Raw genomic sequence first — 57671 nt, 5'->3', positions numbered from 1 at the left:
CTCACAATTGCGCGGACAGCCGCTTGATCTCGCGGTTCAGCACGCGCTCGTTATCCGAATAGTCAATGGGCAGGTCGATCACATGCACGCCCGGCGTCGCGAAACACTCGCGCAGCAATGGCGCGAACTGCTCCGCCGATTCGATCCGATGCCCCTTCGCGCCATAGCTCTGCGCATACGCGACGAAGTCCGGATTCGCCAGCGTCATGCCGTAGTCGGGGAAGTTCATGTTCTCCTGCTTCCAGCGGATCATGCCGAACGCGTCGTCGCGCAAAATCAGGATCACAAGATCGAGCTTCAGACGCACGGCCGTTTCGAGTTCCTGCGAATTCATCATGAAGCCGCCGTCGCCGCACACGGCCATGACCTTGCGCTCCGGATGCACGATCTTGGTGGCGATGGCCGACGGCAAGCCCGCGCCCATCGAGGCCAGCGCGTTATCGAGCAGCAGCGAATTCGGTTCGTGCGCGCGGTAATAGCGCGCGAACCAGATCTTGTACATGCCGTTGTCCAGACACACGATGCCGTCCACCGGCGTGGTCTCGTACACGTCGTTGACCACGCGCACCGGATACATGGGAAAGCGGTCGTCGTGCTGGCCTTTCACCAGATGCGCCTCGAAATGCTCCTTGATCTCCTTGAAGCGCGTGAAGTCCCAATGCTCCTGACGCTCCTTGAGGCTTTCCTTCAGTTGCCACACCGCGTTGGCGATGTCGCCGACCACCTCGATCTGCGGGAAGTACACCGTGTCCACTTCCGCGCCGAGGAAGTTCACATGAATCACCGTTTTCTCGCCGGCCTCGCCGCTGCGCATGAAGAACGGCGGCTTCTCGATCACGTCGTGTCCGACATTGATGATGCAGTCGGCGTGATCGATCGCGCGATGCACGAAGTCGCCGTCGGACAAGGTCGCGTTGCCGAGCCACATCGGATGCGATTCGTCGATCACGCCCTTGCCCATCTGCGTGGTGAAAAACGGAATGCCGGTCTGGTCGACGAATTCGCGCAGCATCTTCGTCGTGGTCTTGCGATTGCCGCCCGCGCCGATCATCAGCAACGGATGCTTCGCTTTCGTGATCGCCTCGACCGCGCGCGCGACCGCTTTTTCTTCCGCGACGGGACGCCGGCTGTAGCTCTTCGGGATCGGCTTGCCGTCGCCTTCCTCATGCGCGACGTCCTCGGGCAGTTCGAGATGCGTGGCGCCGGGGCGTTCTTCTTCCGCCTGCCGTACGGCTTCGCGCACGGCCGCCGGAATATTCGCGATCGACACGATCTGGCGTGTGTATTTGGTGAGCGGCTCCATCATCCGCACGACGTCGACGATCTGAAAATGGCCCTGCTTGCTCGACTTGATCGGCTTCTGGCCGGTGACCATCAGCATCGGCATGCCGCCCAGTTGCGCGTACGCGGCCGCGGTCACGAAGTTGGTGGCGCCAGGGCCGAGCGTCGCGAGACAGACGCCCGTGCGGCCCGTCAGGCGTCCATAGGTCGCGGCCATGAAGCCCGCCGCCTGTTCGTGACGTGTCAGGATCAAACGGATTTTCGAGCGGCGCAGCGATTCTAGAAGATCGAGATTCTCTTCACCGGGGATGCCGAACACGTACTCGACACCTTCGGCTTCCAGCGATTTGACGAACAGGTCCGATGCTTTCATGGAGGGTCTCGCTTGATGGTATGGACGCGGACGTGAAGCCGGGCCGTGGGTGAGCGGAAACGGACTTTCGGAGACTCGGGCGACTGCAGAGACGGTGATGATCGCGACGACGGCGACCGTCGCGGCGACGCGCCGAAGGTCACGCCGGACAGCTTACTACTCAGGGGGAAATGATGCGCGCACGCTGGCAATGCTGCGTGGCTGAAGAAAGAAACAGGCGGCTTCGACGCGCCGCTCGATGATGTCGAGCGGGCGCGTTCGGTCGAAGTTCAGCCGAAGCTCACCCTAAGCTCAGCGATTGAGCGTAATACAGTCGGACAAAACCGGCGTTGCGTCCTCGCCGGCCATGACGTCGTAGAGATCGGCGCGCGGGCCCTTGGTCCACCACGTATAGCTGCCGGCCTGATATTTCACGCCCGACGCCGCTATCGTATTGACGAACAGCAGTTGCTTGCCCTTCACCGGCACGAGCGCGAAGCTCTGGCCATTGGCCGTGTTCCAGTAAGTGACGTGCAGAATCTTGCCGGTCGCGCACGTGTATTTGCGCGTCTGGCGGCTTTTGGCCTGAACCTCGTCGAGCTGCGAGGGCGCGGCGAAGGTATAGCCGCAGATCGCCGCGAGGCTCACTGCAAGCAGCGTTTTTTTCATTGGATGCCCCGGTCGTTGCGGATCAAGGGTCGATGACATCGGCGCAGGCGTCGGTCGGTGCGGCGGCTACGTGTCCGACCACCGGCACGATCTTCAGCCCCGCCGACGCAATGCGGCACGGCGCGGCCGCGAGTCCGCAGCCCGTCAATCCGGCGCACAGCGCGAGCAGCACGCCGAGAGAACCAAGCGTGCCGACAGAGCCGGCCGCGGTGCGCCGCGTTGCCACGCGCGCCGCTTCGTAACTGGATTCCTGCGGGGATTCCTGCGACATACCTACCTCGACTTCAATGAACCCGCGATTTGTTCGATGGGCTCGGATCATTCAGACCAGCTTTGCGGACATAAGCCCGACGCAGATCATCGCGCGGATTTCGCGGACACCGGATGCACCGCCGCCGCAGCCTCTTTCGCACGCGAGCGTGCGTCGCCGATGTTCTCGCCGGTCGCAAGCGCAACGCCCATGCGGCGCTTGACGAAACTCTCCGGCTTGCCGAAAAGACGCAGATCTGCATTCGGCACGGCAAGCGCGGCGGCGACGCCTTCGAATGCAATGCCGGCCTCGTCGAGTCCGCCGTAAATCACGGCCGACGCACCCGGCGCACGCAACGACGTGTCCACCGGCAAACCGAGAATCGCGCGCGCGTGCAGTTCGAATTCCGAAAAGCGTTGCGAGCACAACGTGACGAGGCCTGTGTCGTGCGGACGCGGACTGACTTCCGAGAACCATACGTCATCGCCGCGCACGAAAAGTTCCACGCCGAAGAGTCCACGCCCGCCGAGCGCGGCCGTGACCTTGTGCGCGACTTCGCGCGAACGCTCGAGCGCGAGCGGGCTCATCGGCTGCGGCTGCCACGATTCGACGTAATCGCCCGCGACCTGCACATGGCCGATCGGATCGCAGAAATACGTGGCGACTTCGCCGTTCGACGGATCGACCGCGCGCACCGTCAACTGCGTGATCTCGTACTCGAAGTCGATAAAGCCTTCGACGATCACGCGCCCGTGATTCACGCGGCCGCCGGCCATCGCGTATTGCCAGGCCGGTTCGACGTCCGCGTCGCTGCGCAGTACCGACTGCCCTTTACCCGACGACGACATGACCGGCTTCACCACGCACGGATAGCCGACTTTCGCGATGCCCGCGCGCAGTTCATCGAGCGAATCGGCAAATGCATACGGCGAGGTCGGCAAGCCGAGTTCCTCGGCGGCGAGGCGCCGGATGCCTTCGCGGTTCATCGTGAGTTGCGTGGCGCGCGCGGTCGGGATCACTTCGGCGATGCCGTCGCTTTCGATTGCGGCCAGCGCGTCTGTCGCGATCGCCTCGATTTCCGGCACGATCAGATGCGGACGCTCCTGTTCGACAAGTGCGCGCAGCGCGGCGCGGTCGGTCATGTCGATCACGTGCGAGCGATGCGCGACCTGATGCCCCGGCGCATTCGGATAACGGTCGACGGCAATCACTTCGACGCCCAGCCGTTGCAGCGCGATGATCACCTCCTTGCCGAGTTCGCCCGCGCCGAGCAGCATGACGCGCGTGGCGGATTCAGAAAGGGGCGTGCCGATCCGTTGGCCGATCTGCATGAGGTCTCCAGATAAAAGTCGGATGAGGGTGGGATTGGGTGGAACACGATGTTAACATGCGGACCCCTCGCCGCGGCTTGCTCGCGGCGCCCGGTTTTAATCCGCACGCGAAGCGCAACGGGTCGCTACATGACGCCGCACGGCGCGGCGCACGCAGGCAGCGCCTAGTCAGTTCGCGCCAATGTCCACGAGCGCGCCGCGCGCCGAGTGCGTTACCCTTACGCCTTTGCCAGTTTGAAGAGGAACGACGCCATGCAACCACGCTTGTCCACGCGACGTCTTGCGCGCATCGCCCCTTACGCGCGCACGGCCCTCGCCGCGTTGAGCGTCGCGGCGCTGCTCGGCGCATGCGCGATTCCGAAACATCCGGATTCGGAAGCAGCCGCGCCTGACCCGTTCAACCCCGCCGCGACGCAATTGCTCGATGACACGAGTTGGACGCTCACCGCGTGGAAACAGTCGGACGGCACGGCGCGCACGGTTCCGTTCGCGAACCTCGGCACGCCGATCACGCTCACGCTTTCGACTGCCGGAGGCCAGCGGCACGCGAGCGGCTTCTCCGGCTGCAACCGCTATATGGGCTCGTACGCGCTGAAGGACGGCAAGCTCTCGTTCGGCACACTCGGCGGTACGCGCATGGCCTGCGCGACGCCGGGCGGACAGATCGAAAGCACTTATCTGAACGCGCTCACGCATATCGCGCGAACCGGCGTGCAGATGCGCGCGCCGCAGCAGATGCAGCTCGTGCTCGACAACGGCGATACGCTGGTGTTCGAGCGCAGCGGCAGTGGGGACAAATAAGCGGGAAACAGTGGTGAAGCGAACGGCGCGTGAGTTTGAGTTGTCCGGCGCGCCGCCCGCTTTGCACGAGGACGCAGGCATACTTGCGTCCGCCTTCGAAGCGTTGCGCTTCGCCGGTTTAAACTCGACGGATTGCGTTTTTGCCAATCCGTCATTCGTCGATGTCTAGTATGCACACGGTAGTTTTCGGCTGGTTCGGCGGGTCGGCCGTCTGGTTCATTCCTCTCATCTGGCGGCTCATCAAGTCGATGTTGCCGGGCGGCGCGGGCTTGCGCGGCCCCGGCACGATCCGGCTATGGCTCGGCTTCGTCTGTGCGATGGTGGCGAGCTGCACGCTCGAGGCGTCGCTGATCGGCGCGGCCGGTATGAACGCGATCGGTCACGCGCTCGCGGCGGGCTTCGGCCATCTGCTCGGGCATATCGGCACGCCGCTCGCGGCGCTCGCGCTCTTGGTCGTGAGCCTGCCGTGGCTGATCGGCTTTCACTGGAGCGAGTTCCTCGCGTGGGCGGACGGCGCGTTCGGCCTCGGCCTCGCGTCGCGCGGTCTTGCGAAACGCGACGACGAAGCGCGCCGCCATCGCGCGCTCGACGACGGTGCGCCGCCGCACATCTCCAGTTCGATGAACACGATGGCGCCAAAAAGCAAGGGGCGCTACGCGCGGCCGACCGTGTGGCGGCCGCCTGTCAAGGGACGAGCTGCGGGTGGTGCGGCTGTCGGCGGTGCGGGTTCGGTGGCGGCTGGACCGGCTGCTGGCCGGGACGCGGGGACGCGCGCGGCTGCGCAAGGGTGGCGTGGCGGGCAAGGTGTGACGCGCGGCCAGGTTGCGCCGGTTGAGCCGGTGTTGCGGACTGGTAGTGCGGCGCCGGTGCGGCAGGCGTCGGGGCAGACGCCGGTGTCTGGGTCCGGTGCTGGGAAATCGGGTTGGTCGCCGGCTGAGCCGGTTGCGCCCGCTGGGTGGTTGCGGGAAGGGAGTCCGCGGTCGGGGGCGGGTGCGAAGGTCGGCGTTGGTGGCGTCGGTGGCGTCGGTGGTGTTGGTGGTGTTGGTGGTGTTGGTGGTGTTGGTGGCGTCGGTGGGGCTGCGTCGGTGGCCGTCGGCCGCGCGGCTCGCGAGCCTGCAAGCGGTGGATCGTTGCTTAGCGGAGCCGCCGCTGGTGTTTCAGGTGCGGGCGCGACTGCCGCCTACGGTGCGTCGAGTCTTGCCGCCCGCGCGGGAACAGCAGCCGACGCGACGCCGACTAGCGTGGACGTCAGTGGACGTCCTATAGCGAACAGAACCGCCGCGCCGCTCAATCGCGCGGTATCGCCAGCGCACGGGTTGTCGTCGGCTGCGCGCGTGGAGGATGCCGCGGCGGCCTCGGGCGTGCGCCGTCCGTCATCGACGGCGCCGGCCTTTACGAGGCCGATGGCCGCCGCCGAAAAAGTCACGCCGCCCGCCAGCGTCCAGGAGACGCTGCGCAGCATCGCGGAAAACGCCGCACGTTGGACGGATATGGCCGGCGTCAGCCTCGCGCGCAGTAGCGGCGCGGAAGGCGCGAAAATCGCGGGTATGAATGTAGCGTCGAAGGGTCTGGCGGGCGCTGGTTTGGTGGGCGGGGCGAGCGAGGCGGCTTCGGGAGGCCCCGGAGTCGCTTTGGGAGGTAGCGGAGCTGCTGCAGATTCACAGGGCAGCGGAGTCGAAGCCACTTTGGCACGCGCCGGAGTCGAGGCTGCTTCACGATGCACCAGCGTCGATGCCGGTTTGGTAGGTGGCGGAGCCGCGGCCGATTCACAAAGCAACGGAGTCGATGCCACTTTGGCACGCACCGGAGTCGACGCTGGTTCACCATGCGTCGAAGTCGACGCCGCTTCGGGACGCGCCGCAAGCGACGCGCCGTCCTCTGACGCGCACGCCCTTTCGCGCGACGCTGTGGAATCCGCATCCTCAACGAGCGATGCGTCGCATCAGCAGTCCGATCGCAGTGTCGAAGACGCTTCTATCGCGCCGACCGTTCAATCGGCATCGCCTACGCCCGCGGAAACGTCGCCGGAAACGGCTGTCGAAACGCCGACTCGCGCGCCGTGGACTGAAACGCAGCCCTCTGCTGCGGCCAGTCCCCCGCCAGTCGTGCAATGGCCGATCGAACCGCCTGTCATTCAAACACCGGCTGGCGCACTGACCGACCAAGCTGTACCTTCCGCGCCCGCGTTCCAGCAGGCAGCGTCTATCACGCCAGCGACACAGCCCGCAGCAGAAGCGCCCGCGCGGACAGCAGTGGCTGAACCGTCATCTGCTTTTGCATCGACGGTCGCCCCGCCGGTTGCGCCAACGACGCACGTCGCCCCGCCGCTTGCTCGCACGCCGTTCGGAATCTTCGCGAGCCGGTTGCAGCAAACGGATGCGCCGTCGCAGACGCCGCCGTGGGAACAGGAGGTGCACTCTTCGACGGAAGAACGGGAAGAGGACGCGCAAGAAGACACGCACGGTATAGCAAGCGCAAACGCGAGCACGGATACCAACCCCGACACGGACCGGAACCGCGATCCGCAACGCGAACTACCCGCTGCGCCGCCCGCGGACGACGCGCGGTTCATCGCATCTGACAACGGTTCGTGGACGCCGCACGCTGCAAGTGCAAGTGCAAGTGCAAGTACAAGCAAAGACGCAGCGGCAGGCGCAGCTACGCCGTCGTCGTCGGCCGATAGCGACGCGCTCGCGTCCCCTGCTCTCTCGCACGTCGAACCGAGGCTCGCTGATGTCGACAGCCCGCAAGTAGCCGAGCTCGCCGCCGCACCCGAGCAAACCATCGCACCGCCGGCATCATCGAACGTCGTGCGCTTCCCGGGTCTCGCGACGCCGATGCAAGCGCAGACGGAGGCACATGCACCGACGCACGCCGCGCCGGTCCAGCACAATAGCGTCACTGCGCCGCCGCCCGCTGCACTCGTTCAGCCGACGCCTGGCCAAAGTCATGGCCTCTTGGCACCGCTCGCTCAAGCGAACGCTGAGCGCGAGCCGACGCCCGCCCAAAATCCGGACCTCTTGGCATCGTCCGCTCAGGCTCACGCTCAAGCTCAAGCTCAAGCGAACACCGAATTCCAGCCGACGCCGCCCCAAAACCCAAGCCTCTCCGCACCACCCGCTGAGGCGCCGGCCCAGCCAACCACCGAACCCCAACGCACGCCCCTGCGCGGCCACGGTCCAACCAACGGCTTCGAATTCCACGCGCCGGCTGCGTCGATGGTCGAACTGCCCACGCTCGACCTGCTCGCGCCCGCGGACACCCACATCGAACCCGTCTCCGAGGAGAAGCTCATCGAGACAGGCCTTCTGATCGAGCAACGACTGCAGGAATTCAAAGTGCCGGTCACGGTGGTCGGCGCATCGGCCGGTCCCGTGATTACGCGCTTCGAAGTGGAACCGGCGCTCGGCGTGCGCGGCAGCCAGATCGTCGGCCTGATGAAGGACCTGTCGCGCGGTCTCGGACTCACGTCGATCCGCGTCGTCGAAACGATTCCCGGCAAGACCTGCATGGGGCTCGAGTTGCCGAACGCGAAGCGCCAGACGATCCGCCTGTCCGAGATTCTCGAAGCGAGCGTCTATCAGAATTCGCACTCGCAACTGACGCTCGCGATGGGCAAGGACATCACCGGCCATCCGGTCGTCGCCGATCTCGCGAAGGCGCCGCACATGCTGGTCGCGGGCACGACGGGTTCGGGCAAGTCGGTCGCGATCAACGCGATGATCTGCTCGCTGCTCTTCAAGGCGACGCCCGAGGAAGTGCGCCTCATCATGATCGACCCGAAGATGCTCGAGCTGTCGGTCTACGAAGGCATTCCGCATCTGCTCGCGCCCGTCGTCACCGACATGAAGCTCGCCGCCAATGCGCTGAACTGGTGTGTCGGCGAAATGGAGAAGCGTTATCGGCTGATGTCCGCAGTCGGCGTGAGAAATCTCCCTGGCTTCAATCAGAAAATTCGCGACACGGAAGCGAAAGGCAAGAAGCTCGGCAATCCGTTTTCGCTGACGCCCGAAGCGCCCGAGCCGCTCGCGCCGTTGCCGCTGATCGTCGTCGTGATCGACGAGCTTGCGGACCTCATGATGGTGGCGGGCAAGAAGATCGAGGAACTGATCGCGCGGCTCGCGCAGAAAGCGCGCGCGGCCGGCATCCATCTGATTCTGGCGACGCAGCGGCCGTCCGTCGATGTCATCACCGGGCTCATCAAGGCGAACATTCCGACGCGCGTCGCGTTCCAGGTGTCGTCGAAGATCGACTCGCGCACGATTCTCGACCAGATGGGCGCGGAGTCGCTGCTCGGCCAGGGCGACATGCTGTTCCTGCCGCCGGGCACGGGCTATCCGCAGCGCGTGCACGGCGCATTTGTCGCCGACGAGGAAGTGCATGCAATCGTCGAGTATCTGAAGCAGTTCGGCGAGCCGCAATACGAGGAAGGCATTCTCGACGGCCCTGCGACCGACGGCGGCGCGGCGCAGGACCTGTTCGGCGACTCGCCGGATGCGGAAGCCGATCCGCTTTACGACGAAGCCGTGGCGTTCGTGGTGCGCACGCGGCGCGCGTCGATTTCGTCGGTACAGCGGCAGTTGCGCATCGGCTATAACCGCGCGGCGCGTCTTGTCGAACAGATGGAGACGGCCGGGCTCGTGTCGGCGATGGGCATCAACGGCAGCCGCGAAGTGCTCGCGCCCGGGCCGGCGGAATAGCGCGCAGACCGCCGGCAAATTGCCGGCAGCAACCATGCGCGTGCATGACGCCGGTTAGCGGCGCCGCATGAACCACCAGCCACGAACAGGGGCCGCTCGAAGCGGCCCCTGTTCGTTCAACCTGCCGCCTCGCCTCCCTCACGACGGCGACACCAGCTTGAAGTCCACCGGCGAGCCGATCTCGATCCGCTTGGGATTCGCTTCCAGCAAACCGCTCTGCTGATCGCGCCGGAACACATAGACGGTATCGCTGTTCTGATTGCCGACGATCAGCCATTTGCCGGTCGGATCGATTGCAAACTCGCGCGGCGACTTGCCGAGACTCGATTGACGCCCGATCTTCTTCAGATGTCCATTCGTCGGATCGACGGAGAAGATCACGATCTCGTTCGCATCGCCGCGATTGGTCGCGTAGAGAAAGCGCCCGTCCGGCGACAGATGAATCGCCGCCGCGCCTACCGCGCCCTTGAAGCCCGGCTCGGTCAGCGGGATGGTCTGGACCTGCGTGAGCTTGCCGTCGGCGTAATTGAACGTGCTGACGGTCGCGGCGAGTTCGCTCGTCAGGTAGGCGTGCTTGCCGTCGGCGCCGAAAACCAGGTGCCGCGGACCGGTGCCTGGCTTCTCCTGCGTGTAGCGCCAGTCGGTCGGACTGAACAAACCGCGGCTGCCGTCAGCCGTGTAGCGGTACGAGTACAGCTTGTCGGCGCCGAGATCCTGCGCGAAAAGATAGTGCCCGTCCGGAGAAAACACCGTCGAGTGCACGTGCGCGTTGTCCTGGCGCCCCTTGACCGGACCGCTGCCTTCATGATGCACGGTCAGCACCGACGCGCCGAGTTGCCCGTCGGCTTGCACCGGCAAAACGGAGAAGCTGCCGCCCGGATCGGCCGCGACCGAATAGTTCGCGGCGAGCAGGTATTTGCCGTCCGGCGAGAGACTCAGGTAGCACGGGTCGTTGCCATCGGCGGAAACCTTGTTGAGAAAGGTCAACTGGCCGCTCGCGGCGTCGAAGCGAAACGCGCTGACGCCGCCGCGCTGGCTCGCCGGTCCGTTGTCGCCCGGCAGCTCGTTGACCGCGTAGACGAAGCGGCGGTCGCGGCTCACCACCAGGTACGACGGGTTCACCGTCTGCGCGACGGACACGCGTGTGGCGTCGCCCGTCTTCGTGTCGAAGCGATAGACGTACAAGCCTTCGCTCTTGCCGCCGGTGTAGGTGCCGACCAGCAGGTTATAGACGGCGTCGGCGGGAGCGGAACCGGCACCCGAACCGGCGTCTTGCGCGAACGCGGGCGAAGCGGCAATCGAGACCATGAGCGCGAAACCTTTTATGATCGAGCGGGCGGAGTGCATGGGAGACCACGCGCGCACGCGTCGTGAAGAAGACCGGTCAGGAGCTGGCGCGGCAGGCACAGCGTCCCGGTGACGAAGAAGCATACGACCTCCTCTACGTGGATTATGAGAGCAAAGCGGTTGTCATCGTGCCTCTGGTCTGCCGCGCCGAAGTCGAGCGTTATTCTTGTCGGGCAAGTATAAAAGCGTTGCAACGGATCATGCAGCGAAGCGGCCTGCCGTGTCGCCGCGGCGAATCGTCGGGCGGCATGACGACTGCATCGGTAGCAATTGCCCTGCCTCTCGGGGACGTTTTTAATCGCGTGTCACCACACTACGGAGTTTTCATGAACATCACACTGAGCCTGGGCCCGCTGGTTTCGCTGATCGCCGGCATTCTGATTCTCGTGATGCCGCGGCTGTTGAACTACATCGTCGCGTTGTATCTGATCATCATCGGGATCATTGGTATTTTTGGCGTGGGCTCGTCGCACTTCTGACCGGAGAAGCCGGGCGCAGGACGGCCCGGCTTCTCTCGTTGGTAAAAGACGTGGATGCAGCGGGAAAGAATGCCGTAGGGGGAGCAACGGCGCGCGAAGACGCACGCGCGCCGGCGCGACCGCACCGTTCATTGGCGCGCGTTAAGCGATAGATATCATGCGTTCAAACGGCACAGCGCATCCGGCCGCAGCCGGCCGCCGACACCTGCGTCGCAGACGCGACTCAGCCGTTCGAAAGCTGTTCGAGGCGCCAGCGCCCCTGCAGCGACAACGCGCCGACGGCATAATGGCCGTCACCTTCCTGATAGCGCCGGAAGCAGGCGCGTTCGATCAGAAAGCTCGCGGCAGTCTGCATGCCATTGCGGCTGAGACCGAGGCGGCTATGATCGAGTGGCAGCATGGAATCGTCCGCGAGTTGGCTCGCGGCGGAGAGAATCGTGATGCAGTCGGATTTTGACGGATTCAGCATGGCTTTCGTCCTCCAAACGGCGTGTGCATGCGCGATGGGCAAGCCGGCTTCGCAAACCCGAAAGTTTTAGGCATCGGCTGGATTACTGATTGTAGGCAGCCATTTGACAATTACAACCCGCGTTTTGCCGCATTGTGTGCGGTGAACCAAACTGCAACCCGCAAGTCCGGAAGAAACCAGTGGGGCGCAGCCGAACTTGCCGCGCCCGCTACTCAAAACGATCAACGTACATTAGGTATCGAAACGCACGGCCATGCCCGCACTCATCGAAGACTATGCGCTCATCGGCGACGGCCACACGGCCGCGCTCGTCTCACGCGAAGGTTCCGTCGACTGGCTCTGCTGGCCGCGCTTCGACTCCGGCGCCTGCTTCGCCGCGCTGCTCGGCACGCCGGACCACGGCCGCTGGCTGATCTGCCCCGATAGCGGCAGCGGCAGCGGCACCGAGACCGACGCCGACAGCGGCAGCGACACGCCGCCGAAAATCACCCGCCGTTATCGCGGCGAAACGCTGATCCTCGAGACCGACTTCGAAACGCCCGAAGGCGCGGTCACGCTCGTCGACTTCATGCCGCCGGGCAACGGCTGGTCGGAGATGGTGCGCATCGTCGTCGGCAAGCGCGGCACCGTGCGCATGAAGATGGAACTGGTGCTGCGCTTCGACTACGGCTTTTCGATTCCGTGGGTCGACCGCCTGAAGCACGAGAGCGGGATTCGCGCGATCGTCGGTCCGGACAACGCGGTGCTGCGCACGCCCGTCGATCTGCGCGGCGAGAACATGAAGACGGTTGCCGAGTTCACCGTCAGCGAAGGCGAGCGCGTGCCGTTCTCGCTCGCGTACTCGGCCTCGCATCTGCGGCTGCCGCCCGCGCGCGATCCGCATACGGCGCTGGCGCGCACCGAGAATCACTGGCTCGAATGGTCGGCGCGCGGCACCATCGAAGGCAAATGGGCCGAGCCGATTCGCCGCTCGCTGATCACGCTGCGGGCGCTCGCGTATGAACCGACCGGCGGAATCGTCGCCGCGCCCACGACGTCGCTGCCGGAACAGCTCGGCGGCACGCGCAACTGGGACTACCGCTACTGCTGGCTGCGCGACGCGACGATCACGCTGCTCGCGCTGATGCGCGGCGGCTACTACGACGAGGCGCGCGCCTGGCGTACCTGGCTCGGCCGCGTGATGGCCGGCGCGCCCGACCAGTTGCAGATCATGTACGGCCTGGCCGGCGAGCGGCGCCTGACCGAATACGAGGTCGACTGGCTGCCCGGCTATTGCGGCGCGAAGCCGGTGCGGATCGGCAACAACGCGGTCGGACAGCTCCAGCTCGACGTGTATGGTGAAGTCATGAACGCGCTGCATCTCGCGCGGGTCGGCGGCCTGCAGGCAGACGACACCGCGTGGAACGTGCAGTGCGCGCTGCTGCGTCACCTCGGCACGATCTGGCAGCAACCCGACGAAGGCATCTGGGAAACGCGCGGCGGCCGCCAGCATTTCACTTTCTCGAAGGTGATGGCGTGGGTCGCGTTCGACCGCGCGCTGGCATCGGCGGAAATGTTCAATCTCGAGGGGCCGCTCGACGAATGGCGCGCCACCCGCGCGCAGATTCACGCGGAAGTCTGCGACAAGGCGTGGAACGCTTCGCGCAATGCGTTCTCGCAGACGTACGGCAGCGATCAGCTCGACGCTAGCCTGCTGCTGCTGCCGCTCGTCGGCTTCTTGCCGCCGCACGATCCGCGCGTGAAAGGCACGGTGGAGGCGATCGAGCGCGACCTGATGCACGACGGCTTCGTAATGCGCTACCGCACCACCGAATTCGACGACGGCCTGCCGCCGGGGGAAGGCACGTTTCTGGCTTGTTCGTTCTGGATGGTGGACAACCTGGCGCTGCAAGGCCGCCTCGACGAAGCCATTGCCATGTACGAACGGCTGCTCGGCCTCTGTAACGACGTCGGGCTCCTCGCCGAGGAATACGATCCGGCGGCAAAGCGGCTCGTCGGCAACTTCCCGCAGGCGTTCTCGCATGTGGCGCTCGTCAACACGGGCCTGAACCTGATGAAGCACGAACAGGCGATGGCGCGCGCAACCGGGCAGCCGTCGCATAACGGCACGGAAGATGCTGAACTTAAGGCTGCTGCAAGCCCTGATGGCGGCGCAGCAGCATCGCCAGTAGCATGATTCGATGACATTTTTACGGATCGGCGCCGCCGGAATGCTGCATTGCACAAGTATCCTGCTTTCTATATGATCGAACTGTCTGTCGGCCTATAACCGATCTACCAACAACCAAGAATGGCCAGCCGCAACGCCACATGCGTGTTTGCGAAGCCCCATGCGAACCGCTTAAAACGGAGCACCCATGCTCTATCAACTGCACGAATTCCAGCGGGCTATGCTGAGCCCGCTCACCGCCTGGGCCCAGGCCGCGTCGAAATCGTTCGCGAATCCTGCTAGCCCGCTGGCTTACGTGCCCGGCGCTACCCGCCTTTCGGCCGGTTACGAACTGCTCTACCGGCTCGGCAAAGACTATGAGAAGCCGGAGTTCAACCTCCATCAGATCGTCAAGGACGGCCACAACATCCCGATCATCGAACAGACGATCGTCGAGAAGCCGTTCTGCCGCCTGCTGCGCTTCAAGCGTTTCGCCGACGACAGCGACGCCGTCACGCAACTGAAAGACGAGCCGGTCGTGCTGGTGTGCGCGCCGTTGTCGGGCCACCATGCCACGCTGCTGCGTGACACAGTGCGCACGCTGCTCCAGGACCATAAGGTTTACCTGACAGACTGGATCGACGCGCGCATGGTCCCGCTGGAAGACGGCGAGTTTCATCTGGACGATTACGTCGCCTACATTCAGGATTTCATCCGCCACATCGGCGCGAAGAATCTGCATGTGATCTCGGTGTGCCAGCCGACTGTGCCGGTGCTTGCCGCCATTTCGCTGATGGCGAGCCGCGGCGAAGAGACGCCGCGCACCATGACGATGATGGGCGGCCCCATCGACGCGCGCAAGAGCCCGACTTCGGTGAACTCGCTCGCCACGCAGCATTCGTACGAGTGGTTCGAAAACAACGTGATCTTCACGGTGCCGCCGAACTATCCGGGCGTGGGCCGCAAGGTCTACCCGGGCTTCCTGCAGCACACCGGCTTCGTCGCGATGAACCCGGAACGTCACGCGGCTTCGCACTGGGACTTCTATCAGAGCCTGTTGCGCGGCGACGAAGACGACGCGGAAGCGCATCGCCGCTTCTACGACGAGTACAACGCGGTGCTCGACATGGACGCCGACTATTACCTCGACACGATCCGCGTCGTGTTCCAGGAATTCAGTTTGGCCGAGGGCACGTGGGACGTGGCCGGCGAACGCGTGCGGCCGCAGGACATCACGAAGACGGCGCTCTTCACGATCGAGGGCGAGCTGGACGATATTTCCGGCGACGGCCAGACCTATGCCGCGCACGAGCTGTGCACCGGCATTCCGGAAAAGCACAGGCGTCACTTCACGGCTGAGAAGTGCGGCCACTACGGTATTTTTTCGGGCCGCCGCTGGCGCACGATCATCTATCCGCAGTTGCGCGACTTCATCCTCGAGCACAACAAGGCGCCGAAGGTCGTGAAGGAAAAAGCCGAAGTCTGAACGCGGCTCACGCTATGCAGCATATGAAACGGCCTCCTGACGGAGGCCGTTTGCTTATGCGTGCATCTCGAGGCAATGCGGGTCTATCAAGTCCAACGCAAGACGCCGCCCTACTTCCGCAACAGATACGCAAGCAGCAGTTCGGTGTTCATCTGAATCACTTCGCTGCGTTCGCCCGGACTGCTGAAATCGCGGCCAAGCGTGGCTTCGAGCGTGAAGCGGTTCGACACGATGTAGTAACCCATGCCCGAGAGCGTCACGTAGAAGCGCAGCGGATCGACGTTCGTGCGAAACAGACCCGCGCGCTGGCCTCGCTCGAGAATGCTGCCGAGCGTGGCGACGATCGGCGAAATCATTTCGCGGATGCGCGTGGACTTCTGCATATAACGCGCCTCGTGCAGATTTTCGTTGTTGACGAGGCGCAGCAGTTCGGGATGATCGCGGTAGTAATCCCAGACAAAATGCGCGAGGCGTGTAACGGCTTCCACCGGCGCAATGCCGTTCAGCTCGAGCGTGCGCTCGGCTTCGTTGAGCGCGCTGAACGCGTGCTCGAGTACTGCCGTGAAAAGCTGCTCCTTGCTACCGAAGTAGTAATAGAGCATGCGCTCATTCGTCTCCGCGCGGCGGGCGATCTGATCGACGCGCGCGCCGAATAGCCCACCATTTGCGAACTCTTCGGCTGCCGCAAGCAGAATGCGGCGCCGGGTGCCTTCAGGATCTCTTTTGATTTTCGGCTGATTCATGGTGGCATGGTCTTCGTGAGCCGCGTTATCCGGATCGCACCGCCGGCCTCTCCTCGGGCCTTGCACCGACAGCACTGGACGGCTGGTTGGAGGGAAAACCCTTCTGCGGTCTTTCGAAAAAGGCGCTTCGATTATGGCACATGGATTGCGGATGGCAATTGGGGAAATCGGCGATAATGTGGTGCTTAGTTCAAGCTGTGCGGCCGCCCGCCGAGACGCGCTTGAGTCGCCTGCTAGTCGCCTGCTAGTCCTTTGCTGCTCCCCCGCGAGTCCCCTGCCCGGCCTTGCTTCGCCCCACCTTGTGACCGTGACACTGATTAAAACACTCGCAGATCGCATCGAAGATCTGCTTCCCCAGACGCAATGCACCAAGTGCGGTTATCCGGCGTGCCGTCCGTATGCCGAGGCCGTCGCGTGCGGCGAAGCGAGCTACAACCAGTGCCCGCCGGGCGGTGCCGAAGGCGTCGCGCGGCTGGCCGCCCTGCTCGGCAAGCCGGTGATTCCGCTTAATCCTGCCAATGGCGTCGAACGGCCGCGGCCGCTCGCGGTCATCGACGAACAGATCTGCATTGGCTGCACGTTGTGCATGCAGGCGTGTCCCGTCGACGCAATAGTTGGGGCACCGAAACACATGCATACGGTCGTCGCGGAGCTGTGCACGGGTTGCGACCTGTGCGTGCCGCCGTGTCCCGTCGATTGCATTTCGATGCAGCCCGTCACCGGCGAGGCGACCGGCTGGGACGCATGGAGCCAGCCGCAGGCCGACGCGGCGCGCGAACGTCACGAGCGGCGCGACGCGCGTCTCGCGCAGGAACGCGAAGCCGCCGAAGCGCGTGTTGCGGCGCGGCGAAGCAGCGCGGGCGCTGTTGGCACGGCTGTTGGTGAACCGCCGGCCAGTGCGCCGCCGGCTGGTGCGTCTGCGTCAGCGGCGGCGGCATTGTCCGCGCCGGCAACTGACGACGCCGAAGCGAAGAAGCGCGCGATCATCCAGGCCGCGCTCGAACGCGCGCGCAAGAAGAAGGAAGAACTGGCGGCCAAAGGCCAGGCGCCGTTGAACACCGAGCACGTCAGCGCGGACGTGCAGGCGCAAATCGACGCAGCGGAAGCGCGCCGACGCCGCCTTGGACTCGCCGACAACAACGACAACAACAACGCCGACACCGACACAGCCGCCGCGAACACGCCGCCAATCCCGGCCGGCACGCGCAATCCACGCTAACGCCAACTGCAACCGCCTCCGCCCACTCAGCCCGCCCAGCATGAACGCGAACAAACGCCGCGCCATCTACGAAACGCTTCAGAGCCTCAATCCGCATCCCACCACCGAACTGGAGTACACGACACCGTTCGAACTGCTGATTGCCGTGCTGCTGTCGGCGCAGGCCACGGACGTCTCAGTGAACAAGGCGATGCGCAAGATGTTTCCGGTCGCGAATACGCCGCAGAAGGTGCTCGAACTCGGCGAGGAAGGCGTCGCGAACTACATCAAGACGATCGGCCTGTACCGCAACAAGGCGAAGAACGTGATCGCGACTTGCCGCATCCTCATCGAGCAGTATGGCGGCGAGGTGCCCGAGGACCGTGAGGCGCTGGAAAGCCTGCCGGGCGTCGGACGCAAGACGGCGAATGTGATTCTGAATACGGCGTTCGGTCATCCGACCATCGCCGTCGACACGCACATCTTTCGGGTTGCGAATCGAACCGGGCTCGCTCCCGGCAAGGACGTCCGCGCGGTCGAAGCGGCGCTCGAAAAATTTACGCCCGACGAGTTCAAGAAGGACGCGCATCACTGGCTGATCCTGCACGGCCGCTATGTTTGCAAGGCGCGCCGGCCCGAGTGCTGGCATTGCGCGATCGAACCGCTGTGCGAGTTCCGGCCGAAGACGCCACCGCCCGATCTTTGAGCCGGCGCACGCTCAGCGGGCGCACGCTCAGCGGACCACGGCAGTGGCGCGTAAAATGATCGCTCGTGTGCGCCGCATGCTGTGCGCCGCCTGCTTCTCCCACTCTCACTCCCCACTCAAGACACCCGTCCCACGATGTTCAATCCGAGCCGCGACGAAGTCCGTCAATTCTTCACCGAGACCTGGCGCAAGCAGCGCGAAGGCGCGATCCTGACGCCGCTCGAAGCGATGGCCGCCGACTGGATCGCCGAGCATCCCGAGTATCACGCGGAGCTGACCGATGCCGAGGCCGCCCAGGCGCAGGACTACTCGCCCGAGCGCGGACAGACCAATCCGTTCCTGCATCTGTCGATGCATCTGGCCATCAGCGAGCAGTTGTCGATCGATCAGCCGCCCGGCATCCGCGCCGCGCACGAGCGTCTTGCCGCGCGCCTCGGCTCCGCACACGACGCGCAGCACGCGATCATGGAGTGCCTCGGCGAAACCATCTGGGAAGCGCAGCGCACCGGCCTGCCGCCGGACACCGACGCGTATCTGCAACGGATCGAACGGCGCGCGACACGCGATTAACGCCGCATAGCGCGAACCTGAAACCCGCGCGCCAAAGCAAAACACCCCGCGAAAAGCGGGGTGTTTTGCAATCGATCGCTCAAACGGCGGCGCGCTTACTTCTTCTGCACCAGATCGCCCTTCAGCGATTCGACATAAGCGGCGATGTCTTTCATGTCCGATTGCGACAGGCTTTGCACCTGAGCCTGCATGATCGCGTTGTTGCGGCCCATGTGCGGGTTGCCGTTGCCCATCTGATACTGACGCAGCGCCCAGTAGACGTAATCGGCGTGCTGACCGGCGAGCTTCGGATACTCCGGGCTCACCGGCTTGTTCAGGTTCGGACCGTGGCATGCCGCGCAGTTGTGGCTCTCGGACAGCACCTTGCCGTTGCCGGCGTCGGCCGCGTGGGCGACGCTCGCTGCAACCAGACCGAATACTGCCGCCGACGCGCATGCAGCCTTGAACACCGTGTGGAGTGCCTGTTGGGGCTTATTCATGAATTCTCCTATCCCGCGAATTTAATAGCCGTGTGACTGGTTGGATAACCGCAGCCGGTCACTTGTCGGGATTGTTTTTCGATGAGGAATTTTGCGCCGCGTAGTAAGCAGCGATGTCGGCGATGTCCTGATCCGATAGCGACGCGGTGATCGCGTGCATCGTTTCGAAGTGGCGGTCGCCCTTCTTGTAGCCGCGCAGCGCGTTTTCGAGGTACGCCTGGTTCTGGCCGCCTAGCATGGGCACGCGATACACCTCAGGATAAGCCGTGCGATATTCAGGGATACCGTGGCAGCCAATACACATCGCGACCTTGCCCTGGCCCGCTTTCGCGTTGCCGACGACATCCGCTGCCTGCGCACTGGCCGCATAGCCCGCGAGCACCGACAGCGCTGCGATCACGACGTGTTTGCCGACGAATTTGTTCATAGCATGTAACCTGGCTTGAGGGGAAACGGGCGCCCAAAAAGGCAACGGCCCGCGCCGTTTTTCTTATAGGGAGCCACGCAGGCCAAAAAAATCGGGCTAATTGTACCGCGACGCCGCGCCGAACGTCCACCGCGCGGGGCGCACGGCCCGGCGCGGCTGCCTGCGCACGGCGCCGCGCCACGCTGCGTCACGTTTGCGCGGCCACGCGAAGCACCGCCCACAGCGCGGCTGCAACCTTACGCGAGGCGGTTTCAGGGCAACAGGGCTTCTGACTTATACTGGGTTTTTTCCCACGCCAGAGAGCACCTCGCCATGCGTTTCGAAGGCTCATCGCAGTACGTCGCCACCGACGACCTCAAGCTCGCGGTCAACGCCGCGATGACGCTCAAGCGCCCGCTGCTGATCAAAGGCGAGCCGGGCACCGGGAAAACCATGCTGGCCGAAGAAGTCGCCGCCGCGCTCGGCATGCCGCTTCTGCAGTGGCACATCAAGTCGACCACCAAGGCGCAGCAAGGCCTGTACGAATACGACGCGGTCTCGCGCCTGCGCGATTCGCAACTCGGCGACGAGCGCGTCAAGGACATCCGCAACTACATCGTCAAGGGCGTGCTGTGGCAGGCGTTCGAGTCGGACGAGCAAACCGTGCTGCTGATCGACGAGATCGACAAGGCCGACATCGAATTTCCGAACGACCTGCTGCGCGAGCTCGACCGCATGGAGTTCTACGTGTACGAGACGCACGAGCTGATCCGCGCGAAGCAGCGGCCGCTCGTCATCATTACGTCGAACAACGAGAAAGAGTTGCCCGACGCGTTTTTGCGCCGCTGCTTTTTCCACTACATCAAGTTTCCCGATCCGGCCACGATGCAGCAGATCGTCGAGGTGCATTACCCCGGCATCAAGAAGGATCTGCTGGCCGCGGCCATGCAGAGCTTCTTCGAACTGCGCAACGTGGCGGGGCTGAAAAAGAAGCCGTCCACGTCGGAATTGCTCGACTGGCTCAAGCTGCTGCTCGCCGAAGACATTCCGCCCGAAGCGCTGCGCTCGTCGGATCAGAAGCAGATCATCCCGCCGCTCGCCGGCGCGCTGCTGAAGAACGAGCAGGACGTGAGCCTCTTCGAGCGGCTCATTTTCATGAATCGCAATAACCGTTGAATCCCTATTGAGCGATATCGGGCGCTCTTGAGTGCTCGCGCCGCAGAGGACCCAGCATGCTGATCGACTTCTTCTACTCGCTGCGCGCCGCGAAGCTGCCCGTGTCGGTGAAGGAATACCTGACGCTGCTCGAGGCGCTCAAAGCCAACGTGATCGCGCCGTCGCTCGACGATTTCTACTACCTCGCGCGCATGACGCTCGTGAAGGACGAGCAGTATTTCGACAAGTTCGACCAGGCGTTCGGCGCGTATTTCAACGGCGTCGCGAAGGCTTCGGAGCTTGCCTTCGACGTCCCGCTCGACTGGCTGAAAAAGAAGCTGCAACGCGATCTGTCGCCCGAAGAAAAAGCGCAGATCGAAGCGATGGGCGGCATCGACAAGCTGATGGAACGCCTGAAGCAGCTCTTCGACGAGCAGAAAGAGCGGCACGAGGGCGGCAATAAATGGATCGGCACTGGCGGCACGTCGCCGTTCGGCAATGGCGGCTATAACCCGGAAGGCGTGCGCATCGGCGGCGACTCGGCGGGCAATCGCACGGCGGTCAAGGTCTGGGAAGCGCGCGCCTATCGCGATTACGACGATCAGGTCGAAATCGGCACGCGCAACATCAAGGTGGCGCTGCGCCGCTTGCGCCGCTTCGCGCGCGAAGGCGCGGCCGAAGAGCTCGACCTGCCCGACACGATCCGCAGCACCGCCGCGAACGCCGGCTGGCTCGACCTGAAGATGGTGCCCGAGCGGCACAACAAGGTGAAGGTGCTGATGCTGCTCGACGTCGGCGGCTCGATGGACGATCACATCAAGCGCACCGAGGAGCTCTTTTCCGCCGCGAAGGCCGAGTTCAAACACCTCGAGTTTTATTACTTCCACAACTGCGTGTACGACTTTCTGTGGAAGAACAACCGCCGCCGTCACGCCGAGCGCACGCCGACGTGGGACGTGCTGCACAAGTTCACGTCCGACTACAAGCTGATCTTCGTCGGCGACGCGACCATGAGCCCTTACGAAGTACTGCAACCGGGCGGCTCCGTCGAATACAACAACACCGAGGCCGGCGCCGTGTGGCTGCGCCGCCTCGCCGATCATTTCCCGCATCACGCGTGGCTCAATCCCGAACCGGAAGGCTTGTGGGCGTATCGCCAGTCGGTCAGCGCGATTCGCGACGTGCTCGGCCACCGCATGTATCCGCTCACGCTCGCGGGCCTCGAGTCCGCGATGCGCATGCTGAGCAAATAGACCCACCGAAACGCACCCGCCCCACTCGCCCCCCCCGCCCCACTCTCAACGACAAGAAAGCATTGGCATGAACCGCTCGTCTTCGCCTGAACTGGCCAACTCCGGCATCGCGCCGCGCCGCTTCAATCCGTTCGCCGACACCTCCCTATCGGCCATCGTCGCCGGCTTCGTCGCGATGATGACGGGCTACACGAGTTCGCTCGTGCTGATGTTTCAGGCGGGCCAGGCCGCGCACCTGAGCAACGCGCAGATTTCGTCGTGGATCTGGGCGTTGTCGATCGGCATGGCGGTTTGCACAATCGGGCTGTCGCTGCGCTTTCGCGCGCCGATCGTCATTGCATGGTCGACGCCCGGCGCGGCGCTGCTCGTCTCGTCGCTGCCGCATGTGCCTTACGCGGAGGCGATCGGCGCGTTTATCGTCTGCGCGTTGCTGCTGACCGTCGTTGGTCTGACAGGATGGTTCGATACGCTGATGAAGAAAATTCCGGCGGGCATCGCGTCGGCCTTGCTGGCGGGCATCCTGTTCGAGATCGGCATTGAGATATTTCGCGCCGCGCAGTTCCAGACCGCGCTCGTGCTGACGATGTTTCTGACCTACCTGATCGTCAAACGCGTCACGCCGCGCTATGCGATTCCCGCGACGCTGATCGCCGGCACCGTTGCCGCGGGCGCGCTCGGCCTGCTCGATTTCAGCCACTTTCAGATCGCGCTCGCGCATCCGGTGTTCACGATGCCGGCGTTTTCGGTGGCCGCGAGCATCAGCATCGGCATTCCGCTTTTCGTGGTCGCGATGGCTTCGCAGAACGTGCCCGGCATCGCCGTGCTGCGCGCGGACGGCTACACGACGCCCTCGGCGCCGCTGATTTCGACGACCGGTATCGCGTCGCTGCTGCTCGCGCCGTTCGGCTCGCACGGCATCAATCTTGCCGCGATCACGGCGGCCATCTGCACCGGCCGCGAAGCGCACGAGAACCGCGACAAACGCTACACGGCCGCGGTCTGGTGCGGCATTTTCTATCTGATCGCCGGCATTTTCGGGGCGACGATCGCGGCGCTGTTCGCGGCGTTCCCGCGCGAGCTGGTCGTTTCCGTGGCGGCGCTGGCGCTGTTCGGCTCGATTATGAGCGGCCTGACCAACGCGATGCAGGACGCGAGGCAGCGCGAAGCGGCGCTCGTGACCTTCATGGTGACGGCGTCGGGACTGACGCTGCTGTCCATCGGCTCCGCGTTCTGGGGCCTGGTCGCGGGCGTGCTGACGCAGGTCGTGTTGAATGCGCGGCGTGCCTGACGCCAGGCGGCAGCACGCGGCGGCGCAAGCCGTGCGGCGCCGCGGCGCACGGTCGCTGAAATAGCCGTGAACGGATCGGCGGCGCACACTGTCAATACTGCATCAGGCGATCCGCCATAAAATAGAAGCATCCGGCAGCGTTTCCCGGCAACATCGGGTGAGCGTTGCAGCGTGACTCGCGGCCGCCGGCCTGAAGCGGTCTTTCAATCCGGCGGCGACTCATTCCCCCTGAACCACGGCGCATGCGCCCTGAAGGCACGAATATGACAACCGCACTCGATCAACTCAAGCAGTACACGACCGTCGTGGCCGATACCGGCGACTTCCAGCAGCTCGCGCAATACAAGCCGCAGGACGCGACCACCAATCCGTCGCTGATTCTGAAAGCCGTGCAGAAAGACGACTATCGTCCGCTGCTCGAAAAGACGGTGAAAGATCACGCGTCGAAGCCAATGGGCGCGATCATCGACCAGTTGCTGATCGCCTTCGGCACCGAGATCCTGAAGATCATCCCGGGCCGCGTGTCGACCGAAGTGGACGCGCGTCTTTCGTTCGACGTACAGGCCTCGATCGCCAAGGGCCGCGAACTGATCGCGCTGTACAAGGAGCACGGTATCGATCGCGAGCGCGTGCTGATCAAGCTGGCTTCCACGTGGGAAGGCGTGCGCGCCGCCGAAGTGCTGCAAAAGGAAGGCATCAACTGCAACATGACGCTGCTGTTCTCGCTCGCCCAGGCCGCGGCCTGTGCCGAAGCGGGCGCGAAGCTGATCTCGCCGTTCGTCGGACGCATTTACGACTGGTATAAGAAAAATGCCGGCAGCGCGTGGGACGAAGCGAAAGACGGCGGTGCGAACGATCCGGGCGTTCAGTCGGTGCGCCGCATTTACGGCTACTACAAGAAGTTCGGCTACAAGACCGAGGTGATGGGCGCGAGCTTCCGCACCACGGGTCAGATTCTGGAACTGGCCGGCTGCGATCTGCTGACCATCAGTCCGGATCTGCTGCAAAAGCTGCATGAAAGCACGGACAAGGTGGAGCGCAAGCTCTCGCCGGAAAGCTCGCAGGACGCCAATATCGAGCGAGTGCCGGTCGACGAATCGTCGTTCCGCTTCCTCGTCAACGACGAGGCGATGGCAACCGAAAAGCTGGCCGAAGGCATCCGCGCGTTTGCGGCGGACGCGGTCAAGCTGGAAAAGCTGATCGAAGCGCTGCGTTAAGGCGCTGGACGGCAGACTCGCCGCCATCCATCGTGCGATTCAATCATGCGGCCCCGAACCTTGCGGTTCGGGGCCGTTTGCTGTTTACGGCCGGTCGTTTTATCGGCTGATTCACTCGTTTTTTTGTGCAGCGCGGTGATCGCGCGAGTCGTCTTTTCCGCACGACACAAAGTCACAAACGCCCGAACGCCGTTGCCTAAAATGGTCTGCACGCCCGCGGTTTCCGCAGTTTCCTTTGCCGTCTGGCAGCGCGGGCATTCACATCCTTATTTCTGGAGGCAACGATGGAAGTCCAACCGTACGTATTCTTCAACGGGCGTTGCGAAGAAGCGCTCGATTATTACCGCCAGCATCTGGGCGCCGAAGTCACGTTCATGATGCGTTTCAAGGACGCGCCGCCCGATCCGCAAAACACGCCGCGCCCCGGCGTCGAAGAAAAGATCATGCATGCGAACGTGCAGATGGGCTCGACTCAATGGATGGCGTCCGACGGCAACTGCGATCAGGACGCGAAGCCGATGAGCGGCTTCAGTCTGTCGCTGACCGCGGACGATACGGCGTCGGCGCAAAAGTACTTCAACGCGCTCGCCGACGGCGGCCAGATCGTCATGCCCTGGGGCGAAACGTTCTGGAGCAAGGGCTTCGGCATGGCGGTGGACCGCTTCGGTCTGATGTGGATGGTGACGCTGCCGCCGCATGAGTGAGCGGTGGTAGACCGCGGTGGGCGGCGGTGGGCGCTAGCGTCGGCCGCCATCGCCTAGGTCTTCTGCAGAATCCGCGAGTGCCGCTCGATGTTCCAGTTCGGCTCGGTCTCGAGGAGCGCCGCGCGTAAGCGCTCGATCTGTTCCGCGAGCCGCTGCCCGAGCCAATACGGTCCTTGCAGATCGGGCGGCAAGGCGAGCGCCGCGTTGCCCGTCGTCGGCGCGGGCGGTGAGCCGGGCGGCGACGCGGACGCACTATCGGTCAACGCAGCGCCGCTTGCCGACGTACCACTCACCGGAATCCCAAAGTGCGTCGCGCGGCCAAAGCGCAGGCCGCGCGCAATCGCCAGCAAAATCGTACGCACGGCCCGCACTTCCGCGCCGCATCGCTGCGCATACGCGGCGCGCGCGGCGGCGTCGGCCTGCATCAGCGGACCGGTCGCGAGCAGCTCCAGCGAACTGAGCACCGAGCGATGCAAGCGCTGAATCTCCTCGAGCTTCGCCTGCGGCACATCGATTTCCTTCGCCACCGAAGGCATCAGCGAGCGCAGTTGCACGAGCCGCCGGTTGATCTCGAGAAAGCGCTTGACCTGCTCTTCGTCGCCGATCGTTTCGCCTTCCAGCAAACGCGTATAGATGCGCGCGCATTCGCGCAGATTGGCCGCGATCCCGTAGCGCCAGGAATACGTCGCGTGCAGCGGCAACGCGAACGAAAACGCGAGTGCGATCACGATGCCGATCAGCACGTTCAGCGTGCGCCACAGGCCGACGTCGATCACATTGTCGCCATGACCCGCGACGATGCACATCGTGATGGCCGTCAACAGACCGATATATCCCGACGCGCCGATAGCGAACCACGCGCAGATCGCCGCGACGATCGACATCAGCACGTACGTCAGCGGCAACGAGCCGATGAGATTCTGCTGCACGATCAGCAGCAAGCCGATCGACGCGCCCAGCAGCGTACCCGCGGCGCGCTCCGCGGCCTTCTTGCGGATATTGCCGTGATGCTGCAATCCGCCGATCACGACCAGCAACGTCACCGACGACCAGATGCCGTGCGGAATGTCGATACCGGTGGTCGCGAGAATCGAGAACAGCATCGCCAGTCCCACGCGCAGACTGTGCAGCACTTTTGCGTGCCGGTAGCGGTAATACGGCGACGTGACCGCGCGAACCATGCGGCTCACCGCCGAGCGGCGCGGAACGACGGTGCGGGAATCGGCAGAAGCCATGGCGGGAGCGGCAGCGCTTTTGGAGGTAGTTCCGCTATCCTGCCCTGGACTGCGCCGCAAATACAAACGCCCGCGGAGTTTCGTCCGCGGGCGCCTGGGTTAGGTTGCGTCGGGTCTTAGCTTTCCACGACGTCCAGATAGTCTTCCGGACGCGTGCGGTCTTCGGCGCGCTGCATGCCGAACGCGCGCACCAGCAGGCTCACCACCACGGCCACGACCAGATTCACGATCAGCGACCACACCGCCGCATAGCCCGGAATCGCCATGCCGAACAGGTGAATCGTGAAGATCGAGCCGGCGAGCTTCAGCGAAATCGCCATCCACGTACCCGTTGCGATGCCGACTGCCCAGCCGATCAGCAAGCCGCGATAGTCGAGCACGCGCGTGTACAGTCCGAGCACGATGGCCGGCAGCGTCTGGATGATCCAGATACCGCCGAGCAGCTGCAACTGGATCGCATACGTGAGCGGCAACGCCAGAATGAACGCGACCGCGCCGACCTTGACGATCAGCGACACCAGCTTCGCGACGTTGGTCTCCTGCTCGTGCGTCATGTTGCGGTTCACGAACTCCTTGTGGATGTTGCGCGTGTACAGGTTCGCTGCCGCAATCGACATGATCGCCGCCGGCACCAGCGCGCCGATGCCGATCGCCGCGAACGCCACGCCGACGAACCACGACGGGAAGAAGTGCAGGAACAGCGCCGGCACCGCGAAGTTCGGGCCGAACGCCTTGAAGTACGGCGCGAATTCCGGCATGTCCTTCACGCCCGAAGCGAGCGCCATGAAGCCGAGCAGCGCGAGCAGGCCGAGCACCAGCGAGTAAGCCGGCAGCATCGCCATGTTGCGGCGGATCGTGTTGCCCGATTTCGACGACAGCACCGCCGTGATCGAGTGCGGATACAGGAACAGCGCGAGCGCCGAACCGACCGCGAGCGTCGCGTACGCGCTATAGCCGTTCAGACTCGACACGTCCGGCGCTTTCAGCAGCAGCTTGGCCGGCGGCACCGAGCCGAAGATGTGGCTGAAGCCGCCGAGTTGCGGCGGAATCACGATGATCGCGGCGAAGATCGTGATGTAGATCAGGACGTCCTTGACGACCGCGATCATCGCCGGCGCACGCAGGCCCGACGTGTACGTGTAGGCGGCAAGAATCGCGAAGGCGATGATCAGCGGCAGGTCGCCGACAAAGCCCTTCGTATCGAAGCCGAGCGCGCCGATCACCACTTCGATGCCGACCAGTTGCAGCGCGATGTACGGCATCGTCGCGACGATGCCGGTCACGGCGATTGCGAGCGCGAGCATGCGGCTGCCGTAGCGAGCCGACACGAAGTCCGCCGATGTCACGTAGCCCTGACGTTTCGCGATGCTCCACAACTTCGGAAACACGACGAACGCGAACGGATAGATCAGGATCGTGTACGGCAGCGCGAAGAAACCCGTTGCGCCGGCACCGAATACAAGCGCGGGTACGGCGATAAACGTGTACGCGGTGTACAGGTCGCCGCCCAACAGGAACCAGGTGACGATGGTGCCGAAGCGCCGGCCACCCAGGCCCCACTCTTCGAGATGAGCGAGATCGCCGCGCCGCCAGTGCGCCGCGACGAAGCCGAGAATCGTGACCCCGATGAAAAACAGAACGAAGACGAAAGTTGCGATGGCGTTCATTATCGTGCGTCCCCTTGCGGACGGCCCGCCGAGCGCGTCTTGGTCTTGAAGTACACGATCGCCGTGATGACCGCGCTGATCAGCACCCAGAGGAGCTGATACCAGTAGAAGAACGGAAAATCGAACAGCACCGGTTCGACCTTGTTATACGACGGCACCCAGACCATGGCGATCCAGGGCAACAGCAACAACCAGAGCCAGTGCTTGCTGGCCTTGTTCGCGTCGGCGTCGTGAGCCATGACGTCTCCTCTTCCCTATTATTGAAATGTTGGCCCGTGTTCGACGGGTGGTGAACCCCCAAAGCGGAGAGCCGCCTCGCGGTAGCACGCCCGCGGAGGATCGCCCCGCATGGGACACGAGTGCCCCGAAAGCTTCGAAAGAGTATAGGAGCCGCGAACGTGCGGTCAAGCAGGGACGACCCCGAGGCGAAGGCGCGGGTGCTGGAGTGCGTGGGGCGGTGTTTTAGCGGATGCGGATGGCGCTGCGGATTCCAGTGCGGAGGGGGAAACAACTGAAGCAGCCGACGCCGATGCACGGCGCCGTGGTCGAACGCCCTTCGTTTGCGCGGCCGCGCCGGTGGTTCTGGCGACCTTCCCGAATCGTCGAGCGAGTCCCGCGCCGCTTCGATGCGCGACGGATGGCGGGCCCGCAAAGTGTCGCTGGAATGCGACGGTTGGCTGGTTACGATGCCGGACCTTCGCGGTCCGGCACTTCCCTGCGACTGGCCGGGATCAGATGGCGAACGACGCGCCCGTCTGTCCCGTCGACTCCTGCAGCCCCTTGATCCACTTGCGCGCCGGCAAGCCGAGCTCGGCTTCGATCAGCTTCGCGCGCGCTTGCAGCGCCGTGAACGGCACGTCGAGCGCGGGACCGGAGAACGCGATCGCGATGCGGTTGCCGTCGTGCACTTCGGGCAGCGCGACCACGCGGCCGTCGAACGCTTCGTTCAGGCGTTTCATATTGCGCACGAAGCTCGGGTGATCGCCGAACAGATTGACCGTGACCACGCCCGCATCGGTCAGACACGCGCGCGCCGCACGGTAAAAGCCGACGCTGTCGAGCACGGGACCGCGCGCCGTCGCATCGTAAATGTCGATCTGCAACGCGCCGATCGTGCCGTGGTTCGCGCGGTCGTTGACGAAGTCCCACGCGTCCGTCTCATGCACGGTGAGGCGCGCGTCGTCTTGCGGCAGCTCGAACATCGTGCGCGCGGCGATTACGACGGCCGGGTTCACTTCGACCGCCTCGACCTTCGCGCGCTTCAGGAAGCGGTGCGCGAACTTGGTCAGCGCTGCGGCACCGAGCCCGAGTTGCACGATGCGCTTCGGCGTTTCGATGAAGAGCAGCCACGCCATCATTTGCTGCGCGTATTCGAGCTCGATGTGGTCGGGCTTGCGCAGACGCATCGCGCCTTGCACCCATTCCGTGCCGAAGTGCAGATAGCGCACGCCGCCCTCTTCCGAGAACGTGACCGGCGCAAAGCGCGGCTTGCGCGGCGCTTCGATTTGCGGCGCGTCGTGGAGGTCGTCGCGCAGATCGTTGCGCAGATCGTTGTTATGCGACGCGCGTTTCTTGTTGCGCGCCGTTGCGTGTTTGCCCGCGCCATCGGCGTTGCGATTGCGGAATGCACGCGCTTCAGCCGACGCGCGCTTGATGAGTTTCGTCATGTAAGGATGTCGCGCCACAGGCGCAATTTTTGATCGAACGAGAGCATAGCATTCGCGGGACTCGACGAAGGCAGCACGAGCGTCGTGTAACCCGCCGCGCCGATCACGGGCGCGAAGCGGCCGGCGGTCTTGCCGTTGAAGCAGACTTTCTAGGTCTTTTTCGCGGTTACGCTGTGACTGATATTTACATATAGGCTCAGAGACATACGGTACATTGACGTGCAGTTGAAAGCGAATTTTCATTCGGACAAATGCAATGACAAAGTCATCCGGTCACAGACGTTCGCAACGCATTCCACCGCCGGTCCAATTGCGGATGTTTCGCCCGATTAGCTGGTACAACTCATCGCGCACATCCGCCGGTGAATATATTTGCCACATTTCCCGCGAACTTGGTCGCTTGGGTATGGACGTCGATGACATCGAATCGCATGACCGGTCCAGACACGGACAGACCGTCTTGTCAGATCTGATCAGCTGGATGTCGGACCCTGCCAGCAATGCTTTCTCAAAACTTTTTGACTGGAAGACATTAGACCTCGCGCAAATGCAATTGCGCTTGGGGCAAAACTCGTCGGCGAAGCCACGCATCGAGTTGTCAGCGCACATTACCAAGATGAACAATCTTTCAGTGCGCTGGCATCCGGGCGGCTGGAAGCAATCCTATTTTGATTGGAACGCAACGGGTCGCAATTACTTTAACCTGATTTCGCAAAAGAAGTGGCCTCATCCACCGGATTTCCACTGGTTCGAGGGTGACGAGTCGTCGACCTTTAATAGCCGTGCTTCCAATGAGCTCATGTACATTCGTGGCGTAGGCAATCTCGAACCAGAGCCCGAACAAAAATACGGCCCTTACGCTACCTACAACCGTGACGTCGTCGCATCAATCTTGATATGCGCCGTGCGCTCCGCCTATGAGGGCTTGATTGAGCGGCTCAGATGCACTTTTGAAGTCGACGTAGTGGACGCCTTCCATTTCGAGACTCGCGAGGAGCCAGAGGGAGACGATGCGCGTTCGATTCGTCGTGTCATAAGTTGGAGCCTCGAAGATGCCAATGAACTCCGTGTGCGCCGGGAACAAGAATTAGCCGCAGCGCAAGAACAGAAGGATCGGTCAGATCTCGCCAATATCACGTCGATGTACGGTTTTACGCCCGAAATGTTTGTCGACGCGCTTGTTCGGAGCTCTTCGACCCGAACATCCGCCTCGAGGCCATCCGACGAAACTGTGAATCGCAAAGCTGCCAAAGACTTGCGCGGCAAGGGATTCAACGTCGATTCCGCGAAGGTGCGCCGTATTCGCCAACTGATCGAACACTTCACGCCGGAAATGCTGCCAGAGGCGCTAAAACCGGTGACGATCCCGCAAGCGGAATTGCCCCCTGGCAACATCGTGGACATAGCGTCTTTTCGCTAGTGTCAGTCGCGGCGATTGCCGCGCTTCGACAGGCAAACCACGCCGATAACAAACACGAAGCGGCGCGTGGCCTTTCCGTTGCAGTGGGCTTGCACAGCTTCGGCGAGTGCTCGCGCAGCGAAGCAAAGTCGTTCGGCTCCGTGTTGCGGATCGCCGCGGCACTATCCGTACCTTCCGTTAAACATTGAGGAGATCGCCTTGTCTCATCGGTACCCGCGCAGCCATTTTACAAAGGTGCTTCATCGCATCTGTGGTCGACTCGATGAGCGACCTGCAACCGAGGTGCAATGGGTCGAGCGGTTTTTATGGATTAAACGTCATTGCCACATGACCGAAGTTCTACGAGTATGGGCATTTGGCTCGTACGCGCGCGGCGCATCGGATTGTGGAGACCTTGACCTCGTCGTGGAAATCGCGAGCGAGGCACAGCCACCTGCACCGGCCGTGTATCGCATCTTCTTCGGAAGCGCTCGCGACGTGCGCATCTATCTCGGCACGCCCCCGAAAAACGGGTCTGGAATCGAGATCACTGATCCTGTGCTGCTTTGGAATGGAAGGGATTATGACTGGCGTGCCGCAATAGGGGGAATAAAGGAAGATTCCACGGCGACTCGATTCTGGCGGCCCGTCGACAGACTTCCATTTCGCCTTGAGCAGCTAGCAACCGATGTCGAAGGTCTCGAACAAATCGTGGAAGCGGAAAAGGACGGCTTGATCAAATGGGCAATCTCGCCTCTTCCCGATCTCATTGACGACGACGAACTTGGTGATTCGGGTGCACACTTTATGCGACAGGCACAATACGTCGGCACCAAGACACGAAGGATGGCAAGACATATCCTTGCCTATATGCGTCCACGCGAAAGATGGTTTGGCGCTCGCGCCCATTGGGACAGGAGCGACATAACGTGGGGTGGATGCCGCATTCTGATAGGTACGCCGTACGTGCCGTTACATTGGCTGGACCGGCTCGATGTATTTGAACTGGTCATCGCGCCGCATATCGGTCGCCGAGGGCCCAACGGAATATGGAGCATCGCAAGGTCGGACAATCATCCGATCGTGCGCCGACTAATGGACGTCGAATTCTTTTCCCATGGATGGGGCGACGACTTCGAGCCCCTGATAATTGTTCAGGAGCTGGACTCCGACGACGAGATCTATTTGGTTGAGTTATTCCGTAATGAAGCGGCTGCGGTCAAAGCGGCCAAAGACAATTACGACGATGACTTTCCGAATGTCCAGCGTGTATCCGGAGACAACCTGCTTGCTTTGCTTGCGACGGCGGATGTCATTCAAATTGACGATAGAGTGTTTGCCCGATCTCATCAAGGGAAAAAGGTATACGAACTGGATCGTGTAACGCCCTCCGACGAGCTAATGGACATTATCACGGGATTGACAGCAAGCCCTTGACCAACTCAGAAAGTTCGCGACGTCGGCGCCTAAAGATCATGTAAGGATGTCGCGCCACAGGCGCAATTTTTGATCGAACGAGAGCATAGCATTCGCGGGACTCGACGAAGGCAGCACGAGCGTCGTGTAACCCGCCGCGCCGATCACGGGCGCGAAGCGGCCGGCGGTCTTGCCGTTGAAGCAGACTTTGCGCAGCGTCGGCGAGTGCTCGCGCAGCGAAGCAAAGTCGTTCGGCTGCGCGTTGCGGATCGCCGCATCGAGACTGCCCTCGCGATGACACGCGGCGAGCACGTCCCAGACGCCGATGCCGTGCGACAGGAGCCGCCGCAGCCGCTCTTCGTAGGCGAGTTCGGCGAACGGCTCGTCGAGCACCGCGCCAAGGAGGCGCCAGAACTGGTTGCGCGGATGCGCGTAGTACTGCGTCGCCGCAAGCGACGCCTCGCCGGGAAAGCTGCCGAGAATCAGCGTGTGCGTGTCGGCCGCGACGACGGGAGGAAAGCCGCGCAACATTTAGCGGCTCCGTTCGCCGGCAACACGCGTCGCGGGATGCGCGCGCGAAGCCGTGTGCTCGAGCGGGCGGCCGTGTTCGCGCCAGCGCGGATGGCCTGCGTTAATCACGTCGGCCGCATCGGTGGCGTTCAAATCGGGACGGACCTCGCGCTCGCGCTTCGACAGCGCGGCGACATGCGCCCACAGCGCCGGCAAAAAACACTCGGTGACCATCAGCGGCGCGCCATGCCGCTCGAACACGGAGCGGCGCGCGACCAACGCATGCGGCGGCATCCCGTCGACTTCTCGCGCGGCGAGCCGGTACAGCGGATGTCGCGCGGTCACGCGCCGGCTGACCAGCGCCGAACGCGCGACGCCGCTGTCGCTATACAACAGTTCGGCGAGCGGCCGCGTGCGCAAACGCCGCGTGGCCTGCCACACGCCGACGCTCGCGGCGAGAGGCGCGACGCTGTGCGCGGCGACGAACGGCACGGCATCGACCGACAACACGACCTCGCGCCACCACACCGGCGAGCGCATGCGAAGACCCAGCGCGGCGTGCTCGTCGGCCCACGGCAAGGCCACGCCTTCACGCGTGACGCGCACCGCGACCGCGCCGAGCGCGCGCAGATGCGCGGTCAACGAACCACCGCGGGTCAACCAGTCTTTCTGCGCAGCGCTAAAGCCAGGCAAGGGAGCGACGCGCCAGTGCGCGTCGGCGGCATCGAAACGGATAGACATGGGTTCGGATTATAACGGCGCGCCTGTCGGACCATTCCCCAGCGCGCACGCGCATTTTCCGCCAATCAGCGGTAACGGCCGCATAAGCATCAAACCGCTGAATCATGCCCTCGATTTCGGAAAGGTCCGATTCTCTGCCGACCGCGACGCACGATACAACCTCCGTGCTTTACGAACCGGCGATTCGCCCACTGTCGACGGGCTCGCCCCTGATCCGCAAACGAACGAGAGGACAAACATGAAAAAACTTCTGGCTGCCAGCGCCTGCGCAATGTCGGTACTGTTGATGGCAGGTTGCAGCGCGCCGCTGAACCGCGACACCGAGACGTCGTTGAACCGGGCCGCGGGCATCGAGGTCGCGCCCGTCGCGGACGGCGTCGCCGTCAAGCTGCCCGAGAAAGCGCTGTTCGACTTCGACAAGTCGGCAGTGCGCGCCGATGCGAGCGCGGTCGTCGACCGTTCCGCCGTGCTGCTCAAGCGCAGCAAGAAACCGATCATCGTCGAAGGTTATACGGACAATGTCGGCACGCTCGAATACAACCAGCAACTCTCGGAAGCGCGAGCGGTCGCCGTGGGTTACGCGCTCGTCGGACGCGGTGTGCCGATGGAGCGTGTCCGCACGAAGGGCAATGCGTACAACAATCCGATCGCGAGCAACGACACGCCGGAAGGACGCGCGCTCAACCGTCGCACGGAAATTGTCGTGCGCGGCGAGACGATGGAAACGTTGATGGGCAAGAAGTAAAGGCCTCGTCTTCGGCCTGGCCGCCCGAAACCGGGGCATCGCGCCGGGTCGAAAATCTGAAGCCGGATGCGCCCCACGCATCCGGCTCATTCCCCGACATACTCCCGCAGCGCTTGCGCGACATCGGCCAGCACTGCGTCCCACTGGTTCAACTCGCGCTGTCTGAAAAGGCGCATTGACGGATACCACGGACTATCGTCGCGCGCGACCATCCAGCGCCAATCCGTGAATGTGGGTACCAGCACCCAGACCGGCGTGCCGCACGCGCCCGCCAGATGCGCAACCGCCGTGTCCACCGTGATTACAAGATCCAGCGATTGAACGATCGCGAGCGTGTCCGCGAAGCCATGAATCTCAGGGCCGAACATATGTATCTCTATACCCTCTGGCCCAACCGCCGGGTCGTGTTGCACGTCGCCCTTCTGTAACGAAAACCAACGCACGCCAGGCTGCTCGAGAAGCGCCCGCCATTGTCGAAGCGGAATCGACCGATAGCGATCGAGTTCATATCCAGGATTGCCTGCCCATACGATGCCGACACGCTTTCTCAACGGCCGATGCGCCTGCCCGGTACTTAGCGCCTGCACTCGGTTACGCCAGAACTGCAGCTTCGCGGGCTCCGCTTGCAGGTACGCCGTGGCGAGCGGCAACATGCACAGTTCCAGGTCCATACGCGCGGGCATCTGCAGCATGCGGCACCAGTAGTCGTACGGACCAGGCGGCGCAGTGGTCCACGCGGCATGCACGCCGGCCGCGTGGCGCGCTACTTCGCCGAGCGGCTCGTCGACCCAGACGTCCACTTGCGCGCCTCGCCGATGCAGCCAGTCGGCCATGCGCAGAAACTGGATCTGATCGCCCAGTCCCTGCTCGCCGACCAGCAGAAACCGGCAGCCGAGCAACCGCTCGCCTTGCCACTGCGGATAAGCCGGCCGAACCAGGCTGTGGTTTTCGGGCAGTTCGTCATGCCAACGATACTGCTTCCAACCTTGCTCGAAATCGCCCGCGCGAAGCTGTGCCGCGGCGAGGTTGAACTGCATCAGCGCATTGCCGGGCATCAGGCGCGCGGCCTCCGCGCTGTGCCTGTGCATCTGCTCGAACTCGCCCAGCATGTTGAGTGCAAATGATGCGTTGTGATGCAGCCAGCCGTCGTTCGGATCGACGCCGACGCCCTGCCTCGCGACGCTGAGCGCATCGGCAAAACGCTGCGCGCTGTTCAAAGCGAACGCGAGTTGACGAAGCGCGGCGGAATCGGCAGAACAACGTGCGCGCAGCGCGGGCAATAGCGCGTGGAGTTCCGGATCGCGCTGAGCTTTGGACAATGCTTCGACCAGCGCCGACGCGTCTGCAACGTTCGACGCGTCGAGCGCCCAGGCACGCAGCCAAAAGTCCGCTGCCTCGGCATGCTGCTCTCGCTGCGTGCAGATTTCCGCGAGTGCGCGAACCGCATGATGCAGCGTCGGCTCGAAACTGAGCGCGCTCAGATAGTGCCGGCGCGCCTCGCCGAGGCGTGCAGAAACCTTCAGGCAGTCCGCGAGATTCCGATGCAGACTGGCACTGCCGCCGCTCATGCCGAGCGCCCGATAATAGAACGCCTCGGCCGCAATCCGGTCGCCGCGCAGCGCCGCAAGCAGCCCGCGGTGCTCCCAGATGTCGGCTCGCTCCGGTGCAGCATTCAATGCGCGATCGAGTTGCTCGCAGGCTAGCTCGAGCGCGCCGTCGCGGAAAGACGCAAGACCGAGTTGATGCAATGCGTCGGCATCGCCTGACAGCTTCTGGCTCGGGGACGAACCCGCTGATGCTGAACTGCTCATGGCTGGCCCGCCGTCAACCGTTCGCAACGGGATGCGCGACGGCGCCAGAAACGACGTTGCTTGCGTCGTCAGCCATCAGCGCTTGCAGACGCGCCGTCACGCGTTCGACCACCGGCGCCCATTGCCCAGGCTGCGGCTGCCTGAAAAGTTCGAGCGAGTCGTACCAGGCTTGCGTCTCCGCGTTGCCCCACGCCCAATGCGACACGTGATCGAGCATGCCCAACACCGGCCGCCCGAGCGCCCCGCCGAGATGCAGCGGCGCGCTGTCGATCGTGACGAGCGCATCGAGCGCAGCAAGGTGAGCCGCGACATCATCCAGGCCCGTCTGATAGTCCGCCGTCATGTCGAACACGCGATGCCCCTGCGCGGTCATCACAGCGACGTCGGCTGCGCGTCCTGGCGTAAGCGAATAGAACGCGACATCGGCGAGCGACAGCAGCGGCTCGAGCGCAGCGCGCGCAATCGAGCGCTTGTCATCGCGGCGATGCATCGGGCTGCCCGCCCACACGAGGCCCACATGCAGCCGCGCGTGCGGCGCGTGCGCGCGAAGCCGCTCGCGCCAGAGCGCCGCCTTGCCCGGATCGGCGCGAAGATAGGCACCGCCGCGCACCTGCTCTGGCTGCAAATTCAAAACGAGCGGCAAGCTCATCATCGGCAGGCTGTAGTCGGGCGCGCCGAGCGGGCCGTCCTCGATCGATACGCAGTCCTCGTAGAAACGACCAAGCAGCGGTTGCAACGACTTGCGCACGCACAGCACGAGCCGCCCGCCCTCCGCGCGCACGCGTGCAGCGAGTTGCGGCACATAGCGGACCATGTGGATGTCATCGCCATTGCCCAGTTCGCTGTGCACCACGAGCGTCTTGCCCGCGAGCGTCTCGCCGCGCCGACGCGGACAGAGGCGCGCCATGACCGAAACGATGTTATTCGGCTCGCGGTCGTCGCGCGCGAGGCGTGCCTCGAAACGCTTCCAGCCGCTTGTCCAGAAGCCGCGCCGCAGTTCGAGATCGGCGAGATCGACTGCGGGCGTCACCGCGTGGGGGTTCGCCGCGAGGGCTTGATGCAGCATGGCCTCGCTTTCCTCGTAGCGCGCCTGCTCGCACAGATAGAAGCCGATCGCGGCGAGTACGTCTGCGTTACCGGGCGAAGCGGCATTAGCGGCGCGCATGGTCGCCTCGGCAGCCGCCGCGTCGTTGCATTGCCATTGCGCGTGACTGAGCTGCCAGGCCATTTCCGCATCAGCGGGATTGCGCGTCAGCATGTCGCGGGAAAGATGTTCGAGCGCGGCCCAGTCGCGCGCCTCGCGCAAAGCCAATGCAAGTTGCAAGGGCAACGCGGGATCGACAGCGGGGTCGAGCGTATAAGCTCGCGCGAGCGCCACGCGCCGCTCGTCGCGCACACCAGGGCCGCTTAGCGCGCCAAGCGAAATAGCAAGCCACCACGGCCCGTGCGCATCCTCCGGTTCGCGCTGCCGATACGCGCGCAACATGTGCGCCGCCGCGGAATGCGCGCCGCAATCGTTGATGAGCCAGGCGGCCCATTCAAGCGTCACGGCGGGTGCCTGCGCGGCGACCGCCATTTCGCTGTGATGCCGCGCGACTTCGCCGCGCCCGAGTGCGTCGGCGAACAACGCAACGCGGGCATGGCGCGCGCCGTTCTCGCCCGCTTGCGCCTGCGATGCGCTGTGATACGCCAGCTCGAAGTTCCCCGCGCTCGCGTGCAGGTCGGCGTGCAATTGAGGCGTCACGCCCGCGGCGGCCAGCTCGGCGGCACGCGATATGGCGGGCTCGAAACCCTCTTCGCGCAGTATCGACCACAGAAGATGCACGGTCTCCAGACGCGTCGTCACATTGACCATAACGGCCGGGGCGGCCACAGCGGAATCGGACATAAAAATTCACAAGATGCCGCGCTGCGCAGGTGTATGCGCTTGAGTCACAAAACACATTCCACATTCGACGCGCGCGGCCAGGTACACAAAGCGGCCCGAAGGAACCAAGGTGGTTCTTCAAGCCTCCGGTTCGAAGCGCGATTCCCAAGATAATGCCGCGCGCGGCATCTCATAAACCAATCTCAATTTATGGTCGTTGATAAATTTTAGTTAGTTAACCATAATGAATTCCGCCCTGTGTCGAAGACGGCGAGGGGCGTCCAGCAAATCAACAACTAGCAGCAGGGAGGCAGATTGAATACTACAAACGCGAAGGAAACATCTGACCGGATCGCGCATCTTGCGTCGGTCGTATTGCATCGTCCGGGCGCCACGCATATCGAGAAAGAGCTAGCCGGCTCGGCGCTCGCGCAGCACCACACGTCGAAGCAAAGCAGCGCAGCCATTGGCAGCCTCGCGGCAAAAGTGCTCGCCGATCACCACTCGAGTTTCGAGGCTAAGGAATTGGCCGGCAGTGTGCTTGCGCAAGTGCGGCATTTGCACGCGCTGACACTGGAGCGTTAAAACACGCGCACGAATGAGAAAGGCGAAAAAAATGCGCTGCCGAAGCAGCGCATTCCGAGTCGCGAGGACATTAAAGCGTCTGCGCGACGCTACGCAATCATCGCCCAGTCAGGCGGCATTCGCGCGCGCGAGCAACAACGTGTTCGTGCGCTTCACAAAGCTGGCCGGATCTTCGAGCGCGCCGCCTTCGGCGAGCAACGCCTGGTCGAACAGCAGGTGACACCAGTCGTCGAAGTTGGCGCTGTCCGCGTGCAAGCCCTTCACGAGCGCGTGTTCCGGATTCACTTCGAGAATCGGGTGGAACGACGGCGCCTGCTGACCCGCAGCCTTGAGCATGCGCTGCAGGTAGCCGCTCATTTCGCCGTCGTCAGCAACGAGGCACGACGGCGAATCGGTCAGGCGGAACGTGAGGCGCACGTCCTTGGCCTTGTCCTTCAACGCGTCCTTCATCTTCTCGACGAGCGGCTTGAGTTCTTCGCTGACCTTTTCCTGCGCCTGTTTTTCCTCGTCGTTCAGCGCGCCGAGATCGAGGTCGCCGCGCGCCACGCTTTGCAACGGCTTGCCGTCGAATTCGTTCAGGAACGACAGCATCCATTCGTCCACGCGGTCGGTCAGCAGCAGCACTTCCACGCCCTTCTTGCGGAACACTTCGAGGTGCGGGCTGTGCGTTGCCGCCTGCCAGGTGTCGGCAGTCACGTAGTAGATCTTCGACTGCTCGGGCTTCATGCGCGCCACGTAGTCGGCGAGCGACACGGTCTGCTCGGGCGTCTCCGTATGCGTGGAGGCAAAGCGCACGAGCTTGGCAATGCGCTCGCGATTCGCGAAGTCTTCGCCGATGCCTTCCTTCAGCACCTGGCCGAATTCCTTCCAGAAACCGGCGTACTTCTCGCGATCGGCTTCGTTCTCCGAGTTGGCCAACTCTTCGAGCATCGACAGCGCGCGCTTGGTCACGCCCTCGCGGATCGCCTTGACGTCGCGGCTTTCCTGCAGAATTTCACGCGATACGTTCAGCGGCAGATCGCTCGAATCGACCACGCCCTTCACGAAGCGCAGATACGACGGCAGCAGTTGCTCGGCGTCGTCCATGATAAACACGCGCTTCACATACAGCTTGAGGCCGCCGCGATGATCGCGGTTCCACAGGTCGAACGGCGCGTGCGTCGGCACGTACAGCAATTGCGTGTACTCGCTGCGGCCTTCGACGCGGTTGTGCGTCCACGTCAGCGGGTCCTGATGATCGTGCGACAGATGCTGATAGAACTGCTTGTACTGCTCGTCCGTGATGTCGTTCTTCGCGCGAGTCCACAGCGCGCTTGCCTGATTGACGGTCTCGTCTTCGTCCTTCGTGACCATCGCGCTCTTTTCGGCGTCCCACTCTTCCTTCTTCATCAGAATGGGCAGCGCGACGTGATCCGAATAGCGCTGAATGATCGACTTCAGCCGATGCGACGACAGCAGCTCATCCTCTTCCGCACGCAGATGCAGCGTGATGGTCGTGCCGCGCGCGGCGCGCTCGATTTGCTCGACGGCGAAGTCGCCCTCGCCCGCGCTTTCCCAGCGCACGCCTTCGGACGCCGGCAAGCCGGCGCGGCGCGTCTCGACGGTGATCTTGTCGGCAACGATAAAGCCCGAATAAAAGCCCACGCCGAACTGGCCGATCAGCGCCGCGTCTTTCTGCTGGTCGCCCGACAGCTTGCCGAAGAATTCCTTGGTGCCCGAGCGCGCGATCGTGCCGAGATTCGCGATCGCCTCGTCGCGGCTCATGCCGATGCCGTTGTCGTCGATCGTGATCGTGCGCGCCTCTTTGTCGTACGACACGCGAATGCGCAGATTCGGATCGCTCTCGTACAACCCGCTGTTTTCAATGGCTTCGAAGCGCAGCTTGTCGGCCGCGTCGGACGCATTGGAAATCAGCTCGCGCAAAAAGATTTCCTTGTTGCTGTACAGCGAATGGATCATCAGGTGCAGAAGCTGTTTCACTTCCGCCTGAAAGCTCATGGTTTCTTGTGCCATGGTCGGACTTCCTCTCTGTTGCGAATCGGGTTTTTGCCAATCGGTTCTTGCGAATGCCGCCGGATTGTCCGCCTAAATAAGGACAATCCGCGCGGTTTCAAGAGGCGCGGCGCGCGACACCGTCGAGATAACGGCACAAAAATGTCGCCAGTTCGGGATCGCCGCAATTGGCAATGTTGAAGCGCATCCACGTCGTTGGCGATTGTTGCGGCGAAAAAAGGCTGCCGGGCGTGAGCAGAAAGCCGGCTTCGTGGCCGGCCGCGGCGAGTCCGTCGGCGTCGACTCCGGTGTCGGCCCACACGAACATGCCCGCCGTCGGCGTCAAAAAGAGCTTGAGGCCCGTCTTTTCCAGCATCCGCGCGGATTTTTCGCGCACGCCGTCAAGCCGCGCCCGCAGCCGCTCGACATGGCGCCGGTAGTGTCCTTCGGTCAGAATCTTGTACAGCACGCGCTCGTTCAACTCGGGACTCGTCATGCCGACCAGCATCTTCTGGTCGCTGACGGCTTTGGCCACCTCGGGCGCGCACGCAATAAAGCCGACGCGCAGATTCGGCGCGAGCGTCTTCGAAAAACTGCCCAGGTAGATCACGCGCTTTAGCTGATCGAGGCTCGCGAGCCGCGTGCCCGCATAGCCCGGCGGGCATAGATCGCCGTAAATATCGTCTTCGACGACGATGAAGTCGTACGCCTCCGCCAGTCGCAAAATGCGAAACGCCTGCGCGGCCGTCAGCGACGTGCCGGTCGGATTCTGCAGCACCGAGTTGATCACCAGCATCTTGGGCCGCCACGTTTGCACGAGCGATTCGAGCGCGTCGAGATCGGGGCCGTCCGGCGTGTACGGCATGCCGACGAGCCGCGCGCCCTGCGACGCGAAGCGCCCGAACATCTGGAACCACGCTGGATCGCCGACGATCACCGCGTCGCCCGCCTTCACATAAATGCGCGAAATGAGGTCGATTGCCTGCGTGACACCGGACACCATCACGATCTGATCGGGCGACGCGCCGATCTCCAGTTCCTCGAGACGCGTCTGCAATTGCTGACGCAGCGGCAGAAAACCGAGCGGCGTGCCGATGCCGAGCATCTGCGCGCCGCTTTGCCGGCCGAGCGTGCGCAGCGCGTTGGTGATCAGCTCGCCGTCGAGCCAGCGCGCCGGCAGATAGCCGAGGCCGGGACTGCGCTCCGGGCGCGCGCCGGTGTGCAGCATGTTGCGCAGCAGCCAGACGACGTCGATGGTGGCCGGCGCGCTTGCGTGCGCGGCCGGGCGAATGTCCGCGACCGCCGTGCCCGCCAATCGCTCGCGCACGAAGAAACCGGAGCCGCGCCGCGACTCCAGGTAACCCTGCGCGACGAGCCGTTCATACGCCTCGACCACGGTGAAGCGCGACACGCCTTTGTCGAGCGCCAGCTTGCGGATCGACGGCATGCGCATGCCGGGACGGAACACGCGCTCCTCGATGCGGCGGCGAGCCCACTGCACGAGCTGCTCGACAAGCGTCAACGACGCCGTGTCGTGCGGGGCGGGAATCTGCGTAAGCGGGACGGACATGACGGGCTCCAACTGTACCGAACGGTATCGAATCGATTGTACCGTTACTGTGCAGGTCGTCGCCGGTACATTTGAGACAGAAGGCGGTCGGGCTGGCGGTAAGCGGCTGGCGGGCGGTGCGTGAGGCTGGGTGGCGATCAGCATACCGAAAGCGCCTGGCGGACCGTGCATCAGGTCGGCGATCTGCTCACCGGAACGTCATGGGCGCGAGTCAGCAACCAGCAGACAGTGCCGACGAGCGCGCAAGCAAACAACCAACTCAGCACGCACGGCAAACCACCAAGCCAGCGCGAAATTCACCCGCGCAGCCCACGCAGCCCGCCCATCGCCCAACCCGCCGATGCGCCGCGCCCGCGAACGGTTATGCTTACGACCCCGGCGCCCGCGCAACCGGCACGCCGCAACCGGCACGCGGCGCAGGCCAGACCTACCGTAGAAACCCGTTTCCCGATCCGCAATGACCGCACATCCGCTACGTCTCGATCATCTCGTCGTTTCCGCCCGCACGCTCGACGAAGGCGTGCAGTACGTCGCCGACATCCTCGGGGTCGAACCGGCCGGCGGCGGCGCGCATCCGTTAATGCGCACGCACAACCGGCTGCTGAACCTGTGGGGCGGCGCGTACCTGGAAGTGATCGCCGTCGACCCGCACGCCGACGTCGCCCGCGAAGCCACGGAAACCGCCGCGCCCCGCCCGCGCCTCTTCGCGCTCGACGACCCGGCGACCCACGCTCGCCTGGAAAACGGCCCGTATCTGTCGCATTGGGTGGCCCGCGTCGACCGGCCGAAGCATCTGCCGACGTGGCAGGCGCAATATCCGCAGCGCATTCCGCCGATCGTGCCGCTCACGCGCGGCGACTTCGCGTGGGGCCTGTCGGTGCCGGAAGACGGCGCCTTCCCCGCCTGGCAAGGCGCCGGCGACGGCGTGCTGCCGTCGCTGATCCAGTGGGACACGGCGCGGCATCCGTCGACGGTATTGCCCGAGACCGGCATCGCGCTCAAAGCGCTCAAAGGCGTGCATCCGCAAGCCGATACGGTGGCGGCGCAATTGCAGTGGCTGGGCGCCGCGCATCTGATCGACGTGCAGGCCACCGACGGCCCCGCCGCGCTCGTCGCCGAATTCGAAACACCGAGCGGTCTACGGACCCTTAAATAAGCAGCGCGCGCGGGTCGCCGACTCGCGCGATAATCGAAGTTTTGACCGGTTCCAGAGACACCAGCAGAGGAGACCATGGACCAAAGCGACCTGAAAGCCCCCACGTGGCAATTGTCCGAACGCGCACGCAAGCTCACGAGCTCGGCGATCCGCGAGATTCTGAAGGTCACGGAACGGCCTGAAGTCATTTCGTTCGCGGGCGGCCTGCCCTCGCCGGCCACGTTCCCGGCTGAACGCATGCGCGAAGCGTCCGACCGCATTCTGCGCGACGCGCCCGCCGCGGCGCTCCAGTACAGCGCGACCGAAGGCTATGCGCCGCTGCGCGAATGGGTCGCGGCGCGCTATTCGGTGAACGGCGCACAGATCCGCGCCAGTCAGGTGCTGATCACGACCGGCTCACAACAGGCGCTCGATCTGCTCGGCAAGGTGCTCGTGTGTCCGGAAAGCCCCGTGCTGGTCGAGACGCCTACGTATCTCGGCGCGCTGCAATCGTTCTCGATGTACGAGCCGCGCTACGTCCAGGTGCCGACCGACGAACACGGGCTGATCCCCGAAGCACTTACGCCGAAGCTCACCGCCGGCGCGCGCCTGTTGTACGCACAACCGAATTTTCAGAATCCGACGGGCCGCCGCCTGCCGGTCGAGCGCCGCCGCGCGCTCGCCGCGTTCGCCAAAACCGCGCCGTTCCCGGTGATCGAAGACGACCCCTACGGCGCGCTCGATTACGCGGGCGAACCGCTGCCGACCATGCTGTCGATGGCGCCCGATCACATCGTCCACCTCGGTTCGTTCTCGAAGGTGCTGGCGCCGGGTCTGCGGGTCGGCTACATCATCGCGCCCGAAGAGCTGATCTTCAAACTCGTGCAGGCGAAACAGGCCACCGATCTGCATACGCCGAGCTTCACGCAGCGCATCGTCCATGAAGTGATCAAGGACGGCTTTCTGGACACGCACGTGCCGACCATTCGCGAGCTGTATCGCGACCAGTGCGCGGCCATGCTGAACTCGCTCGAACGCTACATGCCCGAAGGCGTGACGTGGAATCGCCCGGAAGGCGGCATGTTCGTGTGGGTGAATCTGCCCGCGCAGATCGACAGCATGAAGCTGCTCGCGGAAGCCGTCGCGCAGAATGTCGCGTTCGTGCCGGGCGGTCCGTTCTTCGCGAACGAGGCGCAGCACAACACGCTGCGTCTGTCGTTCGTCACGGTGCCGCCGGCCAAGATCGACGAAGGCGTGGCGCGTCTCGCGGCGCTGATCCGCGCGAAGCTATAAAGGCAAGCGGGCCCCCGCCCGCTTTTGCGTTTTTCGCCCGCTTCCGCTTCTTCCGTTTTTCACTACCGACCGAGGACAACATGGCTCAAACGAATGTGTACGACAAGCTCAAGGAACTGGGCATCGAACTGCCCAACGCCGGCGCGCCGGCCGCCGCTTATGTGATGAGCGCGCAAAGCGGCAATACGGTGTACCTGTCCGGCCACATCGCGAAGAAAGACGGCAAGGTGTGGGCGGGCAAGCTCGGCGCCGACATCGGCACTGAAGAAGGCAAAGTGGCCGCGCGCTCCATCGCCATCGATCTGCTCGCGACCCTGCACGCGCACGTGGGCGACCTGAACCGCGTCAAGCGCATCGTCAAGCTGATGAGTCTCGTCAACTCCACGCTCGACTTCACCGAGCAGCATCTGGTCACGAACGGCGCGTCCGAACTGATCGCCGACGTGTTCGGCGAGCGCGGCAAGCATGCGCGCTCGGCGTTTGGCGTCGCGCAGATTCCGCTCGGCGCATGCGTCGAGATCGAGATGATCGCGGAAGTCGAGTAACGCGGCGTCGCATAAGTTCACGCAGCGTTACGAGCGCGAGGCGCGGTTCGGCCGGGCGCTCGACAGAACGCGTCGCGAGGTGCCAGGCACCCGCGGCGCGTTTTGCATTTGTGGCGAGGTGGATCGTTCCGGCGGCAGCAGATAGAATCCGCGAACCATACCAACCGCAGGATCGACGGACCACGCCCGATGCCCGCCAACACAGTTCGTTTCAAGCAGGTCGACGTATTCACGTCAGTGCCGTTCAAAGGCAATCCGCTCGCCGTCGTGTTCGACGCCGACGCGCTCAGCGCCGCTCAGATGCAGGCGATCGCGCACTGGACCAATCTGTCCGAAACAACTTTCCTGTCGACGCCGACTGACCCGGCCGCCGACTATCGCGTGCGCATCTTCACGACGCACGGCGAATTGCCCTTTGCCGGTCATCCGACGCTCGGCACCGCTCACGCGCTGCTCGAAAGCGGCTATCAGCCGAAGCAGCCAGGCAAGCTCATCCAGCAATGCGGCGTTGGGCTCGTCGAGTTGCAATCCGACAGCGAAGGTCCGGGCGAGGCGCACGGCGCGTGGGCGTTCGCCGCGCCGCCCGCGCGCGTCGTGCCGTTGCCCGAACAGCAGTACGCCGCGCTTTCCGCGGCGATGCGCAGCAACGCGATTGATTTCAGCGCCGTGCCGTCTGCCGTCGATAACGGCGCGCCCTGGCTCATCGTGCGAATGAATTCGGCGCGCGATTGTCTGGCGCTCGAGCCCGACGCGGCCGCGCTCGCGCACATCGTCCGCGCGGTCCGCGCACACGGCGTCGCTGCGTACGGTCCGCACGATGCCGATGGCCCCGCCACCTTCGAAGTGCGTTGCCTGATGGTGGGCGGCGCGTTCGGCGTCAGCGAAGACCCTGTTACCGGCAGTGCCAATGCGGCGCTCGCGGGTCTGTTGAGCGCGCAGAATTTGCGGCCGGGCGCGAGTTATACCGCGCGCCAGGGCACCGCGCTCGGACGCGCCGGCCAGGTGTTCGTGCGCTACGACGACGCAAACGGCAAGACGTGGATCGGCGGATCGTCGGTGACAGTCGTCGACGGCACGTTCCGTATGCCGTGAGCGGCCCGTCGTTTGCTGGCTTCCCGCGAGCCCAGCTAAAGCAACGGCGATGCCGCTGCAAGTCGATGAAGATAAGCCGTACGCGACTCACCTCTTTTAGCCACGCTTAAGCACGTTTAGCCACAAAAAGCCGTTTGCCGCGCTCGCGCGATGCGGCACGGATAACCAAACCGCCCAAAAGATCACGCAGGTACAAGCCGCCATGCCGGAGCGCCGAATCCCGATGGATCATCCGAATACAACGACCGCCAGCATCCGATCCCGCGCGTGCCCGGATTCGCGGGCCGCCCGGGCATGGAGCGGATTCGAAAGCGAACCTGAAAGCGAACCTATAAGCAAACCTATAAGCGAAGCGCAAAACAGCCCGCAAAATAGCCCTTATACGGCCGCGGACCGCGCCCGCGTATACCCGATGCCGGGACCCTTCCTTAATCCAGTGGCATTAAGTAATATCGAAACGTACCCGGCCCGGTGCAGACGATCAGGCGCGAAACCACGCCGTTTCTTCTTGCGCAGCAGTTCCGGCAACTCCATGCAGCCACCCATGAAAACAGCGCAGTCCACGCTCGCGCGTTCGCAACCGGCCGGCAGCTGGGCACGGGCCGCCTGATGAGCAAACCCCGCTTCTCCGATCAGCGCGAAGCCCGAAGCCGCCGCGATCCCGCTGTATCGCGCCGTCGCGCGCTGCTTGCCATTCCCGCGCTCGGCGTGCTCGTCTTGATCCTGCTGTGGACTGTGATCTTCGCGCGTCTTTCGGTCGAAAAAGAAGCCACCAATCGCGAAGCGATGGCGTCTGCCGCAATTCTCTCAGCGGCGCTCGAACAGCATACGATCAAGGCGATTCACCAGGTCGATCAGATCACGCGCTTCGTCAAATACGAGTTCGAGAAAACGCCGGGGCGTTTCGACCTTGCCAGCACGGTGGAAAAAGGCGTCGTGCAAAGCGAGACGCTCGTGCAGGTGTCGTTGATCGACGAGCACGGCCAACTCATCGCCAACACGGCCGAACTGAATCCCAAGCGTATCGATCTGTCGGATCGCGAGCACTTCAAGGTTCACGAGCACGAAAACGACGACCAGTTGTATATCAGCAAGCCCGTGCTCGGCCGCGTATCCGGCCACTGGACTTTGCAGATGACGCGGCGTCTGAATCATCCGGACGGCTCGTTCGCGGGCGTCGTGGTCGTGTCGGAAGACCCGAGCTATTTCACGAGCGACTTCTACAACAACGCGGCAATCGGCCGTGAAGGCGTGATCGCGGTGATCTCCGACAACGGCACCGTGCTCGCGCGGCGCACCGGCAGCGTCGTGAACGCGAGCGGCACGTTTTCGGCAAGCGGCTCGTATCCGACTTCGGAACACGTGTCGGGCACCTACGTCGATTCGCTCGACAACGTCACGCGCATCGTGTCGTACCGGCATATCGACGGCTATCCGCTGGGCGTGCTCGTGGGTCTGTCGCAAGCCGAGGAATTCGCCGACTACAACCACACGCGCAACGTCTATCTGCTGATGGCGGGTTTCATCTCGCTCGCCATGCTGAGCTTCTTCGCGGTCGCAACCGGTCTGATCGGCAAACTGCTCGGCCGCGAGCGCGAGATGACGCATCTGGTCGAATACGATCTGCTGACCGGCCTGCGCAATCGCTATTCGACCTTGCGCACGCTACGGCAAGAAGTGGCGCAGCCGCACAACCTCGGCCACCTCGCGATTCTCTTTATCGACCTCGATAACTTCAAGACGGTCAACGACACGCTCGGCCACAACGCCGGCGACATCGTGCTGCAAATGACGGCCTCGCGTCTCGCCACGGCGGTCGCGGACGGCGGCACGTTGAGCCGCATCGGCGGCGACGAGTTCGTGGTCGTGATCAAGGGCGAGGACGTGGAAAAGCGCGCGGTGGCGCTTGCCGAAGCGGCGGCTGAAGCGTTCGCCAAACCGTTCGAAGTGCGCGGCAGTTCCTTCGTGCTGCATGCGAGCATCGGCATCGCGCTTTATTCGGTGGCGAACGAAAGCGAGATCGACCTGCTGAAAAAAGCCGACCTCGCGATGTACAGCGCGAAAGACGCGGGCAAGAACTGCTACCAGTTCTATTCGCCGCAACTCTCGCATCGCGCGGACCATCTGATGAAGTGGGAGCAGCAGTTGCGCGTGGCGCTCGCCGAAGGGCAACTCTTTCTCGCCTATCAGCCGAAGATCGATCTGACGCGCCGCTGCATCACCGGCTTCGAGGCGCTGGTGCGCTGGAATCATCCGCAGCACGGTCTGATTCCGGCCAACGAGTTCATTCCCGTCGCGGAGTCCACGGGACTAATCGTGCCGATCGGCGACTTCGTGATCGAGACCGCGTGCCGGCAACTCGCGGTCTGGCAGCAGCAAGGCTACGACACGCTGTCGCTCGCGGTGAACATTTCGGCGGTGCAGTTCTGGCGCGGCGATCTGTACGAGACGATCTCGCACGCCATCGAGGAAAGCGGCATTTCCGCGCGCCGTCTGGAACTCGAAATCACCGAGACGGCGATGATGGAGTATCCCGAACTCGTCTCCGAAAAAATCTTTGCGCTCAAGCGTCTCGGCGTGCGCATTGCACTCGACGACTTCGGCACCGGCTATTCGTCGCTCTCGTATCTGAACCGTTTTTCGGTGGACACGCTGAAGGTGGACCGCTCGTTCGTCCAGGCTATTCCGGGCGACCGCAGCGTCTGCGTGATGGTCACCGCAATCGTCAATCTGGCGCGCTCGCTCGGGCTCACGGTGGTGGTCGAAGGAACGGAAACCGAAGAGCAGATTGCGTGGCTCGCCGCGCTCGGCCATATCGAAGCGCAGGGTTTCCTGTTTTCGCGCCCTGTTCCCGTCGACGCGATTCCGGCGCTGCTCGAACGTTTCGGCGTGTGCGGCATGGCCGGCCGGCGCCCGGTTCAGGAAGCAAACAGCACGAGCACCAGCACGAACGGTTAGACAGGGTGCTGAAGGCGTGCGCCGAGGGCTTCATCTAACGCTGCGGCTTTGCAAGCCCATCCATACCGCGGCCGCGCAAAACCGGCTACATTCTCGCTGTATTGCGTTCTCGCGCGATGCCGTCGGACCGGCCGGCCGCGCGCAACATCAAAGGATCACAGGACGGGCGCCCGCCTCGCGGACGCCCGTGGCGCCATGCACACGATAACAAGCCACGAAGCTGCAAGACGAGGGGAGCGGGAACCGCTATGGACGCTGTTCAAGGTCGTGCTCGGCCTGTCGGCGTTGTCATGGGGCGGCCTCGCGCTAATGGCGCAGCTCGAGAATCACTACGTCGAGCGCGAGGCACGGCTCTCGCGAGTCGCGTTCTCCGATCTGATCGCGCTTGCGTGGATGGTGCCGGGGCCCGTGGGCTGCAACGTCGCCGTGCAGCTCGGACACGCGCTGCGCGGACGTGCCGGCGCATGGGTCGCGGGCATCGCGAGCGTGCTGCCCTTCTTCATGCTGATGACGCTGTTCGCGATCTTTTACCGCACGCCGCTCGTGCGCACCTTCGCGTCGCAGACTTTGCTGAATCACTTTAGCGTGGTGCTCGCCACGCTGATCGGCATCACCTGGTACAAGCAGACGCGCGCGCTCGTGCGCGGCAAACTCGAATGGACGGCGGCGGTGGTCGGCTGCTTCGCGCTCTTCTATGCACACAGCCCGGCGGCTTATGTGCTGATGCTGAGCGCGGCATTCGGCGCCGGCTGGGTGGTGAGCCCCGTGCGCAACACGCGCTTTGTCGTGTCGTTCTCGCGAGGCGACTGGCAGATACTCGCCATGCTGTGCGTGTTCGTGCTGCTCTTCGCACTGCCGCTGCCGCATCGCTACGATCTCGCGCTGCTATGGCCGCGGCTCGCCGGCGCGGGCATGACGCTCTTCGGCGGCGGCTTTTCCGCGTTGCCGGTGCTCAAGACGCTGTTCGTCACGCCGACCATCGGCGTCTCCGACAACGACTTCACGCTGGCTTTTTCGTTGTCGCCGATCTCGCCCGGACCGCTGCTGAACGTGGTGCCGTTCTTCGGCTATCTCGTCGACGGCTGGGCGGGCGCATTGCTCGCCACGCTCGCGCTGTTCGTGCCGTCGGGATGCCTCGTCGTGCTGGCGCAGCGGCATCTGCATCAGTTGAAAATGAATCCGCGATTCGAGCATGGCATGCGGATTCTGCGCGCCGTCACCACCGCGTTCCTCGCGGTGGCCGTGCTGCGTATCGCCGGACATGTGCCGCTGCAACCGGTCTATCTGCTGACCGCCGTGTTCTCGGCGATGTGCTTCGCGAAGCTCAAGCTGCCCGTGTATGCGGTGTACGGCACCGTGGCGATTGCGTGCGGGCTGTGGCTTGCGTATGGCGCGTGGGCTTAGCGCGATCAGAATCCGCGTGACAGCACCGCGAAGCCGACCGTCACGACACCGAGCACGATGTTGATCAGCACGAGACGCCGGATCGTGCCGACCGCCTGCGCGCCGTCAGGCCACTTCTGCGCCTGCACTGCGCGGCGAATGCGCGGAAATACGGCGAACCGGATATGCCCGAAGATCAGCATCATGACGATGCCGAGGCCGGCCATTGCATGCAACGGCCAGGTGGCGTGACCGCCGCCGAATTGCATCAGCAGGAAACCGCCCGTCAGCAGAATGACGAGCACCGAAGCCGCCACCCAATTGAAGAAGCGGCCAAACACCGATTCCCACAACGGCAAGCGCAATTGCGGCGAGAGATCGGCTATGGCGGGGCGCAAGCAGAAGTGCGCGAAGATCATCCCGCCCACCCACACCGCGACTGCGAGCAGATGTAGAAAGAGCGCGAGTTCGATAGCCTTGTTCATGTTGTATTCCTCTCCGACGACGCCACACCGCTTATGCCGAATGATATGAGCAGCGGCTATTGAGCGCGTTCGACCGCACGCCCTGCGTGCAGTTCCAAAACGCCCGTGGCTTGCGTCGTTTTTCTTGTTGTTATTGCAGCGCGGCTGATGTCTCGACGAAGTACCGCGACCTGCTACTTCGCTGGTACTTCGACTCGATACCGCGACGCCGCCCCCGAATTTGCCGCGCGCTGTACTGCAATGCGCTGTACTGCAATGACTTGCACGGCCAGCGCCTCGCATGCTAGCAGACGCCGGCCGCTTTCAACATGAATCTTCGTCAGGCAACCGGCACCGGACGCATGCCTTCGAGCTTGAGCTTGCTCTCCGGCGCACGGCCCTTGCGTGCCCGCTTGCCGACATGCGCGGCGAGCGCGGCGCCGCTCAGCTTTTCTTCGTCCAGACGACCGCCGCGGCGCGCGCCGATCAGCATCACGCCGGCCGCGTTGATGGCGAGCGCCTGCACCAGCGTTTCCTTGTCGTCGAGCGCCATCAGCGTGACGCCGCGGCCGCCGCCCGACAGCGTCTTCATTTCGTCGATGCCGAACACCAGCAGGCGACCCGCCGACGACAGACACGCAACCTGCGTCGCGTCCGGCAGCATCGGCATGGGCGCGAGCGGCGCGGCGCCTGCGTCGATCGTCATGAACGACTTGCCCGCCTTCACGCGGCTCACCATGTCGCCGACCTTCGCGATGAAGCCGAAGCCGTTGCTCGACGCGAGCAGCAACGCCTGATCCGCCGAAGCCGCGTAGTAATGCATCAGATGGCTGCCCGACTCCATTTCGATCAGCGACGTGACCGGCACGCCGTCGCCGCGGCCGCCCGGCAGCGACGCCACCGCGACCGAATAGACGCGCCCGTTGCTGCCCCACGCGATGAGCGTGTCCGGCGTGCGGCACTGGAACGCCGCGTACAGACCATCGCCGGCCTTGAACGTGAAGCCCGCCGTGTCGAGGCCGTGCCCCTTCAGCGCGCGCACCCAGCCTTTTTGCGAGACCACGACCGTGACCGGTTCGTCGACCACGCGGGCTTCGTACGTCGCGCGCTTTTCCTGCTGGATCAGCGTGCGGCGCTCGTCGCCGTATTGCTTCGCGTCGGCTTCGATTTCCTTGATGAGCAGACGCTTCATCGCCGATTCGCTGCCGAGCAGTTCTTCGAGCTTCGCCTTCTCGTCGCGCAGTTCCGCGAGTTCCTTCTCGATCTTGATCTTCTCGAGCCGCGCCAACTGACGCAGCCGGATTTCGAGGATGTCTTCGGCCTGCCGGTCGGACAAGCCGAACGCGGCCATCAACGCGACCTTCGGTTCGTCCGACTCGCGAATGATGCGGATCACTTCGTCGATATTCAGGAAGACGATCATCCGCCCTTCGAGGATGTGAATCCGGTCGTCGACCTTCGTCAAACGATGACGCGTGCGGCGCGTGACGGTGGCGAAACGGAACGCGATCCACTCGTGCAGGATTTCGCTCAAGCCCTTCTGACGCGGCCGGCCGTCGCCGCCCACCATCACCATATTCAGCGATGCGTTCGACTCAAGACTCGTATGCGCGAGCAGCGTGTTGACGAACTCCGTCTGATCGATGCGGCTCGACTTCGGCTCGAATACGAGGCGCACGGGCGCGTCCTTGCCCGACTCGTCGCGCACGGCGTCGAGCAGGCCGAGCATGGTCTGCTTGCCCTGCAACTGTTCCGGCGTGAGCGCCTTCTTGCCGAGCTTGATCTTCGGATTGGTCTGCTCCTCGATTTCCTCGAGCACCTTCTGCGCGGCCGTGTTCGGCGGCAATTCGGTGATGACCAGTTGCCACTGGCCGCGTGCGAGGTCCTCGATTTTCCAGCGGGCGCGCACCTTCAGGCTGCCGCGGCCGGTTTCATAGGCCGCCGAGATTTCCGCTTCGCTGGAAATGATCTGGCCGCCGCCTGGGAAGTCCGGCCCCGGCACGTGCTCCATCAACTCCGCGTGCGTGATCTTCGGATTGCGGATCATCGCGACCGTGGCAGCCGCGACTTCGCGCAGATTGTGCGACGGAATTTCAGTCGCGAGACCGACCGCGATGCCCGACGCGCCGTTCAGCAAAACGAACGGCAGACGCACGGGCAAGAGCCGCGGCTCGTCGAACTCGCCGTCGTAGTTCTTCATGAAGTCGACGGTGCCCTGGTCGATTTCGGCGAGCAGCAGCTTCGCGATCGGCGTCAGGCGCGCTTCCGTGTACCGCATCGCCGCCGCGCCGTCGCCGTCGCGAGAGCCGAAGTTGCCCTGGCCGTCGATCAGCGGATAGCGCATCGAAAAATCCTGCGCGAGACGCACGAGCGCGTCGTACGCCGACTGGTCGCCGTGCGGGTGATACTTACCGAGCACGTCGCCGACCACGCGCGCCGACTTCACCGGCTTGGCGTTGTCGGACAGACCCATGTCGTTCATCGCGAACAGGATGCGGCGTTGCACCGGCTTCTGGCCGTCGCAGACATCCGGCAGCGCGCGGCCCTTGACCACGCTCACCGCATAGTCGAGATACGCGCGCTCCGCGTAATTGCCGAGCGTCAGGAAGTCGCCTTCGGGCGGCGGCGGCTCGGTGAAAAGGTCGAGAGTGTTATCGTCGTCCATCTAGAATCCGTATCGTGTTTGGCGTGAGGTTTCGTGCGGGAGCGCTGGCTTGCACCGCTCAGATATCCGCTTCGACTTCATTGCCCTTTTCTTCGAGCCAGTTGCGGCGCGACGCCGCTTCGCCCTTGCCCATCAGCATGGTCATGCGCGCGACCGTGGCGTCGTAGTCGAGCTCGCCGAGCGCCACCGGCGTGAGACGCCGCGTGTCCGGGTTCATCGTCGTATCCCATAGTTGTTCGGCGCTCATTTCACCCAGCCCCTTGAAGCGGCTGATCGACCATTGCGTGTCGCGCACGCCGTCCTTGCGCAGCTTGTCGAGAATCGCCTCGAGCTCGCCTTGGTCGAGTGCGTACAGCTTCTGCGCGGGCTTCTTGCCGCGCGCGGGTGCGTCGACGCGAAAGAGCGGCGGACGCGCGATGCACACATGACCGCGTTCGATCAGTTGCGGGAAGTGCTTGAAGAACAGCGTGAGCAGCAACACCTGGATGTGCGAGCCGTCCACGTCCGCGTCCGACAGAATGCAGATCTTGCCGTAGCGCAGATTCGACAGATCGATCTTGTCGTCCGGGCTGTGCGGATCGACGCCGATCGCCACCGAAATGTCGTGCACTTCGTTGTTCGCAAAGAGACGGTCGCGCTCGGTTTCCCACGTGTTCAGCACCTTGCCGCGCAGCGGCAGGATCGCCTGGAACTCCTTGTCGCGGCCCATTTTCGCGGAGCCGCCCGCCGAATCGCCCTCGACGAGGAACAACTCGTTGCGGCCGATTTCCGTCGATTCGCAATCGGTCAGCTTGCCGGGCAGCACGGCCACGCCCGAGCTCTTGCGCTTCTCGACCTTTTGCCCGGCACGCGTGCGCGCCTGCGCCTGCTTGATGACGAGGTCCGCGAGCTTCTTGCCGTGCTCGACGTGCTGGTTGAGCCACAATTCGAGCGCCGGACGCGCGAACGACGACACGAGCTTCACCGCGTCGCGGCTATTCAGACGCTCCTTGATTTGCCCCTGGAACTGCGGGTCCAACACTTTCGCCGACAGCACGAACGACACGCGCGCGAACACGTCTTCGGCGAGCAGCTTCACGCCCTTCGGCTGCAGGTTGTGCAACTCGACGAAACTCTTGACCGCCTGGAACAAGCCTTCGCGCAAGCCGGATTCGTGCGTGCCGCCCGCGGGCGTCGGAATCAGATTGACGTACGACTCACGCGTGAGCGGCCCTTCCTCGCTCCACGCGACGACCCACGCCGCGCCCTCGCCTTCGGCAAACGTCTCTTCGTTCGCGCGCGAGTTTTCGGCGTAACGCTCGCCTTCGAAAAGCGGAATCAGCAGGTCGCTGCCGCTCATGCCTTCGAGCAGATAGCCGCGCAAGCCGTCTTCGTATTTCCAGCTTTGCTGTTCGCCGGTTCGCTCGTTGACGAGTGTGACTTCGACGCCCGGCAACAAGACCGCTTTCGAGCGCAGCAGACGCTGCAGTTCGCCGAGCGGCAGATTCGGCGAGTCGAAGTACTTCGGATTCGCCCATGCGGTCACGCGCGTGCCCGACTTCTTTTCGCCCCTGGCTGCGGCGCGCACTTCGAGCGGCTTGGCGACGTCGCCGTTGGCGAAGCTGAGCGCGGCGACCTTACCGTCACGCCATACGGTGACGTCGAGGCGCGTGGACAGCGCGTTGGTGACCGACACGCCGACGCCGTGCAGGCCGCCCGAAAACGTGTACGCGCCGCCAGCGGCTTTATCGAATTTGCCGCCCGCGTGCAGGCGCGTGAACACGATTTCGACGACCGGCACGCCTTCTTCCGGATGCAGGCCGAAGGGGATGCCGCGGCCGTCGTCTTCGACCGACACCGAATGATCCGCGTGCAGCGTGACCGTGATTTGCCGGCCGTAGCCGCCGAGGGCTTCGTCCGACGCGTTGTCGATGACTTCCTGAATGATGTGCAGCGGATTCTCGGTGCGGGTGTACATGCCGGGCCGTTGCTTGACCGGCTCGAGACCCTTCAACACCTTGATCGACGCTTCGCTATACGCGGCGTTTGGCTTTTTCGTGGACATGGTTGACTCGGGTGCGTCGGTTCATCGTTGTCCACAGGTCCGGTTGATAAGTCCGTGGACAATGCGTTGAGTTTTCAAAAAAAGCGAAACGAAACAACGTGGTTAGGTGGGATGCCCGCGATGCGGGCAAGCTGTTTGTCGCATGGGTTGCGCTCGTTCGCCGCGTGATGAGCGCGCGGCGTTCGTGCGCATTTACAGCACTCCCCTGATTGGGCGCTGCATCGCGGCCCAGCGCCACCGCTGGTGAAAACGCCGGGGATGCCTTGTTCGCGGGGTATTTTACTGATTTCGAACCTGGCGGCAATTCACGGCGCACACGATTGGCCATTCGGACAAGGCGCGGTCCACACGCAAGCGAAAGCGCCGACGACGAAAGACGCCGGCGCTTGCCGCCTCATTTGCGACGGTTTTCGAGTTCGTCCCAGCGCTCGAGCGCGGCCAGCAGTTCTTCGTCGATGGCGGCATAGCGTTCGGAAAGACGCGTGCCTTCCTGTGGGTCCTTCGCGAAGATCGAGCCTTCTTCAAGCTGGGCGCCGATGGTTTTCTGCTCGGCCTCCAGCGCGGCGATTTTCTGCGGCAGTGCTTCCAGTTCGCGCTGCTCCTTGAACGACAGCTTCGCCGCGCGCTGCGGATTGCGGCCGGCTGTGTTGTCGTTGCCGGAGGCGTCTTTGGCTGTGTCTTTATTGGCGTCTTTAGCCGCGTCTTTCGTTGTGTCCTTAGTTGTGTCCTTAGCCGCGTCCCTGCTCGCCTCTTTCTGCGCTTCCTGCGCCAACTGCTGCGAGCGCTCGCTTTGCAACTGCCAGTCGGTGAAGCCGCCCACATACTCGCGCCACTTGCCGCCGCCCTCCGACGCGATCACCGACGTCGCGACGTTATCCAGAAACGCGCGGTCGTGGCTCACCAGTAGCACGGTGCCGTCATAGTCCGTGAGCAGTTCTTCAAGCAGTTCGAGCGTGGGAATATCGAGGTCGTTGGTCGGTTCGTCGAGCACCAGCACGTTGGCCGGCCGCGCGAACAGACGCGCGAGCAGCAGCCGGTTGCGCTCGCCGCCCGACAGCGACTTGACCGGCGAACGCGCTCGCTCCGGCGCGAACAGAAAGTCGCCGAGATAGCTCATGACGTGCTTTTTCTGACCGTTGACCTCGACCCATTCGCTGCCGGGGCTGATGGTGTCGGCGAGACTTTTGTCCAGGTCCAGTTGCGCGCGCATCTGGTCGAAATACGCGACCTGCAGATTGGTGCCGACGCGCACCGTGCCCTCGTCCGGCTTCAATTCGCCGAGGATGATCTTCAGCAGCGTGGTCTTGCCCGCGCCGTTCGGACCGACAAAGCCGATCTTGTCGCCGCGCATGACGGTCCCGGTGAAGCGGTCGATCACCGTGCGCGAGCCGTAGCGCTTCGTGACATCCGTCAGTTCCGCGACGATCTTGCCCGACTTCTCGCCCTGCCCGACGTCGAGCTTGACGTTGCCTTGCACGTTGCGGCGTTCCGCGCGCTGGTTGCGCATTTCGACGAGCCGCGCGATGCGGCCGACGCTGCGCGTACGCCGCGCCTCGACGCCCTTGCGAATCCACACTTCTTCCTGTGCGAGCAGCTTGTCGGCCTTTTCGTTTTCGACGCGCTCGATTTCCAGTTGCTGCGCCTTGCGCGTCTGATAAGCCGAAAAGTTGCCCGGATACGACAGCAGACGCCCGCGATCGAGTTCGACGATGCGCGTGGCGACGCGGTCGAGAAACGCGCGGTCGTGGGTGATGAAGAGGAGCGCCGCGCGCTGCGACACCAGCAGATCTTCCAACCAGCGGATGCCGTCGAAATCCAGGTGGTTGGTCGGCTCGTCGAGCAGCAGAACGTCCG

General features: G+C 63.7%; 46 protein-coding genes and 1 pseudogene (1 of these 47 cut by a window edge). 23 read left to right on the top strand and 24 right to left on the bottom strand.

Translation table 11 applies throughout. The annotated features are described in order from the left end of the window. Window position 1 precedes the first annotated feature (1 nt). The 4 genes from ABIE53_RS07005 to purT form a co-directional block, all read right to left on the bottom strand. Window positions 2–1654 carry an acetolactate synthase large subunit gene (locus ABIE53_RS07005; RefSeq protein ID WP_053857748.1) on the bottom strand — a complete coding sequence of 551 codons (1653 nt, stop codon included), beginning with the start codon at window positions 1652–1654 and terminating at the stop codon, window positions 2–4. A 291-nt stretch (window positions 1655–1945) separates the two neighbouring features. Further along, complete coding sequence (locus ABIE53_RS07000; protein WP_029969966.1) at window positions 1946–2302, bottom strand: MliC family protein; 357 nt, start codon at window positions 2300–2302, stop codon at window positions 1946–1948. 22 nt (window positions 2303–2324) lie between these two features. Further along, entirely contained in the window at window positions 2325–2573 is a 249-nt protein-coding gene (locus tag ABIE53_RS06995; protein WP_258196192.1) for a DUF6726 family protein, read from the bottom strand. An 86-nt stretch (window positions 2574–2659) separates the two neighbouring features. Then, window positions 2660–3883 (bottom strand): formate-dependent phosphoribosylglycinamide formyltransferase, encoded by a 1224-nt coding sequence (gene purT / locus ABIE53_RS06990; RefSeq protein ID WP_107710259.1) that lies wholly within the window; start codon window positions 3881–3883, stop codon window positions 2660–2662. 252 nt (window positions 3884–4135) lie between these two features. Here purT and ABIE53_RS06985 point away from each other — a divergent pair, with 252 nt between their 5' ends. Further along, window positions 4136–4684, top strand: coding sequence for an META domain-containing protein (locus ABIE53_RS06985; RefSeq protein ID WP_107710261.1), 549 nt, complete (start codon window positions 4136–4138; stop codon window positions 4682–4684). Window positions 4685–4854: 170 nt separating this feature from the next. Continuing rightward, the gene (locus tag ABIE53_RS06980) at window positions 4855–9384 is read left to right on the top strand and encodes an FtsK/SpoIIIE family DNA translocase (protein ID WP_192700164.1); all 4530 of its coding nucleotides are present in this window, start codon (window positions 4855–4857) and stop codon (window positions 9382–9384) included. Window positions 9385–9522: 138 nt separating this feature from the next. Here the strand turns inward: ABIE53_RS06980 and ABIE53_RS06975 are convergent, their stop codons facing one another. Next, entirely contained in the window at window positions 9523–10815 is a 1293-nt protein-coding gene (locus ABIE53_RS06975) for a lactonase family protein (protein WP_192700163.1), read from the bottom strand. A 242-nt stretch (window positions 10816–11057) separates the two neighbouring features. On the opposite strand from ABIE53_RS06975, the gene ABIE53_RS06970 reads away from it, so the two are divergent. Beyond that, a complete protein-coding gene (locus ABIE53_RS06970) occupies window positions 11058–11210 on the top strand; it encodes a DUF3096 domain-containing protein (protein WP_006048361.1) in 153 nt (50 codons plus the stop codon). Window positions 11211–11433: 223 nt separating this feature from the next. Here ABIE53_RS06970 and ABIE53_RS06965 read toward each other — a convergent pair whose 3' ends face one another. Next, the gene (locus ABIE53_RS06965) at window positions 11434–11679 is read right to left on the bottom strand and encodes a hypothetical protein (RefSeq protein WP_006048362.1); all 246 of its coding nucleotides are present in this window, start codon (window positions 11677–11679) and stop codon (window positions 11434–11436) included. Between the two features lie 253 nt (window positions 11680–11932). On the opposite strand from ABIE53_RS06965, the gene ABIE53_RS06960 reads away from it, so the two are divergent. Both ABIE53_RS06960 and ABIE53_RS06955 read left to right on the top strand, forming a co-directional pair. Beyond that, window positions 11933–13855, top strand: a complete 1923-nt coding sequence (locus tag ABIE53_RS06960; RefSeq protein WP_107710267.1) for a glycoside hydrolase family 15 protein — start codon at window positions 11933–11935, stop codon at window positions 13853–13855. A gap of 181 nt (window positions 13856–14036) precedes the next feature. Then, entirely contained in the window at window positions 14037–15314 is a 1278-nt protein-coding gene (locus ABIE53_RS06955) for a polyhydroxyalkanoate depolymerase (RefSeq protein WP_006048364.1), read from the top strand. Between the two features lie 110 nt (window positions 15315–15424). Here ABIE53_RS06955 and ABIE53_RS06950 read toward each other — a convergent pair whose 3' ends face one another. Beyond that, complete coding sequence (locus tag ABIE53_RS06950) at window positions 15425–16057, bottom strand: TetR/AcrR family transcriptional regulator (protein WP_006048365.1); 633 nt, start codon at window positions 16055–16057, stop codon at window positions 15425–15427. Window positions 16058–16358: 301 nt separating this feature from the next. Here ABIE53_RS06950 and rsxB point away from each other — a divergent pair, with 301 nt between their 5' ends. From rsxB to ABIE53_RS06935, 3 genes are all read left to right on the top strand, one after another. Then, window positions 16359–17276 carry an electron transport complex subunit RsxB gene (gene rsxB / locus ABIE53_RS06945; protein ID WP_107710269.1) on the top strand — a complete coding sequence of 306 codons (918 nt, stop codon included), beginning with the start codon at window positions 16359–16361 and terminating at the stop codon, window positions 17274–17276. Window positions 17277–17316: 40 nt separating this feature from the next. Further along, on the top strand, window positions 17317–17961 hold the full coding sequence (gene nth, locus ABIE53_RS06940) for an endonuclease III (protein WP_006048367.1): 645 nt from the start codon (window positions 17317–17319) through the stop codon (window positions 17959–17961). A gap of 135 nt (window positions 17962–18096) precedes the next feature. Next, window positions 18097–18531 (top strand): DUF1841 family protein, encoded by a 435-nt coding sequence (locus tag ABIE53_RS06935; RefSeq protein WP_006048368.1) that lies wholly within the window; start codon window positions 18097–18099, stop codon window positions 18529–18531. Window positions 18532–18626: 95 nt separating this feature from the next. Here ABIE53_RS06935 and ABIE53_RS06930 read toward each other — a convergent pair whose 3' ends face one another. Next, window positions 18627–19010 (bottom strand): c-type cytochrome, encoded by a 384-nt coding sequence (locus ABIE53_RS06930; protein WP_006048369.1) that lies wholly within the window; start codon window positions 19008–19010, stop codon window positions 18627–18629. A gap of 58 nt (window positions 19011–19068) precedes the next feature. Continuing rightward, complete coding sequence (locus tag ABIE53_RS06925) at window positions 19069–19437, bottom strand: c-type cytochrome (RefSeq protein ID WP_006048370.1); 369 nt, start codon at window positions 19435–19437, stop codon at window positions 19069–19071. 312 nt (window positions 19438–19749) lie between these two features. Between ABIE53_RS06925 and ABIE53_RS06920 the strand changes: the two genes are divergently transcribed. The 5 genes from ABIE53_RS06920 (at window position 19750) to ABIE53_RS06900 (ending at window position 25033) form a co-directional block, all read left to right on the top strand. Then, on the top strand, window positions 19750–20592 hold the full coding sequence (locus ABIE53_RS06920; protein ID WP_006048371.1) for an AAA family ATPase: 843 nt from the start codon (window positions 19750–19752) through the stop codon (window positions 20590–20592). Window positions 20593–20648: 56 nt separating this feature from the next. Further along, complete coding sequence (locus ABIE53_RS06915) at window positions 20649–21824, top strand: vWA domain-containing protein (protein WP_006048372.1); 1176 nt, start codon at window positions 20649–20651, stop codon at window positions 21822–21824. Window positions 21825–21891: 67 nt separating this feature from the next. Continuing rightward, entirely contained in the window at window positions 21892–23112 is a 1221-nt protein-coding gene (locus ABIE53_RS06910) for a benzoate/H(+) symporter BenE family transporter (protein ID WP_107710273.1), read from the top strand. A 263-nt stretch (window positions 23113–23375) separates the two neighbouring features. After that, window positions 23376–24329, top strand: a complete 954-nt coding sequence (gene tal / locus ABIE53_RS06905; protein WP_006048374.1) for a transaldolase — start codon at window positions 23376–23378, stop codon at window positions 24327–24329. A gap of 284 nt (window positions 24330–24613) precedes the next feature. Further along, on the top strand, window positions 24614–25033 hold the full coding sequence (locus tag ABIE53_RS06900) for a VOC family protein (RefSeq protein ID WP_006048375.1): 420 nt from the start codon (window positions 24614–24616) through the stop codon (window positions 25031–25033). 53 nt (window positions 25034–25086) lie between these two features. On the opposite strand, the gene ABIE53_RS06895 is transcribed toward ABIE53_RS06900, so the two are convergent. The 5 genes and pseudogenes from ABIE53_RS06895 to ABIE53_RS06875 form a co-directional block, all read right to left on the bottom strand. After that, window positions 25087–26268: an FUSC family protein gene (locus tag ABIE53_RS06895; RefSeq protein WP_029969984.1), complete on the bottom strand. Its 1182-nt coding sequence runs from the start codon at window positions 26266–26268 to the stop codon at window positions 25087–25089. A 116-nt stretch (window positions 26269–26384) separates the two neighbouring features. Further along, window positions 26385–27935 carry a monocarboxylate uptake permease MctP gene (mctP, locus tag ABIE53_RS06890; RefSeq protein ID WP_006048377.1) on the bottom strand — a complete coding sequence of 517 codons (1551 nt, stop codon included), beginning with the start codon at window positions 27933–27935 and terminating at the stop codon, window positions 26385–26387. Beyond that, window positions 27935–28174: a DUF3311 domain-containing protein gene (locus ABIE53_RS06885; protein ID WP_006048378.1), complete on the bottom strand. Its 240-nt coding sequence runs from the start codon at window positions 28172–28174 to the stop codon at window positions 27935–27937. Before ABIE53_RS06885 ends, mctP begins: the two co-directional genes overlap by 1 nt. Window positions 28175–28666: 492 nt before the next feature. Further along, window positions 28667–29602 carry a class I SAM-dependent methyltransferase gene (locus ABIE53_RS06880; protein WP_107710275.1) on the bottom strand — a complete coding sequence of 312 codons (936 nt, stop codon included), beginning with the start codon at window positions 29600–29602 and terminating at the stop codon, window positions 28667–28669. Continuing rightward, window positions 29599–29751, bottom strand: a pseudogene (locus ABIE53_RS06875) (DNA-deoxyinosine glycosylase); the annotation flags it as partial. The gene ABIE53_RS06880 and the pseudogene ABIE53_RS06875, both read right to left, overlap by 4 nt. Window positions 29752–29858: 107 nt before the next feature. Here ABIE53_RS06875 and ABIE53_RS06870 point away from each other — a divergent pair. Continuing rightward, on the top strand, window positions 29859–31022 hold the full coding sequence (locus ABIE53_RS06870; RefSeq protein WP_132384615.1) for a hypothetical protein: 1164 nt from the start codon (window positions 29859–29861) through the stop codon (window positions 31020–31022). 327 nt (window positions 31023–31349) lie between these two features. Further along, the gene (locus ABIE53_RS06865) at window positions 31350–32438 is read left to right on the top strand and encodes a hypothetical protein (RefSeq protein WP_107710281.1); all 1089 of its coding nucleotides are present in this window, start codon (window positions 31350–31352) and stop codon (window positions 32436–32438) included. 36 nt (window positions 32439–32474) lie between these two features. Here the strand turns inward: ABIE53_RS06865 and ABIE53_RS06860 are convergent, their stop codons facing one another. Both ABIE53_RS06860 and ABIE53_RS06855 read right to left on the bottom strand, forming a co-directional pair. Continuing rightward, window positions 32475–32948, bottom strand: coding sequence for a DNA-deoxyinosine glycosylase (locus tag ABIE53_RS06860; protein ID WP_107710283.1), 474 nt, complete (start codon window positions 32946–32948; stop codon window positions 32475–32477). Beyond that, window positions 32949–33668 carry a chorismate--pyruvate lyase family protein gene (locus ABIE53_RS06855; protein WP_107710285.1) on the bottom strand — a complete coding sequence of 240 codons (720 nt, stop codon included), beginning with the start codon at window positions 33666–33668 and terminating at the stop codon, window positions 32949–32951. A 238-nt stretch (window positions 33669–33906) separates the two neighbouring features. On the opposite strand from ABIE53_RS06855, the gene ABIE53_RS06850 reads away from it, so the two are divergent. After that, entirely contained in the window at window positions 33907–34413 is a 507-nt protein-coding gene (locus ABIE53_RS06850; protein ID WP_006048382.1) for an OmpA family protein, read from the top strand. An 86-nt stretch (window positions 34414–34499) separates the two neighbouring features. Here the strand turns inward: ABIE53_RS06850 and ABIE53_RS06845 are convergent, their stop codons facing one another. Further along, window positions 34500–36224: a glycosyltransferase family protein gene (locus tag ABIE53_RS06845; RefSeq protein ID WP_192700162.1), complete on the bottom strand. Its 1725-nt coding sequence runs from the start codon at window positions 36222–36224 to the stop codon at window positions 34500–34502. Window positions 36225–36237: 13 nt separating this feature from the next. Beyond that, on the bottom strand, window positions 36238–38112 hold the full coding sequence (locus ABIE53_RS06840; RefSeq protein ID WP_107710287.1) for a glycosyltransferase family 9 protein: 1875 nt from the start codon (window positions 38110–38112) through the stop codon (window positions 36238–36240). A gap of 294 nt (window positions 38113–38406) precedes the next feature. Here ABIE53_RS06840 and ABIE53_RS06835 point away from each other — a divergent pair, with 294 nt between their 5' ends. After that, window positions 38407–38676 carry a hypothetical protein gene (locus ABIE53_RS06835; RefSeq protein ID WP_006048385.1) on the top strand — a complete coding sequence of 90 codons (270 nt, stop codon included), beginning with the start codon at window positions 38407–38409 and terminating at the stop codon, window positions 38674–38676. 108 nt (window positions 38677–38784) lie between these two features. On the opposite strand, the gene htpG is transcribed toward ABIE53_RS06835, so the two are convergent. Together htpG and ABIE53_RS06825 are read right to left on the bottom strand one after the other, a co-directional pair. Next, window positions 38785–40689 (bottom strand): molecular chaperone HtpG, encoded by a 1905-nt coding sequence (gene htpG, locus ABIE53_RS06830; protein ID WP_107710289.1) that lies wholly within the window; start codon window positions 40687–40689, stop codon window positions 38785–38787. Between the two features lie 97 nt (window positions 40690–40786). Continuing rightward, window positions 40787–42238, bottom strand: coding sequence for an aminotransferase-like domain-containing protein (locus ABIE53_RS06825; protein ID WP_053857735.1), 1452 nt, complete (start codon window positions 42236–42238; stop codon window positions 40787–40789). Between the two features lie 457 nt (window positions 42239–42695). Here ABIE53_RS06825 and ABIE53_RS06820 point away from each other — a divergent pair, with 457 nt between their 5' ends. The 6 genes from ABIE53_RS06820 (at window position 42696) to ABIE53_RS06795 (ending at window position 50665) form a co-directional block, all read left to right on the top strand. Then, the gene (locus ABIE53_RS06820) at window positions 42696–43394 is read left to right on the top strand and encodes a VOC family protein (RefSeq protein ID WP_107710291.1); all 699 of its coding nucleotides are present in this window, start codon (window positions 42696–42698) and stop codon (window positions 43392–43394) included. A 75-nt stretch (window positions 43395–43469) separates the two neighbouring features. Continuing rightward, window positions 43470–44666 carry an aminotransferase-like domain-containing protein gene (locus tag ABIE53_RS06815; RefSeq protein ID WP_053857733.1) on the top strand — a complete coding sequence of 399 codons (1197 nt, stop codon included), beginning with the start codon at window positions 43470–43472 and terminating at the stop codon, window positions 44664–44666. 80 nt (window positions 44667–44746) lie between these two features. Continuing rightward, a complete protein-coding gene (locus tag ABIE53_RS06810; protein WP_006048390.1) occupies window positions 44747–45211 on the top strand; it encodes a RidA family protein in 465 nt (154 codons plus the stop codon). A gap of 189 nt (window positions 45212–45400) precedes the next feature. Then, window positions 45401–46303 carry a PhzF family phenazine biosynthesis protein gene (locus ABIE53_RS06805; protein ID WP_107710293.1) on the top strand — a complete coding sequence of 301 codons (903 nt, stop codon included), beginning with the start codon at window positions 45401–45403 and terminating at the stop codon, window positions 46301–46303. Window positions 46304–46912: 609 nt separating this feature from the next. Continuing rightward, complete coding sequence (locus tag ABIE53_RS06800) at window positions 46913–49261, top strand: bifunctional diguanylate cyclase/phosphodiesterase (protein ID WP_006048392.1); 2349 nt, start codon at window positions 46913–46915, stop codon at window positions 49259–49261. A 195-nt stretch (window positions 49262–49456) separates the two neighbouring features. After that, a complete protein-coding gene (locus ABIE53_RS06795; RefSeq protein ID WP_029969996.1) occupies window positions 49457–50665 on the top strand; it encodes a chromate transporter in 1209 nt (402 codons plus the stop codon). Window positions 50666–50670: 5 nt separating this feature from the next. Here ABIE53_RS06795 and ABIE53_RS06790 read toward each other — a convergent pair whose 3' ends face one another. The 4 genes from ABIE53_RS06790 to ABIE53_RS06775 form a co-directional block, all read right to left on the bottom strand. Next, window positions 50671–51129, bottom strand: a complete 459-nt coding sequence (locus ABIE53_RS06790) for a CopD family protein (RefSeq protein WP_029969999.1) — start codon at window positions 51127–51129, stop codon at window positions 50671–50673. A gap of 319 nt (window positions 51130–51448) precedes the next feature. Further along, window positions 51449–53773 (bottom strand): DNA topoisomerase IV subunit A, encoded by a 2325-nt coding sequence (gene parC, locus ABIE53_RS06785; RefSeq protein WP_107710294.1) that lies wholly within the window; start codon window positions 53771–53773, stop codon window positions 51449–51451. A 58-nt stretch (window positions 53774–53831) separates the two neighbouring features. After that, window positions 53832–55817 carry a DNA topoisomerase IV subunit B gene (locus tag ABIE53_RS06780; protein ID WP_006048396.1) on the bottom strand — a complete coding sequence of 662 codons (1986 nt, stop codon included), beginning with the start codon at window positions 55815–55817 and terminating at the stop codon, window positions 53832–53834. Between the two features lie 394 nt (window positions 55818–56211). Next, window positions 56212–57671, bottom strand: the 3' portion of a protein-coding gene (locus ABIE53_RS06775; protein ID WP_006048397.1) for an ATP-binding cassette domain-containing protein. The gene runs 535 nt beyond the window's last position; the window shows 1460 of its 1995 coding nt (coding positions 536–1995); the start codon falls outside the window, past its right edge; its stop codon occupies window positions 56212–56214.

The sequence above is a fragment of the Paraburkholderia sp. OAS925 genome, assembly GCF_040543975.1.
GTDB lineage: Bacteria > Pseudomonadota > Gammaproteobacteria > Burkholderiales > Burkholderiaceae > Paraburkholderia > Paraburkholderia graminis.
Note: the sequence above shows the minus strand (reverse complement) of the source record. Positions and strands in the feature narration are given on the sequence as shown.

Excerpts from the sequence above, each read along its gene's own strand:
- ABIE53_RS07005 (WP_053857748.1), bottom strand. The coding sequence starts at position 1,654 with ATGAAAGCATCGGACCTGTTCGTCAAATCGCTGGAAGCCGAAGGTGTC.
- ABIE53_RS07000 (WP_029969966.1), bottom strand. The coding sequence starts at position 2,302 with ATGAAAAAAACGCTGCTTGCAGTGAGCCTCGCGGCGATCTGCGGCTAT.
- ABIE53_RS06995 (WP_258196192.1), bottom strand. The coding sequence starts at position 2,573 with ATGTCGCAGGAATCCCCGCAGGAATCCAGTTACGAAGCGGCGCGCGTG.
- purT (WP_107710259.1), bottom strand. The coding sequence starts at position 3,883 with ATGCAGATCGGCCAACGGATCGGCACGCCCCTTTCTGAATCCGCCACG.
- ABIE53_RS06985 (WP_107710261.1), top strand. The coding sequence starts at position 4,136 with ATGCAACCACGCTTGTCCACGCGACGTCTTGCGCGCATCGCCCCTTAC.
- ABIE53_RS06980 (WP_192700164.1), top strand. The coding sequence starts at position 4,855 with ATGCACACGGTAGTTTTCGGCTGGTTCGGCGGGTCGGCCGTCTGGTTC.
- ABIE53_RS06975 (WP_192700163.1), bottom strand. The coding sequence starts at position 10,815 with ATGCTTCTTCGTCACCGGGACGCTGTGCCTGCCGCGCCAGCTCCTGAC.
- ABIE53_RS06970 (WP_006048361.1), top strand. The coding sequence starts at position 11,058 with ATGAACATCACACTGAGCCTGGGCCCGCTGGTTTCGCTGATCGCCGGC.
- ABIE53_RS06965 (WP_006048362.1), bottom strand. The coding sequence starts at position 11,679 with ATGCTGAATCCGTCAAAATCCGACTGCATCACGATTCTCTCCGCCGCG.
- ABIE53_RS06960 (WP_107710267.1), top strand. The coding sequence starts at position 11,933 with ATGCCCGCACTCATCGAAGACTATGCGCTCATCGGCGACGGCCACACG.
- ABIE53_RS06955 (WP_006048364.1), top strand. The coding sequence starts at position 14,037 with ATGCTCTATCAACTGCACGAATTCCAGCGGGCTATGCTGAGCCCGCTC.
- ABIE53_RS06950 (WP_006048365.1), bottom strand. The coding sequence starts at position 16,057 with ATGAATCAGCCGAAAATCAAAAGAGATCCTGAAGGCACCCGGCGCCGC.
- nth (WP_006048367.1), top strand. The coding sequence starts at position 17,317 with ATGAACGCGAACAAACGCCGCGCCATCTACGAAACGCTTCAGAGCCTC.
- ABIE53_RS06935 (WP_006048368.1), top strand. The coding sequence starts at position 18,097 with ATGTTCAATCCGAGCCGCGACGAAGTCCGTCAATTCTTCACCGAGACC.
- ABIE53_RS06930 (WP_006048369.1), bottom strand. The coding sequence starts at position 19,010 with ATGAATAAGCCCCAACAGGCACTCCACACGGTGTTCAAGGCTGCATGC.
- ABIE53_RS06925 (WP_006048370.1), bottom strand. The coding sequence starts at position 19,437 with ATGAACAAATTCGTCGGCAAACACGTCGTGATCGCAGCGCTGTCGGTG.
- ABIE53_RS06920 (WP_006048371.1), top strand. The coding sequence starts at position 19,750 with ATGCGTTTCGAAGGCTCATCGCAGTACGTCGCCACCGACGACCTCAAG.
- ABIE53_RS06915 (WP_006048372.1), top strand. The coding sequence starts at position 20,649 with ATGCTGATCGACTTCTTCTACTCGCTGCGCGCCGCGAAGCTGCCCGTG.
- ABIE53_RS06910 (WP_107710273.1), top strand. The coding sequence starts at position 21,892 with ATGAACCGCTCGTCTTCGCCTGAACTGGCCAACTCCGGCATCGCGCCG.
- tal (WP_006048374.1), top strand. The coding sequence starts at position 23,376 with ATGACAACCGCACTCGATCAACTCAAGCAGTACACGACCGTCGTGGCC.
- ABIE53_RS06900 (WP_006048375.1), top strand. The coding sequence starts at position 24,614 with ATGGAAGTCCAACCGTACGTATTCTTCAACGGGCGTTGCGAAGAAGCG.
- ABIE53_RS06895 (WP_029969984.1), bottom strand. The coding sequence starts at position 26,268 with ATGGCTTCTGCCGATTCCCGCACCGTCGTTCCGCGCCGCTCGGCGGTG.
- mctP (WP_006048377.1), bottom strand. The coding sequence starts at position 27,935 with ATGAACGCCATCGCAACTTTCGTCTTCGTTCTGTTTTTCATCGGGGTC.
- ABIE53_RS06885 (WP_006048378.1), bottom strand. The coding sequence starts at position 28,174 with ATGGCTCACGACGCCGACGCGAACAAGGCCAGCAAGCACTGGCTCTGG.
- ABIE53_RS06880 (WP_107710275.1), bottom strand. The coding sequence starts at position 29,602 with ATGACGAAACTCATCAAGCGCGCGTCGGCTGAAGCGCGTGCATTCCGC.
- ABIE53_RS06870 (WP_132384615.1), top strand. The coding sequence starts at position 29,859 with ATGACAAAGTCATCCGGTCACAGACGTTCGCAACGCATTCCACCGCCG.
- ABIE53_RS06865 (WP_107710281.1), top strand. The coding sequence starts at position 31,350 with ATGACCGAAGTTCTACGAGTATGGGCATTTGGCTCGTACGCGCGCGGC.
- ABIE53_RS06860 (WP_107710283.1), bottom strand. The coding sequence starts at position 32,948 with ATGTTGCGCGGCTTTCCTCCCGTCGTCGCGGCCGACACGCACACGCTG.
- ABIE53_RS06855 (WP_107710285.1), bottom strand. The coding sequence starts at position 33,668 with ATGTCTATCCGTTTCGATGCCGCCGACGCGCACTGGCGCGTCGCTCCC.
- ABIE53_RS06850 (WP_006048382.1), top strand. The coding sequence starts at position 33,907 with ATGAAAAAACTTCTGGCTGCCAGCGCCTGCGCAATGTCGGTACTGTTG.
- ABIE53_RS06845 (WP_192700162.1), bottom strand. The coding sequence starts at position 36,224 with ATGAGCAGTTCAGCATCAGCGGGTTCGTCCCCGAGCCAGAAGCTGTCA.
- ABIE53_RS06840 (WP_107710287.1), bottom strand. The coding sequence starts at position 38,112 with ATGTCCGATTCCGCTGTGGCCGCCCCGGCCGTTATGGTCAATGTGACG.
- htpG (WP_107710289.1), bottom strand. The coding sequence starts at position 40,689 with ATGGCACAAGAAACCATGAGCTTTCAGGCGGAAGTGAAACAGCTTCTG.
- ABIE53_RS06825 (WP_053857735.1), bottom strand. The coding sequence starts at position 42,238 with ATGTCCGTCCCGCTTACGCAGATTCCCGCCCCGCACGACACGGCGTCG.
- ABIE53_RS06820 (WP_107710291.1), top strand. The coding sequence starts at position 42,696 with ATGACCGCACATCCGCTACGTCTCGATCATCTCGTCGTTTCCGCCCGC.
- ABIE53_RS06815 (WP_053857733.1), top strand. The coding sequence starts at position 43,470 with ATGGACCAAAGCGACCTGAAAGCCCCCACGTGGCAATTGTCCGAACGC.
- ABIE53_RS06810 (WP_006048390.1), top strand. The coding sequence starts at position 44,747 with ATGGCTCAAACGAATGTGTACGACAAGCTCAAGGAACTGGGCATCGAA.
- ABIE53_RS06805 (WP_107710293.1), top strand. The coding sequence starts at position 45,401 with ATGCCCGCCAACACAGTTCGTTTCAAGCAGGTCGACGTATTCACGTCA.
- ABIE53_RS06800 (WP_006048392.1), top strand. The coding sequence starts at position 46,913 with ATGAGCAAACCCCGCTTCTCCGATCAGCGCGAAGCCCGAAGCCGCCGC.
- ABIE53_RS06795 (WP_029969996.1), top strand. The coding sequence starts at position 49,457 with ATGCACACGATAACAAGCCACGAAGCTGCAAGACGAGGGGAGCGGGAA.
- ABIE53_RS06790 (WP_029969999.1), bottom strand. The coding sequence starts at position 51,129 with ATGAACAAGGCTATCGAACTCGCGCTCTTTCTACATCTGCTCGCAGTC.
- parC (WP_107710294.1), bottom strand. The coding sequence starts at position 53,773 with ATGGACGACGATAACACTCTCGACCTTTTCACCGAGCCGCCGCCGCCC.
- ABIE53_RS06780 (WP_006048396.1), bottom strand. The coding sequence starts at position 55,817 with ATGTCCACGAAAAAGCCAAACGCCGCGTATAGCGAAGCGTCGATCAAG.